Origin of the sequence: Lapillicoccus sp. (assembly GCF_036559105.1) — a bacterium.
GTDB lineage: Bacteria > Actinomycetota > Actinomycetes > Actinomycetales > Dermatophilaceae > Lapillicoccus.
In genome coordinates, this window is sequence record NZ_DATBTV010000034.1 from 57,480 (window position 1) to 101,999 (window position 44,520).

The following is a 44,520-nucleotide window of genomic DNA, read 5'->3' on the forward strand; positions in this document are numbered from 1 at the left end:
GATCCAGTGGAGCTGGATGTTCTGCCGGTCGGTGATGTCGGCGGTGTTGCGGGCGAAGTCCTGGCTGACCCCGGCGATGGCGCGCAGCTGCTCGCCGGAGAGCGCACCGCCGTCAGAGCGGATCCGCAACATGAAGTACTCGTCGTCCAGCTCGCTGGGGTCCAGGGTGGCCGTCTTGCCGCCGTCGATCCCGGGCTTGCGCTGCGTGTAGAGGCCCCACCAGCGCATCCGGCCGCGCAGGTCGTCACCCGGGATGGCCGCGAACCCGTTGCGGGAGTAGTCGTCAATGATCCGCTGACGGACGTTGAGGCCGTCGTCGGCCTGCTTGAACTCCTCGTTGTGGTTCAGCGGCGTGCGGTCGCCGTCAGCCCAGGCACCGGTCGCCTTGCCGGCCTGCCGGGCCGGACGCGCAGGAGTGATGGGCGCAGCGGACACCCGTCCAGTGTTCTCCCGGGACGGTGCGGATCGCATAACTGTCCATTATATGAACCCGCAGATCGCGTTATGTGGCAAAGGGCTCGCGACTCTCCTGAACCGGGGCAGAGCGGGCACGTCTCCTCGTCGCGAGTTCCGTCGCGCCCCCGTCTTTGACCGCCGAGAGGCCAGCTCGGCCGCTCCGGGGCCGGGTCGGAGCGGCCGGAGCTGGCCTCTCGGCGGGGCGGGCGGAGCGGGCAGGGCGGGCGGCGAGGGCTTCGGTCAGGCGAGCGCGACGAGGTCGCGGTAGTCGGGACCCCAGAAGTCCTCGACGCCGTCCGGCAGCAGCAGCACCCGCTCCGGCTCCAGCGCCTCGACCGCACCTTCGTCGTGGGTCACCAGGACGACGGCGCCCTTGTAGGTGCGCAGGGCGCCGAGGATCTCCTGGCGGGACGCGGGATCGAGGTTGTTGGTGGGCTCGTCGAGCAGCAGCACGTTCGCCGAGGACACCACGAGCATCGCCAGCGACAGCCGCGTCTTCTCGCCACCCGAGAGCACCCGGGCGGGCTTGTCGACGTCGTCACCGGAGAAGAGGAACGACCCGAGCGTCTTCCGGACGTCGGTCTCGCCGAGCGCCGGGGCGGCCGACTTCATGTTGGCCAGCACGGTGCGGTCGACGTCGAGGTTCTCGTGCTCCTGGGCGTAGTAGCCGAGCTTCAGCCCGTGCCCGGGCTCCACCTCGCCGGTGTCCGGGCTGTCCACGCCCGCGAGGATCCGCAGCAGCGTCGTCTTCCCGGCGCCGTTGAGCCCCAGCACGACGACCCGCGAACCCCGGTCGACCGCGAGGTCGACGTCGGTGAACACCTCCAACGACCCGTAGGACCGCGACAGTCCCGAGGCGCGCAACGGAGTCCGCCCGGACGGCGCCGGGTCGGGGAACCGGATCTTGGCCACCCGGTCGGACACCCGCTCGCCCTCGAGCCCGGCCAGCAGCCGCTCGGCCCGGCGGGCCATGTTCTGGGCGGCGACCGCCTTGGTGGCCTTGGCCCGCATCTTGTCGGCCTGGGCCATCAGGGCGCCGGCCTTCTTCTCGGCGTTCTGGCGTTCCCGCTTCCGTCGCCGCTCGTCGGTCTCGCGCTGGGTGAGGTAGGCCTTCCAGCCGACGTTGTAGAGGTCCATCTCGGCCCGGTTGGCGTCGAGGTGGAACACCCGGTTGACGACGGTGTCGAGCATCTCCACGTCGTGGCTGATGACCACGAGGCCGCCCTGGTAGCCGCGCAGGAAGTCGCGCAGCCACCCGATGGAGTCGGCGTCGAGGTGGTTGGTCGGCTCGTCGAGGAGCAGCGTCGGCGCCCCGGAGAAGAGGATGCGGGTCAGCTCGACCCGTCGCCGTTGGCCGCCGGAGAGGGTACGGAGCGGCTGGTCGAGGATCCGGTCGTCGAGCCCGAGCGCCGAGGCGATCCGCGCGGCCTCCGACTCGGCCGCATACCCGCCCTGGGCGTTGAAGGCCGCGTCGAGCCGCTCGTAGCGCCCCATCGCCTTCTCGCGGACCGCGTCGTCCTCCGACGCCATGAGCTTCTCGGTGGCCCGAAGGTCGCGGACGATCGTGTCAAGCCCGCGCGCGGAGAGGATGCGGTCGCGGGCCAGCATGGTGAGGTCGCCCGTGCGGGGGTCCTGTGGGAGGTACCCCACGTCGCCCGACCTCGTTACCGTGCCGGCGGCCGCCTGGCCTTCGCCCGCAAGGACCTTGGTGAGCGTCGTCTTGCCCGCGCCGTTGCGCCCGACCAGCCCGACACGGTCGCCCGGGGCGATGCGGAACGTCGCGCCGTCGAGGAGGAGCCTCGGGCCGGCGCGGAGCTCGATCCCCGAGGCCACGATCACAACCGTCGATTCTGCCAGTGCGGGCTCCGCGGACCGAATCGCTTTCCCCAGGGTCCGGTACTGTCGCCCACCGTGACGCGCGCGATCGAGGTCCGTACCGTCGACGCGGCGCAGCATCTCGCGTTCGTCGAGGCCCGTTCGGGCAGCTTCCTGCAGACGCCGGCGTGGGGCCGGCTGAAGACGGACTGGCGCGCCGAGTCGCTGGGCTGGTTCGCCGGCCAGGAGATGGTCGCTGCCGGCCTGGCCCTCTACCGGAGCCTCCCCCGCATCGGCCGATCGCTCGCCTACCTGCCTGAGGGCCCGGTCACCGACTGGGACGGTCCCGAGGCGCTCGACGTGCTGCGGACCCTGCGCGACCACGTCAAGGCCCAGGGCGCCTTCGCCCTGCGGATCGGTCCGGCGGTCCCGGTCCGCCGCTGGCACGCCGACACCGTCAAGGCGGCCATCGCCGACGACGCGGTGGGCTCGCTGCGGGACGTGACACCGGACGTCACGGAGGACGCCGGTATGCGGGTGCGCGCCCTGCTCGAGCGGCTTGGCTTTGACCACCTGGCCTCCGACGACGGCTTCGCCGCTGGCCAGCCGGAGTACGTGTTCCAGCTTCCGCTCGCTGGACGCACCGAGGAGGACGTGCTCGCCGGGATGAACCAGCTGTGGCGGCGCAACATCAAGAAGTCGGCGAAGCAGGGGGTCGTGGTGACCCGTGGCCAGGCGAGCGACCTGCCCGCCTTCCACACGGCATACCTCGAGACCGCCACCCGCGACCACTTCACGCCGCGGCCGCTCTCATACTTCCAGCGCATGTTCGAGGTCATGGAGGCCGAGAGCGACGACCGCATCCGGCTCTACCTCGCGCACCACGACAGCAACCTCGTGGCGGCCACGACCGGGGTCCGGGTCGGCGCCCACACCTGGTACTCCTACGGCGCCTCGACCGCCGCCAAGCGCGAGGTGCAGGGGTCGACCGCGATCCAGTGGCAGATGATGCGCGACGCGATCACGGCCGGCGCTGACGTCTACGACCTGCGCGGCATCACCGACACCGTCGCGGCCGACGACTCGCACGCCGGGCTGATCCGGTTCAAGGTGGGGACCGGCGGTGAGGCGGTCGAGTACGTCGGCGAGTGGGACCTGCCGCTGAACAAGCTGCTGTACAAGGGTTTCGACGTGTACATGCGGCGACGGGGCTGAGTCGTGGCGCTGACCCTGCACGTCGACGCGGCCCGCTGGCGCGCCCACCTGGCCGCTACTCTCGCGGCGAGCCCCGGGCTGATCCCCGTCGTCAAGGGCAACGGGTACGGGTTCGGCCTCGACCTCCTCGTCGCCGAGTGCGCTCGGCTGCACGGCTCGGCCGGAGTGGGGATGATCGCCGTCGGCACGTATGCGGAGGCGCCGGTCGCGCTGGCCGGCTTCCCCGGCGACGTGCTCGTCATGGAGCCGTACCGGCCGGTCATCCACGCGGCGCTCTCCCACCTCAGGGACGGCGCTCTCGTGCACACGATCACGCACGGCCCCGACCTGGAGGACCTGGCCAGCCGGGTCGGGCGTCCACGGGTCGTTGTGGAGGGGCTCTCGTCGATGAACCGCCATGGCATCCCTGCCGACTGGATGCAGCAGACCCTCGACACCCTCGCACCGTGCGAGCTGCTCGCCCTGAGCCTCCATCTCCCCCTCGGGTCGGGGCACGTCCCGGAGGTGCGCCGCTGGGTCGACCGGTTCGCCGTCCCCGAGTGGCAGCTGTCGCACGTCACGCCGGCCGAGCAGAACGAGCTGCGCGCGGCATACCCCGACCACGCCTTCCGGGTCCGGGTCGGCACCCAGCTCTGGCTGGGTGACCCGAAGGCCTGCGTCGTCCGGGGGCACGTCCTGGACGTGCGCCACGTCTCGACCGGCGACCGGGCGGGGTACCGGGCCAAGCGGCTGCGAGCGGGGTGGCTCCTCGTCGTCGCCGGTGGGACCGCGCACGGAGTCGCCCTCGAGGCACCGAGCGGGGCCGACTCGTTGCGGCACCGGGCCGTCGCGCTTGCCGAGGGCGCGCTGGAGGCAGCCGGGCGGGTCCGCTCGCCGTTCAGGGTCGACGGCCACACGACGTGGTTCGTCGAACCGCCCCATATGCACGTGAGCCTGGTCATGCTGCCCGAGGGCAGCACGCCACCGGAGGTCGGCGACGAGGTCGACGTGCGCGTCCGCAACACCACGCTGCGGGCCGACGCGGTCGTCCTGGAGTAACGGCAGGACAACGTCTGGATCACGGCCTGGTGTCGTCGTCGGCATACCGAGCCGGAGCGCCGAGCGCGGCTGGTCGGGGTGTCCTAGGGTGACCCGGTGACCTTCAACGACAACGTCCAGCTCGACACGTCGCAGGCGACGTCGGGCGGGTCGTCAGGCGGCGGCTACGGGGGTGGCGGCAACTTCCCGGGCGGCATCCAGGTGGGCGGCGGGATCGGTGGTCTGATCCTGCTCATCCTCGTCTTCATCTTCGGCGGGAACGTCCTGGGCGGCGGCGACACGCAGGATCCCGGCACCGGCACGTCGACCGGCCAGAGCAGCTCGCTGGACCCCTCGCAGGTCGGCGCGGGCGGTTCGCAGTCGGGTGGGGGTTTCTCGCAGTGCAAGACCGGGGCCGATGCGAACAAGAACGACGACTGCCTGGTCATCGCGACGGTCAACAGCGTTCAGGACTACTGGGGTTCGGCGCTTCCGCAGTACGGCCGCCAGTACCCGAAGGCGAACACGGTCCTCTACTCCGGCCAGACCCAGTCGGCGTGCGGCACCGCCTCGAACCAGGTCGGACCCTTCTACTGCCCGCTCGACAAGCTGGTCTACATCGACGCCAGCTTCTTCCAGGAGCTGCAGCAGCGGTTCGGCGCGAACGCCGGCCAGCTGGCCAAGGAGTACGTCGTCGCGCACGAGTACGGCCACCACGTCCAGGACATCCTCGGGCTGCTCGGCCGGGCGCAACAGGATCCGCAAGGGCCCGAGTCCGGATCGGTGCGGCTGGAGCTCATGGCCGACTGCATGGCGGGGATGTGGGTCAAGAACGCGACACAGACCAAGGACGCCAACGGGGTGACGTACCTCAAGCCGATCACCCAGGAGGACATCAACTCGGCCCTCTCGGCCGCCTCGGCGGTCGGTGACGACCGGATCCAGAAGGCGACCCAGGGCCGTGTGAACCCCGAGTCGTGGACCCACGGTTCGAGTGCGCAGCGGCAGAAGTGGTTCACGACCGGGTACCAGACCGGCGACCTCAACCAGTGCAACACCTTCGCAACGCAGAGCCTGTAGTCGCCTTTCCCGGGTGACCTCGGCATGAGTGCGATCGAGGTCCTCCCGGCCACGGCGGCCCGGTTCGTCTACGTCGCAACACTTCTCGCGCCGAAGAACCCGGGCTCCGCCGTGTGCTGGTGCCTGACCTACCGGCTCAGCCCGAAGGAGAACCAGTCGCTCGACGCACGGGAGCGGCCGGAACGGGTGCGCGCGCTCTGCCGTCGCCGGACCTCACCCGGGGTCCTCGCCAACCGCGACGGCGAGGTCGTCGGCTGGTCGGGGGTCGCGCCGAGGTCCGACCTCTACGCGTTCAGCCACGGCACGAAGATCCCGCAGCTCGACGACCTGCCGGTGTGGTCGGTCTGGTGCTTCAAGGTGCGGGCGGGGCACCGCCGGACGGGCGTCGCGGCCGCCCTCCTGGAGGGGGCCGTGAAGTATGCGCGGGGTCGCGGCGCGCCGGTGGTCGAGGGGTACCCGGTGGACAACCAGGGCCGGAAGGTCGACCTGACGATGGGCTATGTCGGGACGCGGTCGATGTTCGAGAAGGCCGGGTTCACCAAGACGGCCGACACCGACGCACTGTCGGCGGGTATGCCTCGGGTGCTGATGCGGCTCGACCTGCGGTGAGCGCCGGGCCGCCCGGCGTCACTCGTGCTCGACGAGGTGGTGGCTCCGGCTCATGCGGACGGCGGTGTTCCCGGTGGCGATGCCGGCCATGACGATGATGAGCACCCAGAACACGAACGTCGGCCACTCATGGCCCTCGACCAGCTCGTAGGTCTCCTTGAGCGCGATGAGGTAGGCGCCGGAGGCAACGTAGAACCATGCGGTGGCCTTGTTCATGAACGAGACCCAGTTCGCCATGACGTGGTGCGGCAGGGCGGCCATCATGGCCTTGCGCTCCTCCTGTGCATACCTTCGCTGCTTCCAGTACCCGACCGGTGGGATGAGCCACCACCAGCCGGACGGTCGGGTGCCGGCCGGCGCGGCGGGCTGGACGCCCGCCATGTCCTCGCGCGAGATGTTCTCCTCGCCCAGCTCCAGTGCGGCCTGGTAGAGCGGCCCGGCGACGAGCAGCCATGCCCCGAAGAACCCGGACCAGAGGATGAGCTCGTGCATGCGCAGGACGCTACAAGGGCGAGGCGATCTCAGGCCGGGGCGGGCGAGGTCTGGACGAGGACGCCGATCTTGTCGATGCGGTGCTCGGGGTTGTCGAACTCGTCCGCCCAGTGGTTGCCGGCGGCGCGGTCCTCCGGCGTCGCGCACGTGGACAGCGTGATCATGGCCTGAGTCGGGGCGGCTCCCGGCCGGCCCGGGACTGCGGCGCGCTGCTCGGCCAGCGACGCCGGCGACCGGAACGAGGTCTGGCGGGTGGCGGTGACCATGTAGGTGTAGCGAACGCCGCCCGCGTCCACGTGCACGAGGGCACCGTCGGTCAGCGCGGGCAGGTCGCGGAACGGGGCCGGTTTCGTGGTGCGGTGCGCCGTCACCTGGAAGTTGCCGACTCCGCCCGGCCCGGTTCCCCCGCGCGGGCCGGACGGCGACGCGGCGAGTCCTGTGTTCTGGATCTGCGTGCCGGGAGCGTCGTCGGTGAAGCCCTGGTACGGCTGGACGACCAGTCCGGCGACCTTGATCGCGGGGATGCTCAGCCGCGCCTGCATCGGGGTCCCGTCGCTCGGCGTCGGGCCTGTGGGGGTCGGGGTGGGAGTCGCCGTCGGCGTGGTCGTCGTGGTCGTCGTGGTCGTCGTGGTCGGGCTGTGGGTCGCCGTCGAGGCGGTCGAGGTGGTCGAGGTCGTCGACGTGGTCGACGCGGGCTGGCTGGTCGCCGGTGAGCCGGCCGTCGAGCAGGCGCCGAGCAACCCGAGCACGCCGAAGCCGGCCACAACGGCCAGCGCTCGGTACCCGTGCATGGACGACGGTAACCCGCCCCCCTGTCCCCCAACCGAACTCAGATGTTTGCTGGTTTTCGGGCCTGACCGTCGCAGAACCGACAAACATCTGAGCTCGGACTCGTCAGGGGGGTGGAGGCTCGGTCAGGTGGATGCGGACAGCGCAGCCCCGCTCCAGGGCCCGGTCGAGGACGTCGCGGCGCGGGTCGGGCAGGTCGTACAGCTCGCGCCTGGGCCGGTCGGCCAGCGCGCGCAACCGCGAGTCGGCGAGCACCCGGCCCACCAAGTTTCGGTCACCGCCCACCACCAGCCCGCGAGGGACGTCCGGAGCACCCGGGCCCGGCGACTCGTTGTCGCCCAACAGGATCCGCAGCGCATGGGCTGCCACGGCGTCGGCGAGGGCGTCGGCCTGGTTGTCGCGCCGGCGTGCGAACCGTTGCTGCGACCAGCCACCGGCCGCCGTCCGGGACTGGACGTACCGGGTTCCGACCTTCGTCGCGACGAAGCGGCCGTCGCGGGCCAGACCCACCGCATACCCGCCTCGTCGGACGAGGACGACCCCCAGTGGGTCGTGGAGAAAGTACGTGAAGTCGGCCTCCGACCCGTCAGCGCCGGACGCCGCGACGACGTGGTCGCCGTCCCGCGTCACCGGGCCGTCGCCGTGCCGCTCATGGAACCCGGCCACCCACCGGTCCAGCCGAGCGGGTGCGACCTCGAGGTCGCGAGTGCTCACAAATTGAAGCCGAGGGCCCGCAGCTGCTCGCGCCCGTCCTCGGTGATCTTGTCGGGACCCCACGGCGGCATCCACACCCAGTTGATGCGGAAGCCGTTGACGAGCCCCTCCAGCGCGGAGGCCGCCTGGTCCTCGATGACATCGGTCAGCGGACAGGCCGCGGACGTCAGGGTCATGTCGATGATGGCGGTCGACTCGGAGTCCACGGTGATGCCGTAGATGAGCCCGAGGTCGACGACGTTGATCCCCAGCTCCGGGTCGACGACGTCGCGCAGCGCCTCCTCGACGTCCGCGACGTTGGCGGGGGGGTTGGTAACGCCTGTGGTGTCCGTCATGGCGGTCAGCCCTTCTCTGCGACGGGTTCGGGAAGTGTGATGTCGGTGATGTCGATGCCCGCTCGGACCAGTGCGTCGGTGAAGGCGGTCCAGCCGAGGAGGGCGCACTTGACGCGAGCGGGGTACTTGGCGACGCCAGCGAAGGCCACCCCGTCACCGAGGCGGTCCTCGTCGCCGGGGTCCTGGCCCTTGGAGGTCAACATCGCCCGCATAGCGTTGTATGCCTCGAGCGCCTCGCGCACGGAGTGGCCGGTCACCTGCTCCGAGAGGACCGAGGCGGACGCAACGCTGATCGAGCAGCCGAGCGCGTCGTAGGACAGGTCCCGGACGACGTCGCCGTCGAGCTCGACGCGGACGGTCACCTCGTCGCCGCAGGTCGGGTTGACGTGGTGCACCTCGGCGTCGAACGGCTCGCGCAGGCCGGCGCGGTGCGGCCGCTTCGAGTGCTCGAGGATGAGCTCCTGGTAGAGGTCCATCAGCGGTCCGTCCCGAACATCGCGGGCACCCGGTCGAGTGAGGCCAGCATCGTGTCGATCTCGTCGACGGTGTTGTAGGCGGCGACGGTCACCCGGGTGGTCGCGGCCACGCCAAACCGGCGGTGCAGCGGCCACGCGCAGTGGTGGCCCACCCGGACGGCCACGCCGTCGTCGTCGAGGACCTGGCCGACGTCGTGCGCGTGCACTCCGTCGACGACGAACGCCACCGTGCCGCCGCGGTCAGGCTCGGCACCCGGACCGACGACCCGGACCCACGGCCGCTGGGCCAGCGCGTCGAGCAGGTGCGCCGACAGGGCTTCCTCGTGGGCGGCTACGCGGTCCATGCCGAGCTCGCCGAGGTACTCCGCGGCGACCCCGAGCCCGATCGCCTGGGCGGCCATCGGCACTCCGGCCTCGAACTTCTGGGGCACCGGCGCGTAGGTCGAGCGCTCCATGGTGACCGTCTCGATCATCGAGCCGCCGGTGAGGAACACCGGCATCTCGTCGAGGATCTCCGGGCGACCCCAGAGCACGCCGACCCCGAGTGGGCCGAGCATCTTGTGACCGCTCCAGGCCATCAGGTCGACGCCGAGGTCGTCGACATCGACCGGCAGGTGGGGCACCGACTGGCAGGCGTCGAGGACGGCGAGAGCACCGACGGCGTGCGCGCGGTCGGCGAGCTCGCGGACGGGGTTGACGGTGCCGAGCACGTTGGAGGCGTGGGTGAACGCGAACACCTTGGTGCGCTCGGTCAGCACGCCGTCGAGCAGCGACAGGTCGAGACGTCCCTGGTCGGTGACCGGCACCCAGCGGAGGGTCGCACCGGTGCGGCGCATCAGCTCCTGCCACGGGATGAGGTTGGCGTGGTGCTCCATCTCGGTGACGAGCACCTCGTCACCGGGGCCGAGCGCGAACCGCGACCCGGAGCCTCCCCCGCCACCGGCGGCGGCATTGGAGAACGCGTAGGCGGCGAGGTTGAGCCCCTCGGTGGCGTTCTTGGTGAACACCACCTCGTCGTGCCGCGCCCCGACGAACGCCGCGATGGTCGACCGCGCCCGCTCGTAGAGCTCGGTGCCCTCCTCCGACAGCTGGTGGGCGCCCCGGTGGACCGCCGAGTTGTGCCGCTCGTAGAACTCCCGCTCGGCGTCGAGGACGACGAACGGCTTCTGCGAGGTGGCCCCCGAGTCGAGGTACACCAACGGTTTTCCGTCGCGAACGGTGCGCTCGAGGATCGGGAAGTCGGCCCGGATGCGGACCAGCTCCTCGTCCGTGAACGGCTGCCCCGACAGCTCGGGCGAGATCTCGACCGAGAGCTCGGGAGAGATCGCAGCGGTGGTGAGCGCAGACATACCGATCGCCCTGGGTCAGGCCGTGGTGGTGGTGGCCGTCGCGGCAGAGAGAAAGCGGTCGTAGCCCTCGTCCTCGAGGCGGTCGGCCAGCTCAGGGCCGCCCTCCTCGACGATGCGGCCGTCGACGAACACGTGGACGAAGTCGGGACGGATGTAGCGCAGGATCCGGGTGTAGTGGGTGATGAGCATGACGCCGACGTCACTCGTCGACTTCACCCGGTTGACGCCCTCGGACACGACCTTGAGCGCGTCCACGTCGAGGCCGGAGTCGGTCTCGTCGAGGATGGCGATGCGCGGCTTGAGCAGCTCCATCTGGAGGATCTCGTGGCGCTTCTTCTCGCCGCCCGAGAAGCCCTCGTTGACGTTGCGGTCGGCGAACGCTGGGTCGATGCGCAGACCGTCCATGACGGAGCGGACGTCCTTGACCCACGTCCGCAGCTTCGGGGCCTCGCCGTCGATGGCGGTCTTCGCCGTGCGCAGGAAGTTCGACACCGTGACGCCGGGGACCTCGACGGGGTACTGCATGGCGAGGAACAGCCCTGCTCGGGCGCGTTCGTCCACCTTCATGGCCAGGACGTCCTCACCGTCGAGGGTGACGGTGCCGCCGGTGACCTTGTACTTGGGGTGGCCGGCGATGGAGTAGGCCAGCGTCGACTTGCCGGACCCGTTCGGGCCCATGATGGCGTGCGTCTCGCCGGAGTTGATGGTGAGGTCGACGCCGCGGAGGATCTCCTTGGCGCCGTCCTCAGTCTCGACGGAGACGTGGAGGTCGCGGATCTCGAGCGTGGTCATGGTGTTCAGCTGCCTTCGGTGGTGACGGAGACGAGGACGTCGTCGCCGTCGATCTTCACGGGGTAGACGGCGACGGGGATGGTCGCCGGAGGGCCGGACGGGTCGCCGGTCCGAACGTCGAACCGGGAGCCGTGCAGCCAGCACTCGAGGGTGCAGCCGTCGACCTCGCCCTCGGAGAGCGAGACGTCGGCATGGGTGCAGCGGTCGTTCAGGGCGTGGTAGTCGCCGTTGCCGTCGCGGACCATCGCGACGATGACACCGTCGATCTCGGCCTGCGCGGCGCTGCCGGGCTCCAGGTCACCGACGTGGCACACCCACGTGAACGTGTCGGGCACCGGCTGCGCGCTCACGAGGCCCGACCCCGCAGCACCTCGGCCCCGGCCCGCTGAGCCTCGGCGAGCTCGGCGTCGATGTCGGCGTTGAGCCGGTCGCGCAGGTCGGGGACGGGGATCTGGTTGATGACGTCGACGAGGAACCCGCGCACGACGAGGCGCCGGGCCTCGTCCTCGGGTATCCCGCGCGCCTGGAGATAGAACAGCTGCTCGTCGTCGAACCGCCCGGTCGCCGAGGCGTGACCGGCGCCGATGATCTCGCCGGTCTCGATCTCGAGGTTCGGCACCGAATCGGCGCGGGCGCCGTCGGTGAGGACGAGGTTGCGGTTGGTCTCGAACGTCTCGGTGCCCTCGGCCGCCGCGCGGATGAGGACGTCGCCGACCCAGACGGTATGCGCCGAGTCGCCCTGCAGGGCGCCCTTGTAGGTCACGTGGGACTTGCAGTTCGGCGCGTTGTGGTCGACGAACGAGCGGTGCTCCAGGTGCTGTCTCGCGTCGGCGAAGTAGACGCCGAGCAGGGTCGCGTCCCCGCCGGGACCGGCATACCGGACGTTGGTGTTGATCCGGACGATGCCGCCGCCGAGGCTCACGACGATGTGGCGGTACGTCGCATCGCGGCCGACGAGCGCGTCGTGCTGCCCGAGGTGGCGGGCCTCGTCGTCCCAGCTCTGGATCGAGACGACCGTGAGGTGGGCCCCGTCACCGACGACGACCTCGACGTTGCCGGTGTGGTCGCCGCTGCCCTCGTGGTCGATGACGACGACCGCCCTGCTGTGCCGGCCGGCCTCGACCACGAGGTGGCCGTTGCTCCGCAGCCCCGGCTTGCCAGTAATCACCACCCGGATGGGCTCGGCGAGCTCGGCCTCGGCGGCCACCGAGATGTGCGTGGCCTCAGGCGAGTTGGCGTCCGCCACGACCGCGGCGCGGTCGGCGGGGACCAGCACCGTCCCGCGCGGTGCCTGACCGGCGGTCAGCGTGCCGACGTGTACCCCGTCGGGCGCCGTCACCGCATACTCCACCGCGCCCTCCTCGGTGGGCGAGTCGGTGAGCAGCGAGCGCAGCCGGTCGACCGGCGTGAACCGCCACTCCTCCTCGCGCCCGTTCGGGATCGGGAACGCGCCGACGTCGAACGACGTGGGGCGCTCCGCGCGGGACTGGTCGGGGACGAAGGCCGCAGCCGAATCCGTGTGACTGCCGGTGTGGTCGTGTTTATCTGGACCGCCGGTGAACCCGGCGGTCTTCTCCAACAGCGGCATCAGCCGACTGCTCCTTCCATCTGCAGCTCGATGAGCCGGTTGAGCTCGAGGGCGTACTCCATGGGCAGCTCGCGCGCGATGGGCTCGACGAACCCGCGCACGATCATCGCCATGGCCTCCTCCTCGGTGAGCCCGCGCGACTGGAGGTAGAACAGCTGGTCCGCGGAGACCTTGGAGACGGTCGCCTCGTGGCCCATCTGGACGTCGTCCTCGCGGACGTCGACGTAGGGGTAGGTGTCGGACCGGCTGATCTGGTCGACGAGCAGCGCGTCGCACCGGACCGTGGACTTCGAGCCGTGAGCGCCCTCCATGACCTGGACCAGGCCGCGGTAGGAGGTGCGGCCACCACCGCGGGCGACCGACTTGGAGACGATCGTCGAGGAGGTGTTGGGCGCCTGGTGGACCATCTTGGCGCCGGCGTCCTGGTGCTGACCCTCGCCCGCGAAGGCGATGGACAGGGTCTCGCCCTTCGAGTGCTCGCCGAGGAGGTAGACGGCGGGGTACTTCATCGTCACCTTGGAGCCGATGTTGCCGTCGATCCACTCCATCGTCGCGCCCTCGGCGCACGTGGCGCGCTTGGTGACGAGGTTGTAGACGTTGTTCGACCAGTTCTGGATCGTCGTGTAGCGGACGCGGGCGTTCTTCTTGACGATGATCTCGACGACCGCGGAGTGCAGCGAGTCGGACGAGTAGATCGGCGCGGTGCAGCCCTCGACGTAGTGCACCGAGGAGCCCTCGTCGGCGATGATCAGGGTCCGCTCGAACTGGCCCATGTTCTCGGTGTTGATCCGGAAGTAGGCCTGCAGCGGGATGTCGACGTGGACGCCCGGCGGGACGTAGATGAACGAGCCACCCGACCACACCGCGGTGTTCAGCGACGCGAACTTGTTGTCGCCGGCGGGGATCACCGAGGTGAAGTACTCGCGGAACAGGTCCTCGTGCTCGCGCAGGCCGGTGTCGGTGTCGACGAAGATGACGCCCTTCTCCTCCAGGTCCTCGCGGATCTGGTGGTAGACGACCTCCGACTCGTACTGCGCAGCGACGCCGGCGACGAGGCGCTGCTTCTCGGCCTCGGGGATGCCGAGCCGGTCGTAGGTGTTCTTGATGTCGGCCGGCAGGTCCTCCCACGAGGTCGCCTGCTTCTCGGTGGACTTCACGAAGTACTTGATGTTCTGGAAGTCGATGCCGGTGAGGTCGGAGCCCCAGGCGGGCATGGGCTTCTTGCCGAACAGGCGCAGCGACTTCAGCCGCAGGTCGAGCATCCACTGCGGCTCGCTCTTGCGGGACGAGATGTCCCGCACGGTGTCCTCGCTGAGGCCGCGCTTGGCGGTCGCGCCGGCGGTGTCGCTGTCGGCCCAGCCGTACTCGTACCGGCCGAGGTCCTTCAGGCCGGGGTTGAGCTCTTCGATGTGGGTGGTCATCGCGCTGCCCTTTCGGGGGTCGGGGTCGATAGGTCCAAGGCGCCACGGGCGTCCGGTGTTCCCGGCGTCTCATGCGCGGGAGGGGTCTGGCTGCGGGTGACCGCGGTCGTGGGGATGAAGGTGGTGCAGACGTGGGCGCCGCCGGCGAGGGTGGCGAGCCGCTGGACGTGCACGCCGAGCAGCCGGGAGATGGCCTCGGTCTCCGCGTCGCAGAACTGCGGGAACTCCTCGGCCACCCGCCCCACGGGGCAGTGACCCTGGCAGAGCTGGACGCCGGTGAGGCCGCCGGCGCCGACGGGGCGGGCGGAGGCGGCGAAGCCGTCCTCGGTCATCGCCTCGACGAGGACGTCGGTGCGGGCCACGACGTTGTCGCCCGCGGCGGCGAGGCGCGCGGCATACCGGCTCTCGAGGCCGCGGACCCGCTCGTGGGCGAAGGCGGCGACGGACTCGGGTCCGCCGTGCGTGGCGAGGTAGCGCAGGGCTTGGACGGCGAGCTCGTCGTAGTCGGCCGGGAGGGAGCCGTGGCCACGCTCGGAGACGACGTAGGCGCGGGCCGGGCGGCCCCGCCCGCGGGTGTGTCCAGGGGTGTGCGACGGGCCGGGGTCGTGCTCCTCGACGGCGCCGTGCTCGGCGAGGGCGTCGAGGTGCCGGCGGACCGCTGCGGGCGTCAGCCCGAGGAGCCGGCCGACCTCGGCGGCGGTGATGGGTCCGTGCTCGGACACGGACGCCAGGACGCGCTCACGCGTGCGCTGCTCGTCGGGTCCGATAAACACCACACCATTGTGACGTAATTACTACGGGGGCCGATAGTAAGGCTGCCCTAACCCCCTGCCGGGGGGCTGGTGACGGCCCAGGCGGCCCCGAAACAGACGAACGGGGCGGGGACGTCGTCCACCGCTCCGGCGTCCTGGATGGCCTGCGCGGAGTCGACCCCGGCGGCCAGGGCGCGGTGGTACCGCACCATCACCTCGGCACAGACGTCGTCGGGGATGCGCGCGACACCGGCCACGACGCTGCGGGTTCCGAGGGCGAGCAGCACGCTGGTCAGGCCGAGCGACTCGTCCCCCGGCCGGACCGTCGCCTGCCCGAGCTCGCACGCGGAGAGGACGACGTGCGGCGCCAGCCCGGCGGCCTGGTCCAGCTCGTACGCGAACACCGGGCCGCCGGTCAGCCGGAGCGAGGAGAACAGCGGGCTCTGCGGTTCGTGGACCCCGTGAGCGGCGACGTGGACGATGTCGGCAGTGGCGAGCGAGCGGCGCAGCGCGGCCGGCCCGGCCTCCTCTCCCAGGCGTACCCGCGAGCGGGGCCACAGCTCCCCCACCGCCTGCGCCTCGGCGGGCGCGAGGCGGAGCCCGGGTCCCGCGTACACCTCCACGCGCGGCCGGCGGCGGGCTCGGGTGGGCCGCGCCGCCGCGACCCAGGCGGTGGCCGACGGGGAGACGGCGACCGGCCGCCCCCGCCCGGACGGCAGCAGCCCCCAGGGCAGGGTGACGAGGGCGGCCGACGGGACGACGACCAGCCGGCGGTCGGACAGACCTAACGGGCCGACCAGGAGGTCGTCCAGCCGCTGCAGGGTATGCGTGAGCGAGCCCCGCACGGTCGCGGCGATGCCGGACGGCAGGTGCCGGGCCCAGGCCAGCTCGACATCCGCCCGTACTCGAGCGAGCAGCGCGCCCGCGCTCGACGCGGGCCCGAGGGAGTGCAGCCGGGGCTTGCCCCGGTCGAGCACGACCGCGTGGAGCCGGCCGTGCGCCTCGAGGTAGCAGACGAATGCGCTGTCGGCCCGGTCCAGCTCCGCCCGCAACCGCTCGGGTGCCACCCCCGCGGCCGCCCGGCCGGCGCTCGCCGCGTGCCATGCCCGAGCCCGGAGGCGACTCTGCAGCTCACGGACGGGCCCGCCCGACTGGTCCAGCGCCCGGGCCGCGACGTCGTTCCGCTGCCCGTCGACGACCCGGCGCAGCTCGGCCAGCAGCGCGGCGACTTCCGGGTCCTCGGGCGGGCGGACCTGGCGGATCCGCCGGGAGACGGCCCGGCCACGCTCGACCGCGGCGAGCACGCCGAGCGGGGTGCGCTCGACGAGGGCGAGGTCGACGTCGAGCTCGACCAGCCGGGTCCCGTGCACGGCGCTGGCGGTCTGCAGGTCGATGCTTCCGAACTGCGCCTGGTATGCGGCGAGCTCCCCCAGGCCGGAGCGCAGCTGCCGGTGGGCGGACCCCCACCGGCCGTTCTCGACGTCGAGGAGCGCATGGACGTAGCGGGTGTGCAGCCTCGTCGCGATCGGGTCCGCGGCACGGGACGTCCCGGCCTGGCGAGCCAGCTCGGCGGCGTCCTCGGAGCGTCCGAGCCGCTGTTCGAGCTCGGCCGCCAGCAGGGTGGCCGTCCGGGCCTGGGCCGCGAACCCGTCCGCCGCGAACTCCTTCGCGAGCCGCAGGGCCGGCCGGACCAGCCGGGCCGGTGGACGGCCGCCGCGCAGGTCGGCCTGGAGCAGCACCAGCTCACCGGCGCGACGCCAGCGCGCGTTGCCGTGTCGGCGGAACCGGTCCCGGGCCTTGCCGGCGAGCACCCGCGCCGCGTCGGTGTCCCCGCTCAGCAGGGCGACCTCCGCCCGCGTGAGCTCGACCTCGCCGACGTCCTGCCAGGCGCGGTCGCGGCTCAGCTGCCGCGCCGCGGTGGCGAGGGACTCGTCAGCCTCGTCGTACAGCCCGGCGGCCAACAGCACCCGGGACCGGTCCAGCAGGGCGATCCCGATCTGCGTCTCCTCGTCCATGACGATGCCCTCGTCGATGATCCGGAGCGCGAGCGGCAAGTCGCCGGCGAAGAACTCCAGGCATCCGAGGTTGTGCAGGGCGATCCGCTCGAGCCGGTTCTCGTCCAGCGTGCGGGCGAGCTCGACGGCCGCGGTGAGGTCGGCCCTGGCGTCGTCCAGACTGCCCATCTCGACGTGCAGGGCGCCCCGGTTGATCAGGAGCCGGCAGCGGTCGACGCCGGCGGCGGCGTCGAGGCGGTCTGCCGCATAACCGAACTCGTCCAGGGCCGCAGCGAACCGCCCACCGCGGAAGAGCAGCAACGCGTGCTGGCTGTGCACGAACCCGAGGAGGTCGTCGGAGCCGACCGCCTGCGCCCAGCGCGAGGCCTGGGCCATCCGGTCCAGGCCGGCGTCGATGCTGCGGACCTCGACCTCCGACTTGGCGAGCGTCGCCAGGACGCGCGCGACCGTGGTCATCTGCTCGAGCTCCGCGCCGTCCCGCCCGGCGTCCGGTGCCGTCGACGCGCCGGGACCCGCGGCGGGCGGCGAGCCCGGGCCGCCCCACGGGTCGGCGTCGGGCTTGGTATCGGGCTCGGCATCGAGCTCGACGCCGAGCAGCGCCAGAGCCCGCGTCGCTGCTGACGCTCCGGCCGCGGGCCGCCCTCGCGCGTTGTGCGTGACCGCGTCCTCGTGCCAGCGCGCGGGGTCGTTCCGGGGTGACCGAGTCCCGTCGGCCGCGGGGTCCACGGCCGACGGAGGTCCGGAGCCGGTCATGTCGGTCCGGGCCGACGTGCTTTCTCGAGCGCCGTGACGACCCGCCGTCGGCTCACCTTCGGGCCGACGGCTCGCTTGCCCGTGGCCCGCGTCCACCGGTCCAGCAGGTCCTGGGCCAGACGCCCCGCGACGATGGGCGCTGAGAACGAGGTCCCCGACCACGTGCCGAACCCGCCCGAGAAGTCGTCCGGGTCGATGCTCTCCCGTACCGTCCCGTCCGAGTACTGAGTGCGCGCCGTCGGCTGGAGCGAGGCGTCGAAGGTGGTCGGCAGGGTGCTGACGACGGCCGCCCCGTGTTCGTGCACGTCGACCCAGTCGCCACTGTTGCTGAACAGGGCGACGGTGCCGTTCGGGTTGAGCGCGCCGACGCTGAGGATGTCGAGAAGTGCTCCCACGGGACGGTGGTCGAGCGCGGCGGGGAACATCCGGCGCGTCGTCGCGTCATTGCCGGCCGAGGCCACGAGAAGGCAGCCCGCATCGGCCAGCGGCTGGAGCGCCGCGGCCAGCGAGGCGTCGGTCCGGACGTCGTCCGGGGCCTCGTGGTAATAGCCGAAGGACATCGACACCACGTGAAGGGGCTGCCCGTTGCCGACGAGCACGCCGAGGTTCTCCAGGGCCTCCACCATCTCGTGCTCGGGGACGAAGCCGTCGGCCTTCATCACCTGAACCATGAGGATGTCCGCATCGGGACACGTCTGGCGAACCAGTCCGGCGATGAACGTCCCGTGGCCGGAATGGTCGTCGAGGGTGCCCTCGAGCGGGTCGTGGACGACCCCGGTGCCCTCGGGTTCGGAACCCATGGGTCCGGGCAATACGGTCACGCCCTCTGCGAGCCAGGGGTGGGCACCCACCCCGGTGTCGAGGATGGCCACGACCGGTCGGCGCGCCAGCTTGGGCTGCCGCAACGGGGCCGGACCGCGCCACGCGACCGGCGTGAGGCCGCCCAGGCCCGGCACGACGTACTGCGCCCTGACAGCGCCGCCGACCGTCATGGTTCCGCCGACCGTCATGGTTCCGCCGACCGTCATCGTGCCGCCCACGGTCATGGTCCCGCCGACCGTCATCGTCTGGCCGACGACACCGTTGGCGAACATCAGGTGGTCGAGCCCGACCAGGGCGCGCCCGGCAGCGTCGTCCGCCGGACGGGAGGCTCGCCAGTCCTGCAGGAGCGCCCACGCGTCGACAGTGCGCGCCTCCCCCTCGTTCGGCGTGATCCGTAGAGGCGTGACCCACGAACGGATAAGCGAGGCGGCGTTCTGGGCGCCCCGCGCCCGCTCGGCCAGGGCGCGATGCTCTCGCGTCGGGCTGGCCGTGTAGCCCTTCTCCTTGCACCAGTCCACGAAGGACTGCTGTTGGGCGTCGTCGGGCATTCCGCGCACGAGTACCCGGTCCGCCACGTAGATGGTCGAGTCGAACAGCTCGTCGCCGATGCGCGTGGCCTTGGTCGGGTCGAGGACTCGGGCATGGTGCGCGATGAGCGGGTCGAACATCCCCTCGTACGCGGGTCGGCCCGCGACGTCGTCCTGTCCGTTGTCGTCGTTCGTCGCCACCGGTCCACCCTCTCGACGCTGCGGGGTGCGAGCTCACGCCAAACCTAGGGGTCCGGCGCTTACGGCGGCAACGAAGACGGTCGATCTACACTCGCGCCTCGTGACCGCCTTCGAGACCACGGTGCGTCTCGAGGGGCTGGTCCGGCGCTTCACCGGCGCGACGGCCTGCGACGCGATGTCGTGGTCCGCACCCGCCGGAGCGGTCACGGCGGTCCTCGGCCCGAACGGCGCCGGCAAGACCACGGCGGTCGAGTGCGCCGTGGGCCTGCAGCGGCCGGACGCCGGTTCGGTGACGGTGCTGGGCGCCGACCCCTGGCGGGCGGGTCCGGAGCACCGCGCACGGGTCGGGGTCATGCTGCAGTCCGGTGGCCTGCCCACGGGCACCACACCCTCGCGGATGCTGCGGCACCTCGCCGGCCTGTATGCGGACCCGGCGCCGGTCGACGAGCTCGCCCACCGGCTCGGCGTCGACGGGTTCGCGCGGACGACGGTGCGGCGGCTCTCCGGCGGCCAGCACCAGCGGCTGGCGCTGGTCGCGGCGCTGGTCGGCCGGCCCGAGGTCGTCTTCCTCGACGAGCCGACGGCCGGTCTCGACCCCCACGGCCGGCTCGACGTCTACGACCTCGTCGACGAGATCCGGGCGGGCGGCACCACCGTCGTCGTCACGACGCACTCCTTCGAGGAGGCCGAACGGCTGGCCGACCACCTCGTGATCGTCAGCGACGGCCGGACCGTCGCCGAGGGGCCTCCCGCGGAGGTTGTCGGGTCGGGGACGCTGGAGCAGGTCTACTTCGGCCTGACCCGGAGGGCCGCCGGGTGAGCGCACCGGCCGCCGCATCGGCCCGGGTCCTCGGCCAGGCGCGGTTCGAGGCGGGCACGCTGCTGCGCAACGGCGAGCAGCTCCTCGTCTCCCTCGTCCTGCCCCTGGGGGCGCTGGTCGGGCTGGCCTTCACCAGCGTCCCCTCACTCGGCGAGGGCCGGCGGATCGACGTCGCGACCCCGGGCGTCCTCGCGCTGTGCGTCGTGTCGGCGGCGTTCACCTCGCAGGCCATCGCGACCGGCTTCGACCGGCGGGCGTCGGTGCTCCGTCTCCTCGGGACCACGCCCCTCGGCCGCGGTGGGCTCCTCGGGGGCAAGGCCCTGGCCACCCTCGGGGTCGAGGTGCTGCAGTGGGCTGTGGTCGGCGGCGTCGGTCTCGCGCTCGGCTGGCGTCCGGAGGTCGCCGGCCTCCCGTATGCGGTGCTCTTCCTGCTGGTCGGCACGTGGGCCTTCGTCGCGCTCGCCCTGCTGCTGGCCGGCACCCTCCGAGCGGAGGGCGTCCTCGCGGTGGCGAACCTCGTCTGGGTCGTGCTGCTGGTCCTCGGCGGCGTGGTGGTGCCCCGCAGCCAGCTCCCCGACACCCTCGCCGCTGTCGTCGGCACCCTCCCCTCGGCCGCTCTCGGCGACGGCCTCCGGGCTGCGTTCGTCGACGGGACGTTCCTCGCCCGGCCGGCCATCGTCCTCGTCGCGTGGGCGGTCGTCGCGACCGCCCTTACCGCGTGGACGTTCCGGTGGTCGGACTAGTCACCCCACGAGGTTCTCCCCACTTCGCGTCGAACCGTCGCGGGGGCCCCACGCTTCGCTCCGATACCTCGCGGGGACCCCGATCAGGCCGGGGGGCGGCACCGTGACGGAGTTCCTGAACCACATCCCGCTCGCGGGCAACCGGGTCGTCCTCGGCCTCGCACTACTGGCCCTCCTGGGCGTCTCGGTGGCGGTGATCGAGCGCGGCTCGGCGGGTCGGCGGCGGACCGGACTGGTCGTCGCCGTCGTGGCCGCGATGGCGGCGGCCGGCGCCCTGGTGAACACGAGCCTGCACGCATACCCCACCGTCGGCGACCTCACCGGCACCCCGCGCTTCCCGGACGTCCAGCAGCTGCACCCGACGAGCAACCTCGAGCTGGAACGCGGCGCGTCGGCGCGGATCTCGGTGCCGGACACCGCGTCCCACTTCGGCAACTTCGACGCGCAGGTCTATCTGCCACCGCAGTACTTCACCGAGCCGCAGCGCCGGTTCCCCGTGGTGATCCTCACGCATGGCAACCCGGGCCGCAGCACCGACTGGCTCGACGGCGGGTCGGCCGCCCAGACGGGGCTGACCGTCGCGCAGTCCGGCCATCCGGTCATCCTTGTCATGCCGACCGTGCTCCAGGAGCCCTACGGCGACAGCCTCTGCGTCGACACCGCCCTGGAGGGCAACGCCGAGACCTACCTCGTCAAGGACGTCGTCGCCGCCGCCGACGCCCAGCTGCGCACCATGCCCGGCACGGCCCACCGGGCCATGGGCGGCTTCTCGATGGGCGGGTTCTGCGCGCTCAACCTCGGCCTCAAGCACCCGGACGTCTTCTCGGTGGTCCTCGCGTTCTCCGCCCTCACTGTCTGCGAGCCGGACGCGATCGAGGGCGGGAACGAGACGCTGTTCGGCACCCCGGACTGGCAGCAGCAGGCAGCGGCCAACAGCCCCGCGGACTACTGGCGCTCGCTCGACCCGGCCACCTCGCCCGCGATATGGCTGGACGTCGGCGAGGACGAGTCCGAGGTGGGGCCGCCCCTGCAGGCGTTCGCCGAGCAGCTCTCCTCCGCCGGGTTCACCGTGGAGTTCCATGCGAGGCCGGGCGGCCACGACTTCGGCACCTGGACCCCGGCCCTCCAGGAGTCCTTGCCCTGGGCGGCTGCCAGACTCGGCGCGTGACGTCCACGCCGGGCCTGCGCCCGATCACCGAGGCCGACGTACCGGCCGTCCTGGCGCTCAACCACCGCTTCGTCGACCTGCTCTCCCCCCTGGACGCCGAGCGGCTGCTCTGGCTGGTCGGCCTCGCCGACCGCGCCGACGTCGTCGAGCTCGACGACCAGGTCGTCGGCTTCGTCCTCACCATGGCCCCCGGCAGCGAGTACGACTCGGACAACTACCGATGGCACGCGCAGCGGTTCGACGACGACTTCTACTACCTCGACCGGATCGTCATCGCCGAGGAGATGCGCCGGCGTGGGCTGGCCGGGTTCGTCTACGACGCGATGGAGGACGTCGCGCGCCGGTTCGGACGAATGACGCTGGAGGTGAACGTCGACCCGCCGAACCACGGTTCGCTCGCGTTCCACCAGCAGCGCGGGTACGTCGAGGTCGGCCGCCTCGGCGAGCCGGGCCACGTGGTCGGCCTCATGGCCAAGGAGCTCAGCGCTTAGTGTGACGCTCGTGCGTCTGCCCGCCGTCCGACCCTCGTTCGTGCGGCCGATCCTCGTCGCCAACCTGGTCGGCGAGATCGTCATCGTCATCACCGGTGGCATCGTCCGCCTCACCGGCAGCGGCCTCGGCTGTCCCACCTGGCCCGAGTGCGTACCCGGCTCGTTCACCCCCGTCCCCCACCAGGAGGAGGGGATCCACAAGCTGATCGAGTTCGGGAACCGGACGCTGACCGGCGTCGTGGGGCTCCTCGCCCTCGCGTGCGTATGGGTGGTATTCACTCGCATGCGACGGCGCCGGCCGTTGCTGCTCGTGGCGGTCGGACTGGTGGCCGGTGTGCTCCTCCAGGCGGTCGTCGGCGGCATCGCCGTGCGGATGACCCTCAGCCCGGTGGTCGTGGCGTTCCACTTCCTCCTGTCGATGGTCATGATCGCGCTCTCGACCATGCTGCTGCGCGGGTCGGAGGACGGGTGGTCGCCGGACGGCACCGCCGACCTCGAGCCGCGAGAGCTGCTCGTCCCGCACCTGGTGTCGACGCTGGCGTGGGTGACCGCGGGAGTATGCGCCGTCGTCCTCGTGCTGGGGACGGTCGTCACGGGGTCCGGCCCACACTCCGGCGACGCGGAGCAACCGGCCCGCACCGGCTTCGACCCGAGATCGGTCGCCTGGCTGCACGCGGACGTCGTCATGCTCTTCGTCGGCCTGGTCGTCGCGGTCCTCGTCGCGGTGTGGCTGACCAGTTCCTCCGACCGGGCCAAAGCCACCTGGCGCGGCGTCCTGCTGGTGACGCTGCTGCAGGGGGCGATCGGCTACGTCCAGTACTTCACCGGGCTGCCCGAGGTCCTCGTCGGCCTGCACATGCTCGGCGCGTCGCTCCTCGTGGTGACCATGGTGCTCGGCGTCATGAACCTGCGGTCGAACCCCCTCTAGACCCAGAGCGCGCCCGACTCCCCTGGCCGAGAGGTCAACTTCTGTCGTCAACACGGTGAATGACGACAGAAGTTGGCCTCTCGCCGCCTGAAGGGAGGCGGGCGGGTCAGACGACGCGGTAGCCGATCTCGGCGGCCGCCGTGACGAGCGCGCCCTGGAGGGCCGGGCTCGACAGGGGCCGTGAGAACGCCGGCCGGTACGGGAACGCGTCGGCCGCGGCCGTGAACAGGGTGACCGTGGGGCGCCCGGTCATCGTCGACACGCTCCAGAGCCCGTCGAGGTCGGGCCACTCGGTGTCGACGACGCGGGCCCACGCGCGGCATACCGACTTCGGCCCGGACGTGAGCAGGTGCGAGGCGCCGTTGCGGATCGGCCACGTCGCGGTGAGGTCTAGCAGGGTGAGGACGCGGGTCGGCTGCCATCCCGTGAGGTAGGGCGCCCGGCGCGACGCGTCGACGACCCGGGAGGCGGCGAACACCTCGGCGAGGCAGGTGACGACGTCCGTGGCCGCGTACGTGACCCCGCGCTCCGACCAGCCGGGCGGGGGCGCCTGCGGGTCGAACCGCGACGTCGTCGGACCGAAGTAGCGCAGCCGGTTCCAGGGGGTGACGTGCGGGCCGGCCGTCGCATGGACGCGCCACAAGGCTGCGGACCTCGGTATGCGGTGCACGTCGCCAGGTCGTCGGACCAGCGGCAGCTCGGGGGTGCGCGGCAACCTCGCCACGGGCGGCACCTAGGCCGACCCGCGGCGGCTCACCACAGCTCGAGGCCTGCGGCCTCGTCGACGACGCGCTGCGCATCTCCGCCGGAGGCCAGCCACTGCGCCGGTGTCGCGTCGTCGAGGTCGGGGCTGGGAGTCGTGAAGAAGCCCTCGACCGCGGCGGGATGCAGGTCGGCGGCCAGCGCGTCCAGCACCGTCTCCAGCCCCGGCAGCGGCGCGCCCTCGGCGGTGAACTGCCAGCGCGGCAGCCGCCGCTGCGACCCGATGTGGAACGAGTAGAGCTGGTTGTCGCGCAGTCGGTGCGACACCCGGGAGCGGTGGACGTCGAGCAGGTCGGCGGCCTGCTCGATGGTCAGCGACTGCGAGGCGGCGCCGATGACCGACATGGTCGCGTCGGTCGCGCGGTCCAGGGGGGAGCCCGCCGCGTCACCGAGCGGTACGCCGGCGTGGGACGTCCAGAAGTCCTCCTCGGCCGAGGTCAGGTCGGCCGCCGCCGGCGCCGGCTGCGCCGACAGCCGCCGTTCCAGCGAGGTCGACAGGTCCGCCTCGGTGAGGTCGTAGCGGGCCAGCAGCTCACCGAGCGTCATGGCCACCACCTCCTGCGCACATCGTACTCCCCGTGTGCGCTGGTGTGCGGAACAGGTGGGCGGCGGGTCAGCGCCAGACGCGCAGGTACAGCAGTGGGTCGAGCGCCACGGCGACGAAGAGGATGGTCAGGTAAGTGATCGAGAAGTGGAACAGCCGCATCGGCCGCAGCACGGCCGCTCCGGCGCCGGCCTTGGCGGCTCGCAGCAGCCGGTGCGCCTCGGTGACGAAGAGCGCGCCGGCGACGACGGCCCCCACGAGGTAGAGCAGTCCCATCGGCGCGACCGGGACGAGGAGCAGCGAGGCCGCCACCATCGCCCAGGAGTAGGCGACCACCTGCCGCGCGACCACGACGAACTTCTCGACCACCGGGAGCATCGGCACGTGTGCCGCGGCGTAGTCGTCCTTGAACTTCATCGACAGCGGCCAGTAGTGCGGCGGGGTCCAGAAGAAGACCACCGCGAACAGGACCAACGGGGCCCAGGCCAGCGAGTCGGTGACCGCGGACCAGCCGACGAGCACCGGCATACAACCGGCGGCGCCGCCCCACACGATGTTCTGCGCGGTGCGCCGCTTGAGCAGCGCGGTGTAGACGCCGACGTAGAACAGCAGCGCGCCGAGCGCCAGCCAGGCGCTCAGCCAGTTGACCAGCAGCCCGAGCCACAGCGTCGACGCGACGGTGAGCGCGATGCCGAAGACGAGCGCCGCCCGCGGCGACACCGTGCCGGTGACGAGCGGCCGGTTGCTGGTGCGGTGCATGATCGCGTCGATGTCGCGGTCGAGGTAGCAGTTCAGGGTGTTGGCGGCGCCGGCCGACATCGTCCCGCCGACGAGCGTCGCGAGGACCAGCCACAGCGAGGGCACGCCGCGGGCGGCCAGGAACATCACCGGAACCGTGGTGATGAGCAGCAGCTCGATGATCCGCGGCTTGGTCAGCGCGACGTACTGGCCGACGACGAACCACGGTCCCCGACCGTGACGAGCCGGTGCCGCCGACAGGTCGGCGCGGGGGTCCAGAGCGGTCACGGATTCCTTCGCGGTGGGGCGGGCCGAAAGGGCGGTCGCAGAGCGGCGGCGTCGGGCAGACGTGAGTCTATCCCCGGGCTCCGAGAACCGGGATTCCGTTGCCCGCCCAGCGCATGACACGGCGTGTTGCTGGGCACATGCTCAGGGCTAGGCTCACAAAAGACCGGTTCCGGCTTCGAAGGAGAGCTCCGTGACCCCGCCCACGGCAACCCGATCCGCCCGACGTTCGACAAGCGCGTCGAGAGGTCCACTCGCCAAGCGCAGCCCGGAGCTCCATCTTCCGGTGGCCAAGAAGACCGGCTGGAGCGACCTCGACGTCCGCGCGGTCGACACGGTGCGCGTCCTCGCCGCGGACGCGGTCCAGAAGACCGGCAACGGTCACCCTGGCACCGCCATGTCGCTGGCCCCCGTGGCCTACCTGCTCTACCAGAACGTCATGGCCCACGACCCTTCCGACCCCGCGTGGCTGGGTCGCGACCGGTTCGTCCTGTCCTGCGGGCACTCCAGCCTCACGCAGTACATCCAGCTCTACCTCTCCGGCTACGGGTTGGAGCTGAAGGACCTCGAGGCGCTGCGCACATGGGGCAGCCTCACTCCGGGTCACCCGGAGGTGCACCACACGACGGGTGTCGAGATCACCACCGGACCGCTCGGTTCGGGTCTGGCCTCGGCCGTCGGGATGGCGTTCGCCCAGCGTCGGCAGCGGGAGATGTTCGACGCCGGCGCCAAGCCCGGTGAGAGCGTCTTCGACCACCACATCTTCGTGCTGGCCTCCGACGGCGACATCATGGAGGGCGTCAGCCACGAGGCGTCCGCGCTGGCCGCCCACCAGGAGCTCGGCAACCTCACGCTGATCTACGACCAGAACCACATCTCGATCGAGGACGACACCAACATCTCGTTCTCCGAGGACGTCGCCAAGCGCTACGAGGCCTACGGCTGGGACGTCCACACCGTCGACTGGCGCCGTAACACCGCCGACGACGAGGGCGGCTACCGCTACGTCGAGGATGTCGACGAGCTCCTCGCGGCGATCGAGGCCGGCAAGAAGGTCACCAACAAGCCGACGCTGGTCGTCCTCAAGACGATCATCGCGTGGCCCGCCCCGACCAAACAGAACACCGGCAAGTCCCACGGTTCGGCCCTCGGCGACGCCGAGGTCGACGCCACGCACGAGATCCTCGGGTTCCCGCAGAAGCGGTTCCCCGTCGAGCGGGCCGTGCTCTCGCACGCCCGCAAGGTCGTCGGCCGCGGCAAGGCCGCGCACAAGGCGTGGGACAAGCGGTATGCGGCGTGGCGCAAGGCCAACGCCGACAAGACCGCGCTCCTCGACCGGCTCGTCTCCGGCCAGGTGCCCTCCGGGCTGGGCAAGGCCCTCCCCGTGTTCCCGACCGACCTCGACAAGGGTATGTCGACCCGCGCCGCCTCCGGCAAGGTGCTCGACGCGATGGCCGACGTCATGCCGGAGCTCTGGGGCGGTTCGGCCGACCTCGCCGAGTCCAACAACACGACGATGGCCGGCCAGCCGTCGTTCATCCCCGCGGGCAAGCAGACCAACGAGTGGAAGGGCGGGCCCGGTGGGCGCACTCTCCACTTCGGGATCCGCGAGTTCGGGATGGGCTGCATCCTCAACGGGATCGCCCTCGAAGGGCTCACCCGGCCCTACGGCGGCACGTTCCTCGTGTTCTCCGACTACATGCGCGGCGCCGTGAGGCTGGCGGCCGTCCAGGGTATCCCGGTGACCTTCGTCTGGACGCACGACTCCATCGGCCTCGGCGAGGACGGTCCGACGCACCAGCCGGTCGAGCACTTGGCCGCTCTGCGGGCCATGCCCGGGCTGGATGTCGTCCGCCCCGCGGACGCCAATGAGACGGCGGTGTGCTGGGAGACCATCCTCGACAACGCCAAGCCGGCCGGCCTCGTCCTCACCCGCCAGAACCTGCCGATCTACGACCGGAAGGCGTTCGCCAAGGCGGCCAACGCCAGCAAGGGCGCCTACGTCCTCGTCGACGGCGGCAAGGACGGCAAGGAGACGCCCGATGTCATCCTCATCGCGACCGGCTCCGAGGTGGGCATCGCCGTCGACGCCCGCGCCGCGCTGGAGAAGGCCGGCATCAAGACCCGCGTGGTCTCGATGCCGTGTCGTGAGTGGTTCGAGCGGCAGACCAAGGCCTACCGCGACCGCGTCCTGCCGCCGTCGATCCGGGCCCGGGTCAGCATCGAGGCGGCCGTCGGCCTCGGCTGGCGCGACTACGTCGGCGACGCCGGCCGGATCATCTCGCTCGAGCACTTCGGCGCCTCGGCGGACTACAAGACGCTCTACCGCGAGTTCGGGATCACCCCCGAGGCGACGGTCAAGGCGGCCAAGGACTCGGTGAAGGCCGCCAAGGCGGCCGCCATCGTGGCTCCGGTCAAGGAGGTCAACCCACGGTCGGCCCAGAACGGCAGCCTCACCGACACCACTCCCGCCAAGCCCGCCGCGAAGAAGGCCGCGGTCGCGGCTCGCTGACCAGCCCTATCGGTTCCTCCTCACGTTCACCCCACACGTTCATCCCACTCGCTTAGGGAGCTGAGCACGCATGACGAACGACAACCTCCAGGCCCTCTCGGACGCCGGCGTCTCCATCTGGCTGGACGACCTGTCCCGTGACCGGCTCGACTCGGGCAACCTCGCCGAGCTCGTCAAGGTCCGCAACGTCGTGGGCGTCACGACCAACCCGTCGATCTTCCAGGCGGCGATGTCGCAGGGGACGGCCTACGACGACCAGCTCGCGAAGCTGGCCGCAGCCGGCAAGAACGTCGAGGAGGCCGTCTTCGCGATGACCACCGACGACGTTCGCAACGCCTGCGACGTCATGAAGCCGGTCTACGACGCCACCAACGGCGTGGACGGCCGCGTGTCGATCGAGGTCGATCCGCGGCTCGCCCACGACACCGAACGCACCATCGCCCAGGCCAAGCAGCTGCGCGACGGCGTCGATCGTGAGCAGGTGCTCATCAAGATCCCGGGCACCCTCGAAGGCCTGCCGGCGATCACCGCGGCTATCGCCGACGGGATCAGCGTCAACGTCACCCTGATCTTCAGCCTCGAGCGCTACCGGGCGGTGATGAACGCCTACCTCAGCGGCCTCGAACAGGCGCAGCAGAGCGGGCACGACCTGTCGAAGATCGAGTCGGTCGCGTCCTTCTTCGTGTCGCGTGTCGACACCGAGATCGACAAGCGGCTCGACGCCATCGGCACCGACGAGGCCAAGGCCCTCAAGGGCCAGGCCGGCATCGCGAACGCCCGGCTGGCGTACCAGGCCTACGAGGAGGTCTTCTCGACCCCGCGCTGGAAGTCCCTCGAGGGTGAGGGGGCCCGGCCCCAGCGCCCGCTGTGGGCGTCGACGGGAGTCAAGGACCCCGCCTACAAGGACACGATGTACGTCGTCGACCTCGTCGCCCCCGGCATCGTCAACACCATGCCGGAGAAGACGCTCGACGCGGTCGCCGACCACGGTGAGGTCGTCGGCGACACCATCACCCCCAACTACGCGGACGCCCAGAAGGTTCTCGACGACCTCGAGGCGATCGGCGTCTCCTACAACGACGTCGTGCAGGTCCTCGAGACCGAGGGTGTCGACAAGTTCGAGAAGGCGTGGGGCGAGCTGCTCGACGAGGCCACCAAGGACCTGGAGAAGGCGGCCCAGAAGGCAGCCAAGAAGTGACCGCGCTGTCCGTCTCCGCGTCCGGACCGGCCGCGGACGCCATCGCCACTGCCGTTCCGCAGCTGGTCGAGGCCCAGTTCGCCTCGAAGCTCTTCGCCAAGGACCCCACCCTGTGGGGCTCAGCGGCGGAGTCCGAGTCGTCCAAGCGGCTCTCGTGGGTCGGACTGGGACGGACCTCGAGGCCGCTCGTCGGCGAGATCGCGGCGCTGCGCGACGACCTGGTCGGCAAGGGGCTCGACCACGTCGTGCTCTGCGGCATGGGCGGCTCCTCGCTGGCGCCGGAGGTCATCTGCGCGACCGAGGGCAAGGAGCTCGTCGTCCTCGACTCGTCCGACCCCGACTACGTCCGAGCGGCCCTGCAGGACAAGCTCGACCGCACCGTCGTCGTCGTCTCGAGCAAGTCCGGCTCCACAGTCGAGACCGACTCGCAGAAGCGCGTGTACGAGGGCGCGTTCACGGACGCCGGCATCGACCCGACCGAGCGCATCGTCATCGTCACCGACCCGGGCAGCCCCCTGGACAAGAGCGCCCGTGAGGCGGGCTACCGCGTGGTCAACGCCGACCCCGACGTGGGCGGCCGCTACTCGGCGCTGACCGCCTTCGGGTTGGTGCCGAGCGGGCTCGCCGGCGTGGACATCGAGGCGCTGCTCGACGACGCCGAGTCGGTGGCCGACCTGCTGGCCGCCGACGACGACGCCAACCCGGCACTCCGGCTCAGCGCGGCCATCGGTGGCACGAACCCGCTGCGCGACAAGCTGGCCATCGTCGACGACGGCTCCGGCATCGTCGGGTTCGCCGACTGGGCGGAGCAGCTCATCGCCGAGTCGACCGGCAAGGGCGGCACCGGCATACTCCCCGTCGTCGTGGGCGACGACCAGGACCCCGAGGTCAAGTGGCCTGCCCCCGACGTCACCGTGGTCCGGCTGGTCAGCGTCGACGCCGACGACGAACCGGTCTCGCACGACACCGACGTCGTCGCGGTCGACCCCACGCGCTCCGAGGTCGCGGTCAGCGGCTCGCTCGGCGCTCAGATGCTGCTGTGGGAGGTCGCCGTCGCGGCGGCCGGCCGGCTGCTCGGCATCAACCCGTTCGACCAGCCCGACGTCGAGAGCGCCAAGGCCGCAGCCCGCGAGCTCCTCGACAAGGGCATGGGCGCGGCGGCGGCTCCCGCGGCCACCGACGGCGCCGTCGAGATCCGCATCATGGGCGGGGACAGGGACTGGCTGGGCGGCGCCACCACCGTGGCCGGAGCCCTCGACGCCCTGTTCGCGCAGCTCGACCCCAACCAGGGCTACGTCGCGGTGATGGCCTACCTCGACCGGCTGGCCGACGCGCCGCTCGCGACGGCCCGGCGGGCCATCGCGTTGCGCACGGAGCGACCGACGACCTTCGGCTGGGGTCCGCGGTTCCTGCACTCGACCGGCCAGTTCCACAAGGGCGGGCCGGCGGTCGGCGTCTACCTGCAGATCACCACGAAGCCCCAGGAGGACCTCGCCATCCCCGGCCGGGACTTCACCTTCGGCGACTTCATCGCGGCCCAAGCCGGGGGTGATGCGGCGGTGCTCGCGGCGCACGGGCGCCCCGTGCTCCAGCTGCACCTGACCGAGCACGACGCCGGACTGGCCCAGCTCGAGAAGGTCCTCGGCGTGGGCGGTTCCGGGTCCTCCGCGGGATCCGGCCGGGGAGACGCATGAGCCCAGCCCGGGTGGCGGCGGGCACCAACCCCCTCCGCGACGCGCGGGACCGGCGGCTGCCCCGGATCGCGGGCCCCTGCGGCATGGTCATGTTCGGGGTGACCGGCGACCTCTCGCGCAAGAAGCTGATGCCGGCGATCTACGACCTCGCCAACCGAGGCCTGCTGCCGCCGGGCTTCTCCCTCGTGGGGTTCGCCCGCCGTGACTGGGCCAACGAGGACTTCGGGCAGGTCGTCTACCAGTCGGTGCGCGACCATGCGCGAACCCCGTTCCGCGAGGACGTCTGGCGCAACCTGGCCGAGGGGTTCCGGTTCGTGCCGGGCACCTTCGACGACCCGGCCGCGTTCGACCTCCTCGCCGACACGGTGCACGCCCTGGAGCACCAGCGCGGCACCGGCGGGAACCTCGCGTTCTACCTGTCGATCCCGCCCGGCTCGTTCTCGCTGGTCTGTGAGCAGCTGCAGCGCTCGGGGCTCGCCGACGCCCGCGGGGAGGCCTGGCGACGCGTCGTCATCGAGAAGCCCTTCGGCCACGACCTGGCCAGTGCCCGCGAGCTCAACACCATCGTCGGGACGGTGTTCCCAGCCGACTCGGTGTTCCGGATCGACCACTACCTGGGCAAGGAGACGGTCCAGAACATGTTGGCGCTGCGGTTCGCCAACCAGATGTTCGAGCCGATCTGGAACGCCAACTACGTCGACCACGTGCAGATCACCATGGCCGAGGACATCGGCATCGGCGGTCGCGCCGGCTACTACGACGGCATCGGCGCCGCCCGCGACGTCATCCAGAACCACCTCCTCCAGCTGCTCGCCCTCACCGCGATGGAGGAGCCGGTCTCGTTCAACGCCCGCGACCTGCGGGCCGAGAAGGAGAAGGTGCTCTCGGCCGTCACCATCCCCGCCGACATCGGCCGCGACACGGCGCGCGGCCAGTACACCCACGGGTGGCAGGGCGAGGAGGAGGTCGTCGGGTACCTCGAGGAGCAGGGCGTCGCCCAGGGCTCCACGACCGAGACGTATGCGGCGGTGAAGCTCATCGTCGACACCCGCCGCTGGGCCGGGGTCCCGTTCTACCTGCGGACCGGCAAGCGGCTCGGCAAGCGGGTCACCGAGATCGCGGTGGTCTTCAAGCGGGCGCCGCACCTGCCGTTCGACGACACCGCCACCGAGGAGCTCGGCCAGAACGCGATCGTCATCCGGGTGCAGCCCGACGAGGGCATCACCATGCGGTTCGGCTCCAAGGTGCCGGGCAACCAGATGGAGGTCCGTGACGTCACGATGGACTTCGGCTACGGTTCGGCGTTCACGGAGTCCAGCCCCGAGGCGTACGAACGCCTCATCCTCGACGTCCTGCTCGGCGACCCGCCGCTCTTCCCCCGCCATGAGGAGGTCGAGCTGTCCTGGCAGATCCTCGACCCGATCGAGGCCTGGTGGGCCAAGCACGGGCGCCCCGAGCCGTACCCGGCCGGCGGCTGGGGTCCGGCGTCGACGCACGAGATGATGGCCCGCGAGGGTCGCACCTGGAGGATCCCGTGAAAGCCCCGCGACGTTCTCCCCACGACGTTCGCCGCTCCGCGCCGATCCGTCGCGAGGACCCCACGCTCGTTCCGCCCACGCAGAGCGTAGGACCCTGCTCCGATACTTCGCGGGGGCCCCGATGATCATCGACCTGCCGAAGACGACGTCGTCCTCGGTGAGCAAGAAGCTGGTGCAGCTGCGCAACGACGTCGGCGCGATGACGCTGGGCCGCGTGCTGACCCTGGTCATCGTCGTCGACGACCACCAGGCGGAGGAGATCATCGAGGCGGCCAACGACGCCTCGCGGCAACACCCCTGCCGGATCGTGGTGGTCGTCGCGGGGAACCGCCGCGGGTCGGCACGGATGGACGCTCAGATCCGCCTCGGCGGCGATGCCGGCGCGTCCGAGGTCGTCATCATGCGGCTCTACGGCAACCTGGCCAAGCACGGCCAGTCGGTCGTCGTCCCGCTGCTGCTGGCCGACTCCCCCGTCGTGGCGTGGTGGCCGCACGAGTTCCCCGCCGACCTGCGCAGCGACCCGATCGCTCAGATGGCGCAGCGGCGGATCACCGACTCGGCGGAGTCCCGTCACCCGCGCGAGGCGCTGAAGCGGTTGGCGACCCAGTACCAGCCGGGTGACACCGACCTGGCATGGACTCGGGTCACGTTGTGGCGTGGGCTCCTGGCCGCGGCGCTGGACGGCCCGCCCTACGAGTCGGTGACCGAGGCGGTCGTGGCGGGGGCGAGCGACTCGCCGTCCACCGAGCTCCTCGCGGCCTGGCTCGGGCTGGTGCTCAAGGCGCCGGTCCGCCGCGTCCGCACCAAGGCTGGCGCCGGAGTGGTCAGCGTTCGCCTGGACCGCAAGAGCGGCCCCATCGACCTGGTGCGCCCGGACGGCGCGGTAGCCACACTCTCGCAGCCCGGTCAGCCGGACCGGCGGATCTCGCTGAAGCGGCGCGGGCTCGCCGAGTGCCTCGCCGACGAGCTGCGGCACCTTGACGACGACGACGTGTATGCGGCCACGCTCACCCGCGGTCTCAAGACGTTACGGCCGGCTCGTCAGACCGCCTCCGCGGCAGCATCCCGCGGCGAGGCACCGTCGACCAGCGGGGCCCGGAAGATGGCCACCCGGCTGGCGCGCAGCGCGAGAGCCGAGGAGGCGCTGGCCATGGTGGTGGCCCCGCCACCGCCGGACGAGGGCGGTACCACGGCGGTCAAGAAGGCCACCGCGCATAAGCGCGCCGGCGAGCCCACCCCGCGGGAGAAGGCGCTCGCCGAGCGGCCCGCAAAGAAAGCGACTCGCGGGAGGTCCACGCCATGACCTTCGCCGAGACCACGATCGAGGTGCACCCGTCGAAGCAGAGCCTGTCGGACGCGGCCGCGGTGCGGTTCCTGGCGGCGGTGCGTGAGGCGGTGAGGACGCGCGGCGTCGCCCAGGTGGCCCTGACCGGTGGGTCGATGGGGTCGGCGATCTTCGCGTCGCTGCTCCAGACCCCGGGCCACGGCGAGGTGGACTGGTCGCAGGTCTATGTGTGGTGGGGCGACGAGCGGTACCTGCCGGCCGGCGACCCGGACCGCAACGACACCCAGAACGACGAGGCCGGCATGTCACAGCTCGGGCTGGACGGGGGCACGGTGTTCCGGGTCGAGGGCCCGGACGCCAGCGCGAGTGCGGAGGCGAGCGCGTCGTCGTACGCGAACACGGTGCGCGCGTTCGGGCAGGGTGAGTTCGACGTGGTCCTGCTCGGCGTCGGCCCGGACGGTCACGTGGCGTCGCTGTTCCCGCACCACCCGGCGCAGCGCATCTCGGACGCGGTGGCGGTCGCCGTGCACGACTCGCCCAAGCCGCCCCCGGACCGGGTGTCGCTGACGTTCGACGCCCTCAACCGGACGCGTGAGGTGTGGTTCCTCGTGGCCGGTTCCGACAAGGCGGATGCGGTGGCCGCAGCCCTGGCGCCGGATGCGGACCGTTGGGACGTCCCGGCGAGTGGCGTCCGCGGTTCCGTGGCGACCCGCTGGTTCCTCGACGAGGCCGCGGCCGCCAAGCTCGGCTGACGGGTCGGGCCTGGTGCGGTCGGATTTCGGACCGCTCCCGGCCATTCATTCACGCGGCGTCCGCCCCGCGCAACGCCCGCTCGATCTGGTCCAGGAAGGCGTCGGCCGCTAGCCGAAGGTCGAGCAACGTGATCCGCAGGACGATCTCAGGCTGCAGCGCCACCTCGTTCTGACGCGGGTGATCCGCGACGATGGCCAGCCCCACGCCATGGTGCGAACCGTCGATCTGCCTGGAGCTGTGGGCCTGAGACAATTCCTTGTTGGATCGGCAGTACCAGGACCAAGGCCGCCTGACGGTCCGACGACGCCCAGTGCGCGGCGCGGATCGCAGCCAGCGCAGGGGCCACGCGCGGGACGCCCCGTCCCGAGATCACCTCACCGTCGACCCTGGCCACGCGGTGGACGCGCACCCCCGGATCCCTGACCGGTTGATGGCTCTCGGGATCGACACGTGAACGACCGCCTCCTCGTAGCCGGTGACCCCGGCGGCCAGGAGCGCGCTGACCCCGTCCAGGACGGCGATCCGCTGACCGATCTCCCACACCGCACGCCACCACAACGCCGGAGCGTCGAGGCCCAGGGTGTGGACGGCGGCGGTCTGGCTGCCGTGGCATCGCCAGCGGTCGCCGTCCACCTCGCGGGTGATCGCGTGCCGGTCGATGCCCAGGTCGCGGAGCAGCGTCCGCGACAGCACCCCGCCGTAACGCTCGGCGCGTTGGGCAGCCGCCTGACGGCGACGCGCCGGCTTCGACGCGGCCATGACGTGAGCATGACCGGCCGAGCCATCATTCAGCGGTGGGCGCCCTGGCCTGTGGACAACGGGTGTGGCCTACAACGGTAGGAATTCCGACCGGTATCGGCCACACCCAGGGGCTCGCCGACCTACTGGATGAGGCCGCGCTGGCGCAGGGTGGCCAGCGCCTCGTCGAGGATCGCCTTGCCGTCGGCGTCGGAACGCCGCTCCTTCACGTAGGCCAGGTGGGTCTTGTAGGGCTCCACCTTGTGCGGGGCGGGCGGGTTGTCGTGGTCCTGGCCCGCGGGGTACCCGCAGCGCGGGCAGTCCCAGGTGTCCGGGAGCACGAGGCCTGGCTCCTCGGCGAAGCTCGGCCTCGTCTCGTGGCCGTTGGCGCACCAGTACGAGACGAAGATCCGAGGAGCGGCATCGCCGCGCTCGGCCTCGCCCATCGGGCCGGCGCCGACCCTGCTGCCACGGATGGCGTTACCGCTGGCCATTCAGACTCCCTTGTACGGTCAGCCGGCGAACCGGGCCAGCAGGCCCAGTCCGAGGATGGTGATGAACCAGACGATGCTGATCGCGATGGTGAACCGGTCGAGGTTGCGCTCCGCGATGGTCGAGCCCCCGAGCGAGCTGGACATCCCACCGCCGAACATGTCCGACAGCCCGCCACCCTTTCCCTTGTGCATGAGGATCAGCATGATCAGGAAGAGGTTCGCGAGGACCAGCACGACGTTCAAGCCAATCTTGACGGCGTTCACGGGTGAGGGGTCCCATCTGGTTCGTACGTGTGGTCGCGGGGCGCCTGTGCCTCCCCCGACGTGCGGGCAACGCTGCTCAGGATAACCCGGCTCGGCCAGGATCCCGTCACGCGCTCAGGTCGCGTGCTCAGGTCACGTGGTCAGCCGACATGATCTCGGAACCGACAGATCGTGCTGAACTCTTCGGGGTCGATCGACGCTCCGCCGACCAGCGCCCCGTCGATGTCGTCCTGCGCCATGAGGGACGCGATGCTGCGCGCCTTGACCGAACCGCCGTAGATCACGCGGGTCTGGTCGGCGATCGCGTCGTTGGAGATGTCGGCCACGAAGTACCGGATCGCCTTGCACACCTGCTGCGCGTCGTCCGGGGTCGCGACCTCACCGGTCCCGATCGCCCAGATCGGCTCGTAGGCGATGACGATCTGCGGCAGGAACTCGCGCCGCACGTCGAACAGCGCCGCCCGCAGCTGCTCCAGCACGAACGGCACCGCCCGACCCTCGCGCCGAGTGGCGAGGTTCTCGCCGATGCAGAGGATCGGGGTCAGCCCGTGCTGGAACGCCGCCAGGACCTTGTCGTTGACGACCTGGTCCGACTCCTTCTGGTGCTCGCGCCGCTCGCTGTGCCCGACGACCGCGTACGTGCAGCCGAGCTTCGCGAGGAACTCGCCCGAGATCTCCCCGGTGAACGGGCCGAAGGTATGCGTCGAGAGGTCCTGGGCCCCGTACTTGAGGCGCAGCTTGTCCGCCTCCACGAGGGTCTGCACGGACCGCAGGTCGGTGAACGGCGGCAGCACCGCCACCTCGACCGCGTCGTAGTCGTGCTTGGCGTCGCGCAGGGTCCAGTCCAGCTTCTGGACGAAGTGGGTCGCCTGGAGGTGGTCCAGGTTCATCTTCCAGTTGCCCGCGATGAGCGGAGTGCGGGCCATCAGAGGGGTCCTTCCTGGGATTCCTCCAACACCGTCAACCCCGGCAGCTCCTTGCCCTCGAGGTACTCGAGGCTCGCGCCGCCACCGGTCGAGATGTGCCCGAACTGGTCGTCGGAGAACCCCAGCTGGCGGACCGCGGCCGCGGAGTCGCCGCCGCCGACGACGGTCAGGGCGCCGTTGGCGGTGACCTCCACGAGCGCCTCGGCGAGCGCCTTGGTGCCCGCCGCATAGGGGGCCATCTCGAACGCGCCCATCGGGCCGTTCCAGAACACGGTATGCGTGTCGCTGAGCTTCTCGGCGAACAGCGCCGAGGACCTCGGTCCGATGTCCAACCCCAGCCGGTCGGCGGGGATCGCATCGGCGGCGACGACCTCGTGGTCGGCGTCCGCGGAGAACGCGGTGGCGGCGACGATGTCGACGGGCAGGACGATCTCGACGCCCTTGGCGGACGCCTCGTCGAGGTAGCCACGAACCGTGTCGAGCTGGTCCTCCTCGAGCAGGCTCTTGCCGACCTCGTGGCCCTGGGCCTTGAGGAAGGTGAACACCATCCCGCCGCCGATGAGCAGCCGGTCGGCCGTTCCTAGCAGGTTGCCGATGACCCCGAGCTTGTCGGACACCTTGGCGCCCCCGAGCACGACCGCATACGGGCGGTCGGGGTTCTGGGTGAGCCGCTTCAGCACGTCGACCTCGGTCGACACCAGGCCCCCGGTGGCGTGCGGCAGGAGGCGGGCAACGTCGTAGACCGACGCCTGCTTCCGGTGCACGACGCCGAAGCCGTCGGAGACGAAGACGTCGGCGAGGGCGGCCAGCTGCTCGGCGAAGGCGCCCCGCTCGACGTCGTCCTTGCTCGTCTCCCCCGGGTTGAACCGGAGATTCTCCAGGAGCACGACGTCACCCGGGGCGGCCGCCGCGACGGTGGACGTCGCCGACTCCCCCACCGTGTCGGTGGCGAAGGCGACTGGGCGCTCGAGGAGCTCGCCGAGCCGCTTCGCGACCGGTGCCAGTGAGTACTTGTCCTCCGGCGCGCCCTTCGGACGGCCGAGGTGGGCGCAGACCACGACGGTCGCGCCCGCCTCGGCGAGGGCCTCGATCGCCGGGACGGACGCCTTGATGCGCCCGTCGTCGGTGATCGTCTGCCCGTCCAGCGGGACGTTGAGGTCGGACCGGACGAGTACCCGCTTGCCGCGCAGGTCGCCGTCCGCCAGGAGGTCGGCGAGAGTCCGCACCGACCTAGAGGTCCTTGCCGACGAGCACGACGACGTCGATGAGGCGGTTGGAGTAGCCCCACTCGTTGTCGTACCAGCCAACGACCTTGACCTGGTTGCCGATGACCTTGGTCAGGCCCGCGTCGAAGATGCACGAGTGCGGGTCGGTGACGATGTCGCTGCTGACGATCGGGTCCTCGGTGTACTTGAGGATGCCCTTGAGCGCGCCATCGGCGGCCGCCTTGACCGCCGCGTTGACCTCGTCGACCGTCGTCTCGCGGCCGGCCTCAAAGGTGAGGTCGGTGGCCGAGCCCGTGGGGATCGGCACGCGCAACGCAAACCCGTCGAGCTTGCCCTTGAGCTTCGGCAGGACCAGGCCGATGGCCTTGGCGGCACCGGTAGAGGTCGGCACGATGTTGAGGGCGGCGGCGCGCGCGCGACGCAGGTCTTTGTGCGGGCCGTCCTGGAGGTTCTGGTCCTGCGTGTAGGCATGGATGGTCGTCATCAGGCCCTTGACGATGGTGAACTCGTCGTCCAGCGCCATGGCCATCGGCGCGAGGCAGTTCGTCGTGCACGACGCGTTGGAGATGATGGTGTGTGCGGCGGGGTCGTACTCAGAGTCGTTGACGCCCATGACGATGGTGACGTCCTCGTTCTTCGCGGGCGCCGAGATGATCACCTTCTTGGCGCCGTTGTCGACATGCGTCTTGGCCTGGCGCGCGTCGGTGAAGAACCCGGTGGACTCGAGAACGACGTCCGCGCCGAGGTCGCCCCACGTGAGGTTCGCCGGGTCACGCTCGGCGAACGCCTTGAAGGACTTGCCGTTCACGGCGATCTCGTCGGCGCTCGAGGTGACGTCACCGTCGAGCCGGCCGAGGATCGAGTCGTACTTGAGCAGATGGGCCAGGGTGGCGTTGTCGGTCAGGTCGTTGACGCCGACGATCTCGATGTCGGCGCCCGACGCGGCGACGGCGCGGAAGAAGTTGCGGCCGATGCGGCCGAAGCCGTTGATCCCTACACGGACAGTCACTGGTTTCAAACCTTCCCAGGGTGGATCAGGGTCGCCTAGACCCTAGTCCAGCGCGCGTGACGCCGGTCACCAGCGTCCGCGCTACGGGCGGGTAACCGGGCGGTGCCGAGACGGCGGAGTAGGCGACGGACGTCGCCTACTCGAGCATGTCCGCCGTGAGGTTGGCGTCCGTGCCGGGGACGCCGAGGTCCTGGGCCTTCTTGTCGGCCATCGCCAGCAGCCGCCGGATCCGGCCGGCGACGGCGTCCTTGGTCATCGGCGGGTCGGCCAGCTGGCCGAGCTCCTCGAGCGACGCCTCCTTGTGCTTGAGCCGCAGCTGGCCGGCCTCACTGAGGTGGTCGGGTACGTCGTCGCCGAGGATCTCCATGGCCCGCTCCACCCGCGACCCCGCCGCCACGGCGGCCCGGGCGGAGCGGCGCAGGTTGGCGTCGTCGAAATTGGCCAGGCGGTTCGCGGTGGCGCGGACCTCGCGCCGCATCCGGCGCTCCTCCCAGGCCAGGACCGCGTCGTGGGCACCGAGCCGGGTGAGCATCGCCGCGATGGCGTCGCCATCGCGGATGACGACCCGGTCGACGCCGCGGACCTCGCGGGCCTTGGCCTGGATGCCCATCCGGCGGGCCGCCCCGACGAGCGCCAGCGCCGCCTCGGGACCCGGGCAGGTCACCTCGAGGGCCGACGACCGGCCGGGCTCCGTGAGCGAGCCGTGGGCGAGGAACGCACCTCGCCAGGCGGCCTCCGAGTCGCACGCGGAGGCGCTGACCACCTTCGGCGGGAGGCCGCGAACGGGACGGCCACGCGAGTCGATGAGCCCGGTCTGGCGGGCGAGCGTCGCGCCCTCCTCGACGATCCGTACGACGTAGCGGCTGCTCTTGCGCAGGCCCCCCGCCGACATGACGAGGACGTCGGACTTGTGGCCGTAGACCTCGGCGACGAACCGGCGCAGCCGGCGCGCGGCGTTGGCGGTGTCGAGCTCGGCCTCCACGACGATCTGGCCGCCGACGATGTGCAGGCCCCCCGCGAAACGGAGAGTTGCGGCCACCTCGGCCTTCCGGCAACAGGGCTTGGTCACCTCGAGCCGTGACAGCTCGTCCTTGACCTTCGCCGTCATTGCCATGCCAGCCATCCTGCCACCCTGTCTCCGCTCGACGATTCGCCCGACGGTCGCCGTGCTGCCCCTTGCCCGGTGGCTGACGCACCACCACACCCATCTGTCACACACTTCTCGGATCCAGCCGGTACCAAGCGTTTTCGGCGGTGCCCCGAGATGAGGGTCGCAGAGTATCCGATCCCCATCGGGCGCGGTGCGGGGGCCTCAGGAGATGACGTCGCGGTATGCCGCGGCCAGCCGCAGCGGATCGTGCTGACCGGGGTTGCCCATCGTCGAGACCGTCGAGACGACCAGCTCGGCGCCCACCAGGTCGACGGCCCTCCGCAGGGCCGCCGGGTCGTCCACGCAGCTCGGGTCGGCGAGGACGACGTCGAACCGCAGCTCCGGGGCGTGCTTGACGAGGCTCTCGATGTGGTCCTGGGCGCGATACCCCTTGGTCTCCCCGGTGTGAACCTCGAGGTTGAGGTTGAGCAGTGTCCGGGCCTGCGTCGACACGATCGCGTCGCGGAGGCTGGGCACGAGGACGTGCGGCAGGACGGACGTGAACCACGACCCGGGACCGAGGAAGACCCAGTCGGCCTCGCGGATCGCCTCCAGGGTCTCGGCCGGACAGCCCGGGTCCGGCGGCAGGATCCGCACCCCCTGCACTCGGCCTCCAGTCGAGGCGACCCGGTGTTGGCCCCGGACGATGGTGACGGCCTCGGGGTATGCAGGGTCGTGGCCGACGATCTCGGCCTCGATCTCGAGCGGGACGCTGGCCATCGGCAGGACCCGGCCACGGGAGTTGAGCAGCCGGCCGACGAGGTCCAGGCCGTCGACGGTGTCGCCGAGCAGGTCCCAGAGCGACACGATGAGGAGGTTGCCGAGGGCGTGGCCGGCCAGCGGCCCCTCGCCCTGGAACCGGTGCTGGAGCACGTCCCGCCAGGTGTGGCCCCACTCGGTGTCGTCGCAGAGCGCCGCCAGCGCCATCCGCAGGTCCCCGGGCGGCAGGACCGAGAACTCCTCGCGCAACCGTCCCGACGACCCCCCGTCGTCGGCGACCGTGACGACCGCGGTGACCCGGTCGGTGAGCAGCTTGAGCGCGGAGAGGGACGACGCCAGGCCGTGCCCCCCGCCGAGGGCGACGACCTTGGGGTGACGCGCATACCCGCTGGGTTGGAGGGTCACGGCCGGCTCACTCCCGCCCGAGGTCGCGGTGGACGAGGAAGGTGTCGACGGTGTCGGTGCGCAGCCGCTCGGCCAGTCGCTCGGCGACGGCGACGGACCGGTGCTTGCCACCGGTGCAGCCGACGGCGAGCGTGACGTAGCGGCGGCCCTCGCGGATGAACCCCTTGACCACGGAGTCCATGAGGTGGACGACGTCGTCGACGAACTCCTCGGCCCCCGGCCGGGACAGGACGAACTCGGCCACCGCCTCGTCGCGGCCGGTGAGGGGCCGCAGCTCCGGGACCCAGAACGGGTTGGGCAGGAAGCGCAGGTCGTGGACGAAGTCGGCGTCGAGGGGGACGCCGTACTTGAACCCGAACGACATGACCGCGAGGCGCAGCTGGGCCGCGCCGTCGCCGGCGAAGAGGGACATCGCCTTGGCGGCGAGCTGATGCACGTTGAGTCCGGAGGTGTCGAGGATGACATCGGCCTCGGAGCGCAGCTCGCCGAGCAGGGCCCGCTCGCGCTGGATGCCGTCGAGCAGCCGCCCGGACCCCTGGAGCGGGTGGGGACGACGGACGCTCTCGAACCGGCGGACCAGGGCCTCGTCGGTGGCGTCGAGGAAGACGACCGACGGGCGGTGCCCCGTCCGCGCGAGCTCGGCGACGATCTGCCCGAAGTCGGCGAACACCCCATGACTGCGAACGTCGACGACAGCGGCGACACGGTGGATCATCGGCTCCGGGGTCCGAGCGAGGTACTCCTCGTGGAGCTCCAGCAGCTGCGGGAGCATCTGCGGCGGAAGGTTGTCGACGACGTACCAGCCGAGGTCCTCCAGGACGTTGGCCATCGTCGACCGGCCCGCCCCGCTCATCCCGGTGAGGACGAGCATCGGCTCGTCGCGGGTCGGCGCCTCCCGGCTGCTGGGGAGGGGTCGCGGAGTGGGCTCCTCGCTCATCGGTTGCCTCCCGCTCAGTCGAGCACCTCGCCGGTCGTCACGTTAACGGCCGGGACGGCCGCTGACGAGTCTCGCGCCAGCCGCGTCGCGATGGTGTCGGCCAGGACCGGCCCGATGCCCTGGACGGCGGCGATCTCCTCGACCGACGCCGCGCGAAGCCGCTTGACCGAACCGAACACGCGCAGCAGGGCCTTGCGACGCACCTCGCCGAGGCCCGGGATCCCGTCGAGGTCGGACGTCGTCATGGCCTTGGACCGCCGCTGTCGGTGGAAGGTGATGGCGAACCGGTGCGCCTCGTCGCGGACCCGTTGGAGCAGGTAGAGACCCTCGCTGGTCCGCGGCAGGATCAGCGGGAAGCTCTGTCCGGGTACCCAGACCTCCTCCAGCCGCTTGGCCAGGCCGACCAGCGACACGTCCTCGATGCCGAGCTCGTCGAGGACCGACCTGGCCGCGTGGACCTGTGGCAGGCCACCGTCGACGACGACGAGGTTGGGTGGGTAGGCGAACTTGCGTGGGCGGCCGGTGACCTCGTCTATCGGGCCGTGGACCAGCGGCCCACCGTCGTCGTCCTCGACGGCCGGGCCCATCTCGATCTCGGCCGAGTGCTCGCGCTCGTCGAGGTAGCGCTGGAAGCGGCGGGTCAGGACCTCGTGCATCGCCGCGGTGTCGTCCACGGTCTGGGTGCCGTCGAGCGCGGTATGCGCGTAGTCGCCCCGGACGACGAACCGGCGGTACTCGGACTTGCGCGCCAGGCCGTCCTCGAAGACGACCATCGACGCGACGACGTTGGTGCCCTGGACGTGGCTGACGTCGAAGCACTCGATCCGCAGCGGCGCATCGGGCAGCTCGAGGGCCTCCTGGAGCTCCTGGAGGGCCTGGCTCCGGGCGGTGAGGTCGCCGGCCCGGGCCACCTTGTGCCGGGCGAGGGACTGCTCGGCGTTGCGGCGGACCGTCTCCATGAGCGACCGCTTGTCGCCGCGCTGCGGGACGCGCAGGTCCACGCGATGGCCGCGGAGGGTGCCGAGCCAGGCGGCCAGGGCCTCGGACTCGGCGGGCACGATCGGGACCAGAACCTCGCGCGGGACCTGGTCCGGGCTGCCGCCGGCGTCCAGGGCCTGGTCGCCGTAGACCTGCTGGAGCAGGTGGCCCATGAGCTCGGGGACGTCCTCGCTCTCCTTCTCGACCACCCAGCCGCGCTGACCGCGGATCCGGCCGCCGCGGACGAAGAACACCTGGACGGCCGCCTCGAGCTCGTCGTCGGCGAGGGCGAAGACGTCGGCGTCGGTCTTGTCGGCGAGGACGACCGCGTTCTTCTCGAGCGCCTTGTTGAGGGCGCCGAGGTCGTCCCGGAGCCGGGCGGCCAGCTCGTACTCCTGGGCGTCGGACGCGGCGCGCATCTGCCGCTCGACGCGCTTGGTGAACTTCGTCGTGTTGCCGGCCATGAAGTCGCAGAAGTCCTCGGCGATCTGCCGGTGCTCCTCAGGGTCGACGCGGCCGACGCACGGGGCCGAGCACTTGTCGATGTAGCCGAGCAGGCACGGCCGGCCGCTCTGGTGGGCGCGCTTGAAGACGCCGGTGCTGCACGTGCGCATCGGGAAGACGCGCAGGAGCAGGTCGAGAGTCTCGCGGATGGCCCAGGCGTGGCTGAACGGGCCGAAGTAGCGGGTGCCCTTGCGCTTGGCCCCGCGCATCACCTGGGCGCGGGGGAACTCCTCCCCGAGCGTCACGGCGAGGAACGGGTAGGACTTGTCGTCGCGGTACTTGACGTTGAACCGCGGGTCGAACTCCTTGATCCAGGAGTACTCGAGCTGGAGCGCCTCGACCTCGGTCGCCACGACGGTCCACTCGACGCTGGCGCCGGTGCGGACCATGGTGGCGGTGCGCGGGTGCAGGGCGTGGATGTCCTGGAAGTAGGAGGACAGCCGCGGGCGCAGCGACTTGGCCTTGCCGACGTAGATGACCCGGCCGTCCTTG

The 44,520-nt window shown here is 71.3% G+C and carries 44 protein-coding genes (1 of these 44 cut by a window edge); 15 read left to right on the forward strand and 29 right to left on the reverse strand.

The features are described from left to right. On the reverse strand, positions 1 to 471 hold the 5' end (the start) of the coding sequence (locus tag VIG79_RS04995; protein WP_414672582.1) for a nitrite/sulfite reductase. Its footprint begins 1,254 nt before the window's first position; 471 of the gene's 1,725 nt are visible here — the first part of the coding sequence; it begins with the start codon at positions 469 to 471; the stop codon falls past the left edge of the window. Between the two features lie 225 nt (positions 472 to 696). Beyond that, complete coding sequence (locus tag VIG79_RS05000; RefSeq protein ID WP_331882898.1) at positions 697 to 2,295, reverse strand: ABC-F family ATP-binding cassette domain-containing protein; 1,599 nt, start codon at positions 2,293 to 2,295, stop codon at positions 697 to 699. Positions 2,296 to 2,367: 72 nt separating this feature from the next. On the opposite strand from VIG79_RS05000, the gene VIG79_RS05005 reads away from it, so the two are divergent. The 4 genes from VIG79_RS05005 to VIG79_RS05020 all read left to right on the forward strand — a co-directional run bounded on the left by VIG79_RS05005 (position 2,368) and on the right by VIG79_RS05020 (position 6,192). Next, positions 2,368 to 3,486, forward strand: a complete 1,119-nt coding sequence (locus VIG79_RS05005) for a lipid II:glycine glycyltransferase FemX (protein ID WP_331882901.1) — start codon at positions 2,368 to 2,370, stop codon at positions 3,484 to 3,486. A 3-nt stretch (positions 3,487 to 3,489) separates the two neighbouring features. Continuing rightward, the gene (locus VIG79_RS05010) at positions 3,490 to 4,524 is read left to right on the forward strand and encodes an alanine racemase (RefSeq protein ID WP_331882903.1); all 1,035 of its coding nucleotides are present in this window, start codon (positions 3,490 to 3,492) and stop codon (positions 4,522 to 4,524) included. A 96-nt stretch (positions 4,525 to 4,620) separates the two neighbouring features. After that, positions 4,621 to 5,583, forward strand: coding sequence for a KPN_02809 family neutral zinc metallopeptidase (ypfJ, locus tag VIG79_RS05015; protein ID WP_331882905.1), 963 nt, complete (start codon positions 4,621 to 4,623; stop codon positions 5,581 to 5,583). A gap of 24 nt (positions 5,584 to 5,607) precedes the next feature. Continuing rightward, complete coding sequence (locus tag VIG79_RS05020; protein WP_331882908.1) at positions 5,608 to 6,192, forward strand: GNAT family N-acetyltransferase; 585 nt, start codon at positions 5,608 to 5,610, stop codon at positions 6,190 to 6,192. 18 nt (positions 6,193 to 6,210) lie between these two features. Here VIG79_RS05020 and VIG79_RS05025 read toward each other — a convergent pair whose 3' ends face one another. The 13 genes from VIG79_RS05025 to VIG79_RS05085 form a co-directional block, all read right to left on the reverse strand. After that, the gene (locus tag VIG79_RS05025) at positions 6,211 to 6,684 is read right to left on the reverse strand and encodes a hypothetical protein (protein WP_331882911.1); all 474 of its coding nucleotides are present in this window, start codon (positions 6,682 to 6,684) and stop codon (positions 6,211 to 6,213) included. A 29-nt stretch (positions 6,685 to 6,713) separates the two neighbouring features. Further along, entirely contained in the window at positions 6,714 to 7,475 is a 762-nt protein-coding gene (locus VIG79_RS05030; RefSeq protein ID WP_331882913.1) for a sortase domain-bontaining protein, read from the reverse strand. Between the two features lie 103 nt (positions 7,476 to 7,578). Beyond that, positions 7,579 to 8,187: an acVLRF1 family peptidyl-tRNA hydrolase gene (locus tag VIG79_RS05035; RefSeq protein ID WP_331882916.1), complete on the reverse strand. Its 609-nt coding sequence runs from the start codon at positions 8,185 to 8,187 to the stop codon at positions 7,579 to 7,581. Further along, positions 8,184 to 8,522 (reverse strand): metal-sulfur cluster assembly factor, encoded by a 339-nt coding sequence (locus VIG79_RS05040; protein WP_331882919.1) that lies wholly within the window; start codon positions 8,520 to 8,522, stop codon positions 8,184 to 8,186. The genes VIG79_RS05035 and VIG79_RS05040 overlap by 4 nt, the downstream gene beginning before the upstream one ends. A 5-nt stretch (positions 8,523 to 8,527) precedes the next feature. Beyond that, positions 8,528 to 8,998 carry a Fe-S cluster assembly sulfur transfer protein SufU gene (gene sufU, locus VIG79_RS05045; RefSeq protein WP_331882921.1) on the reverse strand — a complete coding sequence of 157 codons (471 nt, stop codon included), beginning with the start codon at positions 8,996 to 8,998 and terminating at the stop codon, positions 8,528 to 8,530. Continuing rightward, entirely contained in the window at positions 8,998 to 10,347 is a 1,350-nt protein-coding gene (locus VIG79_RS05050; protein ID WP_331882924.1) for a SufS family cysteine desulfurase, read from the reverse strand. Before VIG79_RS05050 ends, sufU begins: the two co-directional genes overlap by 1 nt. 15 nt (positions 10,348 to 10,362) lie before the next feature. Then, positions 10,363 to 11,139: a Fe-S cluster assembly ATPase SufC gene (gene sufC / locus VIG79_RS05055; RefSeq protein WP_331882927.1), complete on the reverse strand. Its 777-nt coding sequence runs from the start codon at positions 11,137 to 11,139 to the stop codon at positions 10,363 to 10,365. Between the two features lie 5 nt (positions 11,140 to 11,144). Continuing rightward, positions 11,145 to 11,489 (reverse strand): non-heme iron oxygenase ferredoxin subunit, encoded by a 345-nt coding sequence (locus tag VIG79_RS05060; RefSeq protein ID WP_414672583.1) that lies wholly within the window; start codon positions 11,487 to 11,489, stop codon positions 11,145 to 11,147. Continuing rightward, a complete protein-coding gene (sufD, locus tag VIG79_RS05065) occupies positions 11,486 to 12,727 on the reverse strand; it encodes a Fe-S cluster assembly protein SufD (protein WP_331882930.1) in 1,242 nt (413 codons plus the stop codon). Before sufD ends, VIG79_RS05060 begins: the two co-directional genes overlap by 4 nt. Continuing rightward, the gene (gene sufB, locus VIG79_RS05070; RefSeq protein WP_331882933.1) at positions 12,727 to 14,148 is read right to left on the reverse strand and encodes a Fe-S cluster assembly protein SufB; all 1,422 of its coding nucleotides are present in this window, start codon (positions 14,146 to 14,148) and stop codon (positions 12,727 to 12,729) included. Before sufB ends, sufD begins: the two co-directional genes overlap by 1 nt. Beyond that, positions 14,145 to 14,921 (reverse strand): helix-turn-helix transcriptional regulator, encoded by a 777-nt coding sequence (locus tag VIG79_RS05075; protein WP_331882936.1) that lies wholly within the window; start codon positions 14,919 to 14,921, stop codon positions 14,145 to 14,147. Before VIG79_RS05075 ends, sufB begins: the two co-directional genes overlap by 4 nt. Before the next feature lie 47 nt (positions 14,922 to 14,968). Further along, positions 14,969 to 17,641, reverse strand: a complete 2,673-nt coding sequence (locus tag VIG79_RS05080; RefSeq protein ID WP_331882939.1) for a CHAT domain-containing tetratricopeptide repeat protein — start codon at positions 17,639 to 17,641, stop codon at positions 14,969 to 14,971. 23 nt (positions 17,642 to 17,664) lie between these two features. Then, positions 17,665 to 19,218 (reverse strand): S8/S53 family peptidase, encoded by a 1,554-nt coding sequence (locus VIG79_RS05085; RefSeq protein ID WP_331882942.1) that lies wholly within the window; start codon positions 19,216 to 19,218, stop codon positions 17,665 to 17,667. Between the two features lie 175 nt (positions 19,219 to 19,393). On the opposite strand from VIG79_RS05085, the gene VIG79_RS05090 reads away from it, so the two are divergent. The 5 genes from VIG79_RS05090 (at position 19,394) to VIG79_RS05110 (ending at position 23,368) form a co-directional block, all read left to right on the forward strand. Further along, positions 19,394 to 20,038: an ABC transporter ATP-binding protein gene (locus VIG79_RS05090; protein WP_331883012.1), complete on the forward strand. Its 645-nt coding sequence runs from the start codon at positions 19,394 to 19,396 to the stop codon at positions 20,036 to 20,038. After that, complete coding sequence (locus VIG79_RS05095; RefSeq protein WP_331882944.1) at positions 20,035 to 20,781, forward strand: ABC transporter permease; 747 nt, start codon at positions 20,035 to 20,037, stop codon at positions 20,779 to 20,781. Before VIG79_RS05090 ends, VIG79_RS05095 begins: the two co-directional genes overlap by 4 nt. 103 nt (positions 20,782 to 20,884) lie before the next feature. Then, positions 20,885 to 21,949, forward strand: a complete 1,065-nt coding sequence (locus VIG79_RS05100) for an alpha/beta hydrolase (RefSeq protein ID WP_331882946.1) — start codon at positions 20,885 to 20,887, stop codon at positions 21,947 to 21,949. Next, the gene (locus tag VIG79_RS05105; protein ID WP_331882948.1) at positions 21,946 to 22,440 is read left to right on the forward strand and encodes a GNAT family N-acetyltransferase; all 495 of its coding nucleotides are present in this window, start codon (positions 21,946 to 21,948) and stop codon (positions 22,438 to 22,440) included. Before VIG79_RS05100 ends, VIG79_RS05105 begins: the two co-directional genes overlap by 4 nt. Positions 22,441 to 22,450: 10 nt before the next feature. Further along, positions 22,451 to 23,368: a COX15/CtaA family protein gene (locus VIG79_RS05110; RefSeq protein WP_331882950.1), complete on the forward strand. Its 918-nt coding sequence runs from the start codon at positions 22,451 to 22,453 to the stop codon at positions 23,366 to 23,368. Positions 23,369 to 23,474: 106 nt separating this feature from the next. On the opposite strand, the gene VIG79_RS05115 is transcribed toward VIG79_RS05110, so the two are convergent. The 3 genes from VIG79_RS05115 to VIG79_RS05125 all read right to left on the reverse strand — a co-directional run bounded on the left by VIG79_RS05115 (position 23,475) and on the right by VIG79_RS05125 (position 25,700). Beyond that, positions 23,475 to 24,092: an RES domain-containing protein gene (locus VIG79_RS05115; protein WP_331882953.1), complete on the reverse strand. Its 618-nt coding sequence runs from the start codon at positions 24,090 to 24,092 to the stop codon at positions 23,475 to 23,477. Positions 24,093 to 24,121: 29 nt separating this feature from the next. Then, positions 24,122 to 24,676 carry a helix-turn-helix domain-containing protein gene (locus tag VIG79_RS05120; protein WP_331882956.1) on the reverse strand — a complete coding sequence of 185 codons (555 nt, stop codon included), beginning with the start codon at positions 24,674 to 24,676 and terminating at the stop codon, positions 24,122 to 24,124. Positions 24,677 to 24,743: 67 nt separating this feature from the next. Continuing rightward, positions 24,744 to 25,700, reverse strand: coding sequence for a heme o synthase (locus tag VIG79_RS05125; RefSeq protein ID WP_414672584.1), 957 nt, complete (start codon positions 25,698 to 25,700; stop codon positions 24,744 to 24,746). Positions 25,701 to 25,983: 283 nt separating this feature from the next. Here VIG79_RS05125 and tkt point away from each other — a divergent pair, with 283 nt between their 5' ends. The 6 genes from tkt (at position 25,984) to pgl (ending at position 34,676) form a co-directional block, all read left to right on the forward strand. Beyond that, complete coding sequence (gene tkt / locus VIG79_RS05130; protein WP_331882959.1) at positions 25,984 to 28,209, forward strand: transketolase; 2,226 nt, start codon at positions 25,984 to 25,986, stop codon at positions 28,207 to 28,209. 70 nt (positions 28,210 to 28,279) lie between these two features. Beyond that, positions 28,280 to 29,407, forward strand: a complete 1,128-nt coding sequence (gene tal / locus VIG79_RS05135; RefSeq protein WP_331882962.1) for a transaldolase — start codon at positions 28,280 to 28,282, stop codon at positions 29,405 to 29,407. Beyond that, complete coding sequence (locus VIG79_RS05140; RefSeq protein WP_331882965.1) at positions 29,404 to 31,101, forward strand: glucose-6-phosphate isomerase; 1,698 nt, start codon at positions 29,404 to 29,406, stop codon at positions 31,099 to 31,101. Before tal ends, VIG79_RS05140 begins: the two co-directional genes overlap by 4 nt. Next, positions 31,098 to 32,639 carry a glucose-6-phosphate dehydrogenase gene (zwf, locus tag VIG79_RS05145; RefSeq protein ID WP_331882968.1) on the forward strand — a complete coding sequence of 514 codons (1,542 nt, stop codon included), beginning with the start codon at positions 31,098 to 31,100 and terminating at the stop codon, positions 32,637 to 32,639. The genes VIG79_RS05140 and zwf overlap by 4 nt, the downstream gene beginning before the upstream one ends. Positions 32,640 to 32,760: 121 nt before the next feature. Then, on the forward strand, positions 32,761 to 33,942 hold the full coding sequence (locus VIG79_RS05150) for a glucose-6-phosphate dehydrogenase assembly protein OpcA (RefSeq protein WP_331882971.1): 1,182 nt from the start codon (positions 32,761 to 32,763) through the stop codon (positions 33,940 to 33,942). Continuing rightward, positions 33,939 to 34,676, forward strand: a complete 738-nt coding sequence (gene pgl / locus VIG79_RS05155) for a 6-phosphogluconolactonase (protein ID WP_331882974.1) — start codon at positions 33,939 to 33,941, stop codon at positions 34,674 to 34,676. Before VIG79_RS05150 ends, pgl begins: the two co-directional genes overlap by 4 nt. Before the next feature lie 49 nt (positions 34,677 to 34,725). Here the strand turns inward: pgl and VIG79_RS05160 are convergent, their stop codons facing one another. The 11 genes from VIG79_RS05160 to uvrC all read right to left on the reverse strand — a co-directional run. Next, positions 34,726 to 34,881, reverse strand: coding sequence for a hypothetical protein (locus VIG79_RS05160; protein WP_331882976.1), 156 nt, complete (start codon positions 34,879 to 34,881; stop codon positions 34,726 to 34,728). A 165-nt stretch (positions 34,882 to 35,046) separates the two neighbouring features. Next, positions 35,047 to 35,436: a hypothetical protein gene (locus tag VIG79_RS05165; protein ID WP_331882978.1), complete on the reverse strand. Its 390-nt coding sequence runs from the start codon at positions 35,434 to 35,436 to the stop codon at positions 35,047 to 35,049. A 122-nt stretch (positions 35,437 to 35,558) separates the two neighbouring features. Beyond that, the gene (locus VIG79_RS05170; RefSeq protein WP_331882981.1) at positions 35,559 to 35,909 is read right to left on the reverse strand and encodes an RNA polymerase-binding protein RbpA; all 351 of its coding nucleotides are present in this window, start codon (positions 35,907 to 35,909) and stop codon (positions 35,559 to 35,561) included. An 18-nt stretch (positions 35,910 to 35,927) separates the two neighbouring features. Beyond that, on the reverse strand, positions 35,928 to 36,173 hold the full coding sequence (gene secG, locus VIG79_RS05175) for a preprotein translocase subunit SecG (protein ID WP_331882984.1): 246 nt from the start codon (positions 36,171 to 36,173) through the stop codon (positions 35,928 to 35,930). Positions 36,174 to 36,313: 140 nt separating this feature from the next. Beyond that, the gene (gene tpiA, locus VIG79_RS05180; protein ID WP_331882986.1) at positions 36,314 to 37,099 is read right to left on the reverse strand and encodes a triose-phosphate isomerase; all 786 of its coding nucleotides are present in this window, start codon (positions 37,097 to 37,099) and stop codon (positions 36,314 to 36,316) included. Further along, positions 37,099 to 38,325, reverse strand: a complete 1,227-nt coding sequence (locus tag VIG79_RS05185) for a phosphoglycerate kinase (RefSeq protein WP_331882988.1) — start codon at positions 38,323 to 38,325, stop codon at positions 37,099 to 37,101. The genes tpiA and VIG79_RS05185 overlap by 1 nt, the downstream gene beginning before the upstream one ends. Positions 38,326 to 38,329: 4 nt before the next feature. Beyond that, positions 38,330 to 39,334 carry a type I glyceraldehyde-3-phosphate dehydrogenase gene (gap, locus tag VIG79_RS05190; protein WP_331882990.1) on the reverse strand — a complete coding sequence of 335 codons (1,005 nt, stop codon included), beginning with the start codon at positions 39,332 to 39,334 and terminating at the stop codon, positions 38,330 to 38,332. Positions 39,335 to 39,470: 136 nt separating this feature from the next. Then, positions 39,471 to 40,448, reverse strand: coding sequence for a DNA-binding protein WhiA (gene whiA / locus VIG79_RS05195; protein WP_331882992.1), 978 nt, complete (start codon positions 40,446 to 40,448; stop codon positions 39,471 to 39,473). A 198-nt stretch (positions 40,449 to 40,646) separates the two neighbouring features. Then, positions 40,647 to 41,609: a uridine diphosphate-N-acetylglucosamine-binding protein YvcK gene (locus tag VIG79_RS05200; protein ID WP_331882995.1), complete on the reverse strand. Its 963-nt coding sequence runs from the start codon at positions 41,607 to 41,609 to the stop codon at positions 40,647 to 40,649. A gap of 7 nt (positions 41,610 to 41,616) precedes the next feature. After that, a complete protein-coding gene (rapZ, locus tag VIG79_RS05205; protein ID WP_414672585.1) occupies positions 41,617 to 42,546 on the reverse strand; it encodes an RNase adapter RapZ in 930 nt (309 codons plus the stop codon). Positions 42,547 to 42,560: 14 nt separating this feature from the next. Beyond that, a partial coding sequence (gene uvrC / locus VIG79_RS05210; RefSeq protein WP_331882997.1) for an excinuclease ABC subunit UvrC occupies positions 42,561 to 44,520 on the reverse strand: 1,960 nt, incomplete at its 5' end.

Excerpts from the sequence above, each read along its gene's own strand:
- VIG79_RS05020 (WP_331882908.1), top strand. The coding sequence starts at position 5,608 with ATGAGTGCGATCGAGGTCCTCCCGGCCACGGCGGCCCGGTTCGTCTAC.
- VIG79_RS05025 (WP_331882911.1), bottom strand. The coding sequence starts at position 6,684 with ATGCACGAGCTCATCCTCTGGTCCGGGTTCTTCGGGGCATGGCTGCTC.
- VIG79_RS05030 (WP_331882913.1), bottom strand. The coding sequence starts at position 7,475 with ATGCACGGGTACCGAGCGCTGGCCGTTGTGGCCGGCTTCGGCGTGCTC.
- VIG79_RS05040 (WP_331882919.1), bottom strand. The coding sequence starts at position 8,522 with ATGACGGACACCACAGGCGTTACCAACCCCCCCGCCAACGTCGCGGAC.
- sufU (WP_331882921.1), bottom strand. The coding sequence starts at position 8,998 with ATGGACCTCTACCAGGAGCTCATCCTCGAGCACTCGAAGCGGCCGCAC.
- VIG79_RS05050 (WP_331882924.1), bottom strand. The coding sequence starts at position 10,347 with ATGTCTGCGCTCACCACCGCTGCGATCTCTCCCGAGCTCTCGGTCGAG.
- sufC (WP_331882927.1), bottom strand. The coding sequence starts at position 11,139 with ATGACCACGCTCGAGATCCGCGACCTCCACGTCTCCGTCGAGACTGAG.
- sufD (WP_331882930.1), bottom strand. The coding sequence starts at position 12,727 with ATGCCGCTGTTGGAGAAGACCGCCGGGTTCACCGGCGGTCCAGATAAA.
- sufB (WP_331882933.1), bottom strand. The coding sequence starts at position 14,148 with ATGACCACCCACATCGAAGAGCTCAACCCCGGCCTGAAGGACCTCGGC.
- VIG79_RS05090 (WP_331883012.1), top strand. The coding sequence starts at position 19,394 with ATGTCGTGGTCCGCACCCGCCGGAGCGGTCACGGCGGTCCTCGGCCCG.
- VIG79_RS05120 (WP_331882956.1), bottom strand. The coding sequence starts at position 24,676 with ATGACGCTCGGTGAGCTGCTGGCCCGCTACGACCTCACCGAGGCGGAC.
- tal (WP_331882962.1), top strand. The coding sequence starts at position 28,280 with ATGACGAACGACAACCTCCAGGCCCTCTCGGACGCCGGCGTCTCCATC.
- zwf (WP_331882968.1), top strand. The coding sequence starts at position 31,098 with ATGAGCCCAGCCCGGGTGGCGGCGGGCACCAACCCCCTCCGCGACGCG.
- VIG79_RS05150 (WP_331882971.1), top strand. The coding sequence starts at position 32,761 with ATGATCATCGACCTGCCGAAGACGACGTCGTCCTCGGTGAGCAAGAAG.
- pgl (WP_331882974.1), top strand. The coding sequence starts at position 33,939 with ATGACCTTCGCCGAGACCACGATCGAGGTGCACCCGTCGAAGCAGAGC.
- VIG79_RS05165 (WP_331882978.1), bottom strand. The coding sequence starts at position 35,436 with ATGGCCGCGTCGAAGCCGGCGCGTCGCCGTCAGGCGGCTGCCCAACGC.
- VIG79_RS05170 (WP_331882981.1), bottom strand. The coding sequence starts at position 35,909 with ATGGCCAGCGGTAACGCCATCCGTGGCAGCAGGGTCGGCGCCGGCCCG.
- tpiA (WP_331882986.1), bottom strand. The coding sequence starts at position 37,099 with ATGGCCCGCACTCCGCTCATCGCGGGCAACTGGAAGATGAACCTGGAC.
- whiA (WP_331882992.1), bottom strand. The coding sequence starts at position 40,448 with ATGGCAATGACGGCGAAGGTCAAGGACGAGCTGTCACGGCTCGAGGTG.
- rapZ (WP_414672585.1), bottom strand. The coding sequence starts at position 42,546 with ATGAGCGAGGAGCCCACTCCGCGACCCCTCCCCAGCAGCCGGGAGGCG.